Source organism: Candidatus Saganbacteria bacterium, assembly GCA_026387835.1.
Classification (GTDB): domain Bacteria; phylum Margulisbacteria; class WOR-1; order JAKLHX01; family JAKLHX01; genus JAPLKZ01.
In genome coordinates this window covers 73905-124982 of record JAPLKZ010000004.1, presented here as the reverse complement: position 1 = coordinate 124982, position 51078 = coordinate 73905, and the positions used below count along the sequence as shown (strand labels likewise).

The window sequence follows — 51078 nt, the reverse complement described above, 5'->3', positions numbered from 1 at the left end:
GTGCAAGAGGGCTGGAGTAACTTTTATCGTGAACGATTATATCGATGTCTGCCTTGCTATAGACGCGGATGGTGTTCATCTGGGGCAGGATGATGTTCCCGTGCCGGTCGCGAGAAAGCTGCTTGGAAGCGGAAAGATCATAGGCCTGTCAAGTCACAGTTTTGACCAGGCAATAACAGGCGCAAAAAGCGGCGCGGATTACATCAGCCTGGGTCCGGTCTTTTCAACGCCTTCAAAACCGGATACAAAACCTTTAGGTATAGAAGTATTGAAGAAAGTTCTAAAGTCGGTCAAAGTCCCTGTGGTTGCCATCGGCGGTATAAATGAGGATAATATTAAAGTTGTAATCGCCGCGGGAGCAAAGCGTGTCGCAGTGATACGCGCGGCAGTAGCTGCAAAAGACCCGGCTTCCGCTGTTAAGAGGATGCGCAGGATATTTAAATGAAAAACAATCTGGTAATAGCCGGAAGAGAATTCCGCTCCAGGCTGATGCTGGGCACGGGCAAATACAAGACTTTCGAGATTATGAAAGAAGCTCTTGACGCGTCGGGCTGCGAGATCGTCACCGTCGCTGTCAGAAGGGTCAGCCTGGAAAATACAGGCGAGAAGACCCTGCTGGATCACATCGACCGAAAAAAATATTTTATCCTGCCGAATACCGCGGGCTGTTACAGCGTTGATGAAGCTGTAAGGATAGCGCGGCTGGCAAAAGCAGCAGGGCTGACGAACTGGGTGAAACTCGAAGTCATCGCCGACCAAAAATATCTTGTACCTGACCCGGTCGCAACCATCGAAGCGGCAAAGATACTTATCGAAGAAGGTTTTGTCGTTCTTCCTTATACCACCGATGATTTTACCGTCGCAAAAAAACTCCAGGAGATCGGCTGCGCGACCGTAATGCCGGGAGGCTCATTTATCGGCTCGGGCCAGGGAGTCCCAAACTTCGACAAAATTAAAGTCCTCAGGCAGTTCATTACGGTGCCTGTAGTCGTTGACAGCGGGATCGGCTGCGCGTCCGACGCGGCTCTCGCGATGGAGACCGGCGCCGATGCGTGCCTGATCAATACCGCTGTCGCGGAAGCGCAATATCCTGCTTTGATGGCCGAAGCGGTGAGGTTCGGGGTCGAAGCCGGAAGGAAAAGTTTCCTTTCCGGAAGGATGCCGAAAAAGCCGTTCGCGAGCGCGAGTTCTCCTACACAGGGTATTTCAAAATAATTGCTTTAGCTTTAAAAAGCGGTTAAAAGATGCAGCTTTCGTTTATCAGTTTTATCAGTTGTTTTCTTTTGCTCTTTGAAATGGTCGTCTTGCCGCTGATAGTCTGGGCGAATAATTCGTTCTCGATGCCGTATTTCACGTAAGCCTCGACCGGCACTATCTGAACCGCTTTGTTACTCCGCCAGTCTGATTCGTAGTCCTCTTTGTAGAACTTAAGCCATTGATTATGCTCCAGGTCATTTTTCGATGTTTTGACACCTTTCAGCATGCCCCTGATCTTTCTTATGGTGCCTTTGGGTGTCTTGAACTTTCCCGAGATCATTGAGATATAGATATGATGGCCGAGCTCGTGGGCCGCTGTTTCTATCACATCTTCCACGGGGAATTTATACTTTCCGTCCTTTGCTTTTCCCCCGGTGCTCACATGGATACTTTTATTTTTCATGTCATAGTAACCGATAGAAGACCACAGCTTGTTCGGGTTCGCCGTTATGAAGAATTTATTCTGTATCACGTACTTCGCGTTCTCGACTATCCTTTTATCTATCCCGGTGAGCAGAAGGACCATCTGGAGGACGTCCTCGTTAAGCAGGTCCTGCTGGTCTATAAGATGCTTTATATCCTGCTTTATCGTCTTCTTGTCAAAATCAAGGTGGCCTCTCTGGGTCTTTATCAGATGTTCAAGGTCAAGAAGGCGCCACTTGCCGCCCATCACCCAGCGGTAGACCTCGGAGGCGACGAGAAGCCTTTCGGTCTGTGCCAGGGTGCCGTCTTTTTCGACTATTTCATCGACGGCAAACGGAGAGTACAATTGCCTGGTAAAAGGGTTCATCTCAAGAGAGGCGTTTATCTCTTCGAGTATCCATTTTAAATAATCAATTGTCGTGTTTTTCATATGATCTCTCCAGGCCTATAAGCCTATATGTAAATATATATCGGGATAACACGAGAAATACTTGCAAACCGTAAATAAGGCATAAATAAGTAAAGAAATAGATAATAAAGATAGTATGCAGGGGTAAACAGTAAACTGACAACTAAAAGGAGAATAGCAATGAAATTTCATCAAGATTCTGACGAAAGTTAATTAGGACTACAATTATGATAAACAGGATCATTCGCGGATACAAACCGGTAATAATTACCACACCTTCCGATTTTACCTGCAAGCCCGAGGCTGCAAGGACAATTGAAAGAGCGGTATCCAGGGAATTCGGACTGCATATACCTGTCAATCAAGTGGTCGAAGAGTTTGAGGCAAGAGTAAAAGGCGCGAAGATAATACAGATCGCGCAAACGGTCGACAGGCGTATATACAGGGACGGAATAACACTGGACGGAAATACTTTTTATATTGAAAACGGAAGAATAGCATTAGCTTTTATGGAGCAGATATTCAGCCGGAAAGAGGCATGGGGAAAAGCAAAAAAAGTTCTAATGCAGGACCTGATCTCATTAGGCTACAGGATCGGGTTGCTTGCGCCGGATCCCAAGATCTATGAATATTTCGGTTCGAATGTGATAAATGAGGCAAAAGATATCGGGATCCGCGAACAAGATATCGTTCATATAAGCGATCAACGCAAGCCCATGCTGAAAATAAAGTTCCTGCGCGATAATTTTGTGCAAATAGCAGATACTTTATACGTGACGCCCAAATTCCGGCGGAACGATCTAAGCGGTCTATTGAATTGGGCAAAAGGCTTGAAAATTCAGCCGGCAGAACTGGGGCATCAAGGCGTAACGACAATAGGGGACAAGTTCGCGTTTATCTGCGAACCCTGGATGCCTCCTGAAGAAAAAAATGCGCCGGTCTCAAGAAGTGTAATAGGTCAATATGTCCGGTCAATAAGCAGCAAGCTAAGCGCTTTAGGGATAAAACCGTTCGTAGTCCCGTCAGGGTTCATGGACGCTTTTCCGCCGGAAATACTGGACAAGATCGGAACGAAAAGAAGGTTTTTAATACCGAGCGATCATTCGGATTTCAATATTCTATATTTACCTGTTGAAAATGCCGTTTTTTTCATGGAACCGTATTATGAAGCGAACAAAAGATTTCTCGATCAAATAGTAAAGCAGATAAACCCCAGCAAATTTGGTCTCTTGCCTGATGAAGACAGCCTTCCGGCAAACTCTCTTCCTCTTCCAGGAGGAGGAGTTTATGTGGATTCCGCCGCTAAAAGGACTATCGAGGTGCTCCGTAATGCGGGGATCAGGGTCGAAGTCAGTTCAATACCTTTCGGGATGTTCGGCCTGGGCATACACGGCGGTATACATTGTAGTACTAACGAGATCTGGCTGCCGCCGCAGTAACTATATCCCCTCCGCCACCATGTCGCCTACCTGTGTAGTGGAATATCCCATCTTTCCTGCTGACATGCTCTTCATTTTCTTGCAGGCTGCCATTATCGATTTCTCGACAGCAGCAGCGGCTTTTTCCTCGCCAATGTTCTCAAGAAGCATCTGAAGAGCGCCGATCGCGGCAAGTGGATTGATGACATTTTGTCCCGTGTATTTCGGTGCAGAGCCGCCGATGGGTTCGAACATCGAAACGCCTTCCGGGTTGATGTTGCCGCCCGCGGCTATCCCCATCCCGCCCTGGATCATGGCGCCGAGATCAGTGATTATATCACCAAAAAGATTGTCCGTAACGATAACATCAAACCATTCCGGGTTTTTTACAAACCACATGCAGGTCGCATCCACGTGGGCATAATCCGGTTTGATATCAGGATATTCTTTTGCAACTTCATAAAAGGCCCTTTCCCAAAGGTCAAAAGCATAGGTCAGGACGTTGGTCTTGCCGACAAGCGTCAATTGTTTCTTTTTGTTCCTTTTGCGCGTGAGTTCAAAAGCGTATCTGATGCATCTTTCCACGCCTTTTCTTGTATTGATTGAATCCTGGATCGCGACTTCATCCTTGGTGCCTTTTTTTAGTGTTCCTCCTGTGCCGACGTAAAGCCCTTCCGTATTCTCTCTTACAACGACAAAATCTATATGTTCGGGACCTTTATCCTTTAAAGGGGTCCAGACGTTCTCGTATAATTTCACGGGCCTTAAATTTATATACTGGTCAAGTGCGAATCTGACCTTTAAAAGAATGCCTTTTTCCAGTATTCCGGGCGCTACTTTGGGATGGCCGATAGCCCCCAAATAGATGGCGTCGAATTTCCTGAGTCCTTCGATCTCTTCATCCGTTATGATGATGCCGGTCTTCAGGTATCTTTCCCCGTCATACGGAAGCAGCTTTGTATTAACTTCCAGACTGAATTTCTTTTCGACAGCTTTCAGCACTTTCAGGCCTTCGGCTACGACCTCCGGGCCTGTGCCGTCACCGCCGATCACCCCGATATTATAATTTTTCTTTGACATGACTAATGAGCCCTCCTTTATCGATTATATTCTTCATGAACGGCGAAAAAGGCCCGGCTTTAAATGTCTTTCCGCTGTCCAAGTCCTTTATCTGTCCTTTTTCAACGTCAACTTCGAGCGTGTCGCCTTCTTTTATCTCATCTGCCTGTTTTAGCTCTATTATCGGAAGCCCGATGTTTATCGCGTTCCTGAAAAATATCCTCGCGAAAGATCCCGCTATAACTGCGGAGACTCCGGCGGCTTTTATGGCGACGGGAGCGTGCTCGCGGGAAGACCCGCAGCCGAAATTCTCGCCCGCGACGATAAAATCGCCTTTTTTGACCTTTTTAGAGAACCCGGGGTCAGCGTCTTCCATGCAATGCCTGGCAAGCTCCGCCGGGTCATGCGTGTTCAGATACCGCGCGGGTATTATCAGATCGGTATCGACATTATTCTTGAATTTCCAAGCTTTGCCTTGCATTATAGATCCTCGGGACTCGCGATATATCCGGCCACGGCAGATGCGGCTGCGATTGCCGCGTTCGAAAGATAGACTTCGCTTTTGGGATGCCCCATGCGTCCGACAAAATTCCGGTTAGTGGTCGCAAGAGCCCTCTCTCCTTCGGCAAGTATCCCCATATGGCCGCCCAAACACGGTCCGCAGGTAGGGGTTGAGACCGCCGCTTCGGCTTTAAGGAAAATATCAAACAGGCCGTTCTTCATTGCCTGTTCATAGATCTTCTGGGTCGCGGGGATGATGATCAGCCTTATGTCTTTATGCCTCTTTCTGCCTTTCAATATCTTTGCCGCGATCTCGAGGTCTTCATATCTTCCGTTCGTGCAGGAGCCTATCACTACCTGGTCAAGTTTTACTTTACCGGCCTTGCTGATAGGTTTCGTGTTGGAGGGCAGATGAGGGAACGCCACCTGCGGTTCGATATCGCCGGCATCATATTCTATGACACTGCAGTACTCCGCGTCCTCATCACTCTGATAATAGACCGGTGTTTGTCTGGGATCGAGACGCCGCGACCCTATGTACTGTCTGGTTATCTTGTCGGGGGCGATGATGCCGTTCTTTCCGCCTGCCTCGATAGCCATGTTGCACATGGCAAGGCGGCTGTCCATCGTCAGTTTTGAGACAGCGGGTCCGGTGAACTCCATTGCTTTGTACCGCGCGCCGTCGACGCCGATATCACCGATGGTATAGAGTATCAGGTCTTTTCCGCCGACCCATTTGTTGAGCTTCCCTTTAAAAACGAATTTTATCGTTTCCGGAACTTTGAGCCAGACTTTTCCTGTCGCCATTGCAGCTGCCATGTCGGTCGAGCCCACGCCGGTTGAAAAAGCTCCGAGAGCGCCGTAAGTGCAGGTGTGAGAATCAGCGCCGATCACCAGCTGGCCGCTGTAGACGATCCCCTGTTCGGGAAGCAGGGCGTGTTCGACCCCCATGCATCCTATCTCGAAGAAATGTTTTATTTTATACTTTTTAGCGAATTCCCTCATCATCTTGACCTGCTGGGCGGATTTTATGTCCTTGTTTGGGGTGAAATGGTCGGGCACCAGGACGATCTTATCCCTGTCGAAAACCTTTTTTATCTCGAATTTTTCAAACTCGGTTATCGCTGGCGGCGCGGTTATATCATTCCCGAGCACTATGTCCGCATCGGCCTCGATGAACTCGCCGGGACGGACTTCCTTTTTTCCGCAATGAGCGGCAAGGATCTTTTCTGTTATAGTTTGTGCCATGTTGATATTATTATATCAAAAATGTGCGGTCTTTACTTTGTCTTAAATGATCTTGATCTTGCAGGTTCGGATCGCGGCAGGAGGGACATTCTTTTCCCAGGACCGTGCGTATATCATTTTGATAAAGGCGTTCCCTTTTTTGACGGCTTTGAAGGTCCATGTTTCTTTTCCCGGAGCACCCGTCAAGGTCGTGTCCGGCCTGTGGAACACTGAACCCATGAGCCTTAAATAATTCCTGTCCAAAGGAGGCGCGACCTGCCAGCTGAAGCCGGTGGTCGGGTTGGAATCAAGCGTGAATGTGAAGGTCTCGCCGGCCTTCACGTTTATCTCTTCGGTTATTTGATGAACACCGGCAAGGCCCGGGGAAGTTAAAATGCAGGCCATGGTGATGAGAAAGACAGAGTATATTGTTATTACGAATTTATTCATTATTTTACTCGACACAATATTATATCATCAATTCCAGGCGTCCTTGTTTTAATATACAAAAAGCAATATAATTATTTGGAGGTGAAATAATAATGCAGCAACAGGAGATCAAAATAACTTTAGACGAAAAGACCGCGGGGGGGGCTTATTCCAATGTCGCTCTGATATCGCATAACGAGAACGAGTTCATAGCCGATTTTATTTTCGCGCAGCCGCCGGTAGGGCGGGTCAACGCGAGGGTGATAATGTCGCCTTCCCACGCAAAAAGACTTCTCAAGGCACTGTCGCAGAACATCGAGATGTTCGAAAAAAAGTTCGGCGCGATAAAGGAAGAACAGGACGCTCCGGACATGAGGATCAACCTGAGCGCGAATTAATTACATGCAAAAAAAAGACTCAGCCAGCGAAAGCGCGAAATACCTGGCCGAAGAGACCACGATGGAACAGCTGTGGGGCAGGGAGATGTTCACATGGAAGGTCAGGTGGGTCATATTGTTCTGGCTCTTTGTCTGGCTGTTCCTGCCTCACAAGTCGGAGATCCCCCTCCCGACTGCCGCTGTCTTCTTCGCGTTGACGGCCGTCTACAACCTCTGTATCTCGGTCGCCGTGACCCTGAGGTATAAGCCGGTGCTCAGCGCCGTCTCTTTCGCGGTCGATTCTTTGGCCGTTACGGCAGCGGTCTACCTCACGGGCGGGATAAATTCAGAGCTCTGGCCGCTTTATTTCATACTGATAATCCACTCGTCGATGATAATAAATTTCAAGAGCGAAATTGTCCTGATGGCCTTCATAGTGTTGCTGTATTTTGCGGCGGCTGTCCAGGATGCCGCGGCTAATAATTTTATCTTTATATTCCTCAACAGGGCGTTTTTGATGTCGGTCTCGATATTTGCCGCCAGTTTCATCGCGGACACGGAAAGGCGCCTCAGGAAACGGGCAGAGAACGTGGCTTTTGAAAATTCCAGCCTGTATGAGAGGGTCAACAGGTTCAACGAAGAACTTGAGCGGAAAATAGACCACGAGACGGGTGACCTGAAAAAACGCTACCAGCAGCTGGAGATACTGTACAAGATAAGCAACGCGGTGACGCAGGACATGGACCTCGAGAACATACTTTCTTCGGTCATAAAAGGCGTGCAGGAAGGGCTTGGTTTTGACAGGGTCGGGATATTCGAGGTTGACGAGGAAACCAAGATGATAAAGGGCAGGATCGGAGTGGACAGATGGGGAAAACCCGAAAATATCGACAGCCAGATATTCGGTTTCGATGAAGAGGACAATAATTTCGCGAAGATATATCACGGAAAGATAGGATTTTTTTTCACGGAAGACGCCGACTCGACCCTTCCGGAAAGTCAGAAAAAATATATGGTCCCGGGTGTCGGGCAGAACGCGGTAGTGCCGCTTAAGGTCCAGGGAAGAATAATCGGCATGATAGCGGTCGACAATCTGATCTCGAAAAAAAAGATAACAGAAGAGGACCTGCACCTTCTGATAACCTTTGCGGAGCAGGCCGCTGTAGCCATAAACAACGCCAGGATGTTCGGCAAAGAAAGGGAAACATCGGTAAAGCTGAAAAAACTGGAAGAGACCAAGTCCGCGTTCCTGTCCAAGATGTCTCACGAGATAAGGACCCCGCTGGCAAACATCAAGGAATCGCTGACGCTGATAATGAAAAACATCACCGGAGAAACCACTCCACAGCAGCAGAAATTCCTCGGCATAGCAAGTTCGAACACGGAAAAGCTGATGGTCCTGATAGACGAGCTTTTAGACAGCGCCAAGATGGAAGCGAGACAGTTGAAGCTTGAGATAAGCCCTTTCGATATAAAAGAGGTCGTGGATAACGTGCTGTTCGAGTCCAAATCTTTTTCAAGCGCAAAAGAGATCACCGTAAGCACGGATATACCGCCGGATATTCCCGCGTTCCACGCGGACAAGAACAGGATCGCGAGAGTGCTGACAAATCTTATGAACAACGCGTTGAAATACACGGATAAAGGCGGGCACGTGACGGTCTCCGTCAGGGACGGTGAAAAAGACGTCATCGTCAGCGTGGCGGACAACGGCATCGGTTTGAGGCAGGAACAGCTGGGAAAGATCTTTGCCAAGTTCTACCAGGTCGAGGATGATACCATTAAGTTCAGGACAGGGGTCGGGCTGGGGCTCTCTATATGCCGGGAGACGGTCGAAGCTCACGGAGGCCGTATCTGGGCTGAAAGCGACGGGCCCGGCACCGGTTCAAAGTTCATATTTTCTCTGCCGAAAGGATGATGATGGAACCGTTCAGACCTACCTGCGCGGAAATAGACCTGAAAAAACTTCATCGCAACATCGATGAGATGCGCGGTATTTTATCGCCTTCGACAAAGTTCATGGCGATCGTAAAAGCCAACGCTTACGGCCACGGCGCGGTGGAAGTGTCAAAAGCGGCGGAAAAAGCCCGCGTTGATTACCTCGGCGTGGCTACACTGGGAGAGGCTCTTGAACTGAGGTCGGCTTATATTAAAACGCCGATATTGATCCTGAGCGAGACGCCCGCCGCGTATCTTGAAAGGCTGCTGGACGCGGGCCTCACGCAGACCGTCTACACTTTTCACCAGGCCCAGGCGCTGTCGGATATCGCCGGGCAGAAGAAGAAAACGGCAAAGATACATATCAAATTGGATACGGGGATGGGAAGGGTAGGGATGCTCCTGAATGACGCGGTCGCGACAGCGGTGAGGATATCAAGCCTCCCTAACATCTTCATCGAAGGAATATTCACTCATTTTTCAAAAGCGGACGACCCGGGCAGCCCGTTCACGGCCAAACAGTTCGGATCTTTCATGAAGACCGTCGGGCTTCTCAAAAAAGAAGGGATCGATCCTCCGATCAAGCACGCGGCGAACAGCGCGGCCGCATTATTCTTTCCCGAGACCCATCTGGACATGGTCAGGATCGGGATATGCATGTACGGATTGTTTCCTTCGTCAAAACGACTCAAACGGCCCTGGCTTCAACCGGTGCTTTCGTTCAAAACAAAAGTGTTATATTTAAAAGAGGTCGAAAAAGGGACGCCCTTGAGCTACGGCGCAGCTTACAGGACCACAAAAAGGACTAAGATAGCGACTCTTCCGGTCGGATACGCGGACGGGCTTTCAAGGGGGCTGTCGGGCAAGGGATCGGTAATAATCAGGGGGAAAAAGCGGCCTATTGTCGGCAATGTTACGATGGACATGACGCTGATCGACGCGGATAATGATAAGATCGAAATGGGCGACGATGCGGTGATCATCGGAAGCCAGGGTAAACAAACCATCACGGCTGATGAGATAGCGCGTCTTGACGGTACAATAAACTACGAAGTGATCTGCGGGATAGGAAAAAGGGTCCCGAGAGTCTATATTAGGTGAGAACATGAACCATATCTCGTTGTACAGAAAATACCGGTCGCAGACATTTGAAGAGATAATCGGCCAGGAGCCGATAATTACAACGCTGAAGAACGCGATAAGCGGCAAAAGGATAGGCCACGCGTATCTTTTTACAGGACCGCGCGGCACCGGTAAGACATCGACCGCGAGGATATTTGCCAAGGCTCTCAATTGCGGGGACGCGGCAACTGTAAAACCGTGCGGGAAATGCGACCAGTGCAGGAAGATCACCTCCGGCTACGCCCTTAACGTGATCGAGATAGATGCGGCATCCAACCGCGGGATAGACGAGATAAGAGACCTCAGAGAAAAGATCAGGTTCAAACCCGTGGAAGGCAGATACAAGATCTATATAATCGATGAGGTGCATATGCTCACGCCGGAGGCGTTCAACGCGCTGTTAAAGACCCTGGAAGAGCCGCCGCCGGACACGGTATTCATCCTGGCGACGACCGAGCCGCAGAGAGTGCCGGTGACGATCTCTTCTCGCTGCCAGAGGTTTGATTTCGGCAGGATATCCCTTGATGAGATAATTAAGCATCTGAAAAAGATCGCGAAAGATGAGGGGCAAAAGATCAGCGATGATGCGGTGCGTCTTATCGCGAGGTCCTCGGAAGGCGCGATGAGGGATGCCATATCGCTGATAGACCAGCTCTCTTCGTTCTGCGAGGGCGAGATCAAAGTCGAAGATGTCGTCGAAGTCCTCGGGACGGCCGAACCCGAGTTCCTTTTCGGAATGGGGGAAGCTGTCCTGAACGGGAACGAGAAGGACATCCTGATTTCCGTGCAGAAAGCCGTCGATCAGGGAGTGAGCGTGGAGCAGCTCGCGAAAGACCTCGTGTACCATTTCAGGAACCTGCTTATGGTAAAGGTGGGGAGCGAAAGTGTCCTTGAACTGTCGGAGGAACAGATAAACCGGCTGAAGAAAAGCTGCGAAAACCATCCTCTTTCAAAAATAAAAATGATAATAAAAGCCATCTCCGGCGCGGAGACGGACATGAAATGGCACAGGAATTCAAGGCTTGTACTTGAAATAGCCTTGCTTGAGGCGATGGAAGGAGCGGGCCGGGATCAGATAAAGGAAGCTGTCAAAATAGCGCCGGAAAAAAATGTTCCGGAAGGCGAAGCGGCGGTAATGTCAAAGGACGAAGCCTTATCAAGCATCAGGGGGAAATGGAAGGAGATCCTGGAAAAAGTAAAGGCCAGGAACGTTTTCGGATACGTCTCGCTGTGCGAGGCGGAAGTCTCGTCGCTTGACGGAAAAGGAAGGGTGGTCCTGAAGTTCAAAAAAGGGTATTCCTTCCACAAGGCGAGGATCGAGGAGCAAGCCAATAAAACAAATGTCGAGGAGGCAATAGGAGAAATAACGGGAAAAAAGATCTCCGTGATATGCGTGATGGGAGAAGAGGATAAAAAAACTTCGGAAAGACCTGTTGCGCCGGTCTCCGCAGATGATATTATAGAGATGTTCGACGGAAAAACAGTTTAGAGCAAGGAGCAGGCGGATGTTCGATATAAACGAAATGATGAAACAGGCAAAACAGATGCAGGACGGCATGAAAAAAGCTTCGGAGGAACTGTCGGCGGAGACGGTGACCGCAGGCTCAGGCAGGGGCGCGGTGATCGTAACGATGAACGGCAATATGGAAATAAAAGAGATCAAGATCGACCCCGCGCTGGCTCCGACAGGTGACGCGCAGAGATTGTCCGAGATGATAAAAACAGCGGTCAACGAAGCGCTCGAGAAGGCAAAAAAATTATCGTCATCAAAAATGAGCTCGATGACCGGGGGCATGAATATCCCCGGGCTTTCAAGTATGCTGGGCATATAACATGCCTTCTCACTACCCGGAACCCGTCAACGATCTCATAGAGGAATTTAAGAAGCTGCCCGGCATCGGGCCCAAGTCGGCTCAAAGGCTGGTATTCCATATCCTCGGTATAACAGACGCGGAAGTCGGAAAACTCGCGAAAGCCCTGACCGAGGTCAAGAAAAATATTCGCTACTGTTCAGTCTGCTTCAATCTCACGGTAAAAGATCCCTGTGACATATGCAGGGATAACAGCAGGGACAAGTCCCTTCTGTGCGTGGTCGCGGAACCCAAAGACCTGATAGCCATAGAAAGGACAAGGGAATTCAAAGGAAGTTTCCACGTGCTCGGAGGCTTGATCTCGCCGCTTGACGGCGTCGGCCCCGACAATCTGAGGATAAAAGAGCTGCTTGGCAGGCTTAAGAACGGGGTGAAAGAAGTCCTAGTCGCGCTTAACCCGACAACGGAGAGCGAGACCACGATATTTTATCTTACAAAGATCATCAAGCCGCTGGGTATCAGGCTGACAAGGATCGCATCCGGGCTGCCTATAGGTTCCGACATGGACTTCGCGGACGAAGCGACGCTGCTCAAAGCTATAGAAGGAAGGAGAGAACTTTCATGAAAAAAATGATCGGATGGTACTTCAGGGACTGGTGGAAGATCGTCGCAAGGCCCATATATTTTTATACGTTCATGGAAAAGGGGGAACTGAACGACAAGCCGTTCTCTTTCCTTTTGATCACCGCGTGGCTGCTTTCGTTGTTCATAACTGTAGCGGTCTATATCACCTCCATTTCCCAGATGATGATAGCCCTTATACAGGGTATCTATGGCATAAAACTTTTAATTGTGGCCCCGGTTTTCTTACTTCTTGTCCTGATCTTCTTTATAATGGTGTTTTTGATAGTCCTGTCGGTTGTGGTCATATCGATGATGGCATCATTCTATCTGGCTGCTTGCGCAATACATTATATAGCAGTGAAGGCCGGCGGAAAAGGCGAGCTCAAGGAGATGGTGAGGTCGGCGTATTATTCGTCAGCCCCAGCGCTTTTGCTGATATTGCTGCCGGTCCTGGCGTGCGCGACAAAATTCAAGGCATTATCTTTTGCGAATTTTACGGCCGGGACGAAAATAATCCTGTTCGTGATCATCTTTTACCTGTGGGGACTGTGGAGTACCGCTGTAAAGAAAGTATACAAAGTCACGCGCACGAAAGCCTTGTCGGCCACTTTAATCGTGGTCGCAATAATGATATTATTACAAATGTTTGGACTTCATAAAGTATTATCGCAACTGGAAAGGTGGATATCATAAAATGAAAAACATGACCGAGATACGCTGGCACGGAAGGGGAGGCCAGGGAGCTAAGACGGCGGCTCTTCTTCTGGGAGACGCTGCCATGAGCCTTGGAAAGCACATCCAGGCATTTCCCGAATACGGCCCGGAAAGGATGGGAGCCCCGGTCGCTTCTTTCAACAGGATAAGCGGGGACCCGATCACCGTGCATTACGGGATAACCGAGCCAGGCATCGTGCTTGTCCTTGACCCTACCCTTATGGGAAAGGTCGATGTGACAAAAGGGTTGAAAGATGACGGCATACTTATAGTGAACACAGGCGATACGGCCGTATCTGTCCGCTCCAAGATAAATCTTAAAGGAAGAAAGATATTTACGGTGGATGCTTCAAAGATCTCGAAGGAAACAATCGGCAGAGATATACCCAACACGCCGATGCTGGGGGCATTGATCAAGGCTTCAAATATCCTTGACATAGATCTTCTGATCGAAGACCTTAAGAAAAAACTGGCGAAGAAATTCGCCTCAAAACCCGAAGTGATCGAAGGCAACCTGAACGCCGTGAAACGGGCTTTTGAAGAAGCGAAGGGAGAATAAGATGGCGAAAGAACTGGGATGGAAGGAACTCCCGCTGGGCGACGAGTTAAAGGCGGGGACCGCGGCGGAATTTGAGACCGGAGACTGGAGGACGTCCAGGCCGGTAAAAGACGACAAGCTCTGCATCAACTGCCTGTTCTGTTATATTTATTGCCCGGACAGCGCGGTAAAAGTGAAAGACGGCAAATTTGACGGGATAGATTACCGTTACTGCAAAGGCTGCGGGATCTGCGTTGACGTCTGCCCCGTGAAGCCGGTAAAAGCCGTCCAACTGGTCAAGGAGGAAAAGTAAAATGGTTCAAATCGCGGCAAAGACAGGCAACGAGGCGATGGCGGAGGCCATGCGCCAGATAAATCCCGATGTGGTCGCGGCTTATCCGATAACACCGGCGACAGAGATCGTCATGATCTTTTCCCAGTTCGTGGCTGACGGGCTCGTGAACACGGAGTATGTCGCGGTGGAGAGCGAGCATTCCGCGATGAGCGCGACTATAGCGGCATCCGCGGCCGGCGCGAGGGCCATGACGGGGACATCATCCCAGGGACTCGCCCTTATGTACGAGATGCTGCCGATCGCTTCCGCGCTCAGGCTCCCGATAGTGATGCCCGAGGTGAACAGGGCTTTGAGCGGCCCGATCAACATCCACAACGACCACAGCGACACGATGGCGGCAAGGGATTTCGGATGGATACAGATATTCTCCGAGAACAGCCAGGAAGCGTATGACAATCTGCTCCAGGCCGTCAAGATAGCGGAACACACTGATGTGAGACTTCCCGTGATGGTGACGACGGACGGGTTCATAATCAGCCATTGCCTGGAGAAGATCGAGATGCTTGATGATAATGTTGTAAAAGACTATGTCGGGAAATTCCCCGCTTACACAAACCTTCTGGATCTAAAGAACCCCGTCACCATAGGTGCTTTGGACCTTCAGAATTATTATTTTGAGCACAAGATGCAGGCAGCCGAAGCTATGAGGAATGCAGGCAAGATCATCCTTGAGGTCGGGAAAGATTTCGGAAAAAAATTCGGCAGAGAGTACGGATATTATGAAAAATATATGCTCGATGACGCTGATATCGCTGTAGTATGCATGGGGTCCGTAGCAGGCTCGATGAAAGAAGTCGTAAATGAATACAGGGCAAAAGGGGTCAAGATCGGCCTGTTAAAACTGAGAGTATTCAGGCCGTTCCCGGAAAAAGAGATAGCGGACGCTCTTGAAAACATCAAAGCTATAGCAGTGATAGACAGGTGTGACGGCTACGCGGCAAAAGGCGGGCCTCTTTTTGAGGAGATAAAATGCGCGCTTTATGAAAGGTCAAAAAGGCCTCTTGTAGCCGATTATATATGCGGTCTCGGCGGGAGAGAAGTAACACAGTCCCATCTGAATGAGATCGTCGAAGACCTGAAGGCGATCTCATCCGTCGGCAAGATCAAGATAATCGAGGAAACCAACAAAGCCGCGCAGGGCGAGCCGGTCAAACAAGTCGTAAGTTACAAAGGAGTAAGATAAATGGCAACATTAAAGGAGCTTGCATCAAGAGAAGACCGCCTTACCGGAGGACACAGGATGTGTCCCGGCTGCGGGGCCCCGATAATAGTGCGGCAGGTCCTTATGGCGGTAAAAGAGCCGGTAGTGGTAACGTGCGCGACGGGATGTCTTGAGGTCTCGACCACAATATTTCCATATTCAGCCTGGAAGACCCCGTTCTTACACAGCGCGTTTGAGAATGCCGGAGCATCAATATCGGGTATCGAGGCGGCATACAAGTCATTGAAAAGACAGGGCAAACTCAGTGATGAGATAAGGTTTATAGCTTTCGGAGGCGACGGAGGCACGTACGATATAGGTTTTCAAGCGCTTTCAGGGGCTATGGAAAGAGGCCATGATATCCTTTACGTGTGTTATGACAATCAGGCATACATGAACACCTCGATCCAGCGCTCCGGCGCGACCCCGATAGGTGCGAACACGACGACAGAACCTGCCGGGAAGGTACAGCAGGGAAAAAGGATGTGGCGCAAAGACCTGACCGAAATAATGGTCGCACACAATATCCCGTATGCCGCCCAAAGCGTTTGTGGTAACTGGATGGACCTTACGAAAAAGGTGGAAAAAGCGATGTCCATCAGGGGGCCGAAGTTCCTGAACGTACTTCAGCCCTGCCAGCTGGGCTGGGGATATCCGATGGACAAGACCGTCGAGATGGGAAAACTGGCCGTTGACACCTGCTTCTGGCCGTTATATGAGGTGGAGAACGGCAAATATAAACTGAATTACACGCCTAAAGAAAAGAAGCAGCTCGTAGATTTTATGAAACCCCAGTCAAGGTTCAGGCACCTGTTCAAGCCGGGGAACAAGGAACTGCTTGACCGGATACAAAAAGAGCTTGACGAGAAGTGGGAGCTTCTGAATAAAAAATGCCGGTGTTTTGCTGTATAATAAAAGAGGTGGTAAAACATGAACCAAAAACAGTTGGCCGATAAGCTCGCAAAAAAGTTTGACGGTAAAAGATCAAAGATGGAAGAGATGCTTGAATCGGCGGTCGCGTTCATGACAGAGGCCCTTGTGAAAGGCGAAAAAGTCCGGCTTGTCGGGTTCGGCAACTTCACGGTAAAGAACCGCAAAGGAAGGGTCGGCAGGAACCCCCGCACAGGCGAAAAGATCGAGATCCCGATGACCAAGTGCCCTACTTTTGTGGCAGGGTTCAACCTTAAAAAGGCCGTCAGAGGAAAATAAGTGGCCGAGATCAAGATCTCAGATGCTATTAAGACGCTCCTGGAAGTGCTTCCCTCCCGCATAAAAGACAAGATATATTCATCCGTTGATTTTTCCGACATGATAGAAGTCATCCTCGACCTAGGAAAGATGCCGGAGGTCCGTTTTGAAAAAAAAGTATTTTACCTGGAGGATGAATTCGTAAAACAGGAGGACATCGACCATATTTCTTCAAAAGTGGGCATGTTCACGTCGGACAACAGGGCAGGGATAGAAAGGACTCTCCACAGGATATCCGCCATAAGGAACAGGACAGGAAAGATAATCGGCCTGACATGCAGGGTGGGCAGGGCGGCCTACGGTACGATCGACATCATAAAGGACATTATCAAATCCAATAAAAGCATCTTGTTCATGGGGCCTCCTGGTATAGGGAAGACGACAAAACTGCGCGAAGCCGCGCGCGTCCTCAGCGGAGAGCTGGGCAAGCGCGTCATAGTGGTGGACACCAGCAACGAGATCGCCGGCGACGGCGATATCCCCCACGAAGGAATCGGCAAAGCCCGGAGGATGCAGGTGCCTTCACCGGAAAAACAGCATGCTGTCATGATTGAAGCCGTGGAGAACCACATGCCGGAAGTGATAATCATCGACGAAATAGGGACCGAGGCGGAGGCGGAAGCGGCAAGGACGATCGCGGAAAGAGGTGTCGTCCTTATCGGGACCGCTCACGGCCAGACGCTTGAGAACCTTATCTCAAATCCCACTCTCAGCGATCTTGCCGGAGGCATACAGACAGTGATCCTCGGCGATGAAGAAGCAAAGAGAAGAAGGACGCAAAAAGCGGTACTTGAAAGAAAAGCCCCTCCCACCTTTGACACTGTGGTCGAGATCAGGGAGCGCGATGTGATGGCGATCTATAAAGACACTGCCTCAGCCGTTGACCAGTTCCTCCGGGGAAGGATCCCGACGCCGGAGGTCAGGGTCAGGAAAGCCGACGGGAAGATCGAGATAAAACAGAAAGCGATCGAGCCGATGCCGGAGATCAGCGACGAGGAGATAGAAAAAACGATTGAAGAAAAACAGGACAACGAGACAAAGATCTACGCTTACGGCATGAACAACAGCAGGGTGAACAGGGTGATAAACGCGGTAAACGTGCCTGCTTCCGTGGTCGACAATCTCGATGATGCCGATATCATCATAACCACAAGGGCCAAAGCTTCGGCGGACCCGAAGATAGTGAAGCTTGCCGGCAGTCATAAAATTCCGCTTCATGTCCTGAAAGGCGGCACGGCGAACCAGGTGACAAGGTTCCTGAAGAATTTTTTCAAGATATCTCCGGACCAGGATGAGATAGAAAAGACAGCCGTGTCCGAGGTGGAAGAAGCTGTCGAGGAGGTCAAGAATACGCGCAAAACCATCGACCTGTCCCCCCAGAACTCCTATATCAGGCGTCTTCAGCATCAGCTGATAGAGCGTCATAATATGAAGGCGCAGTCGGTTGGCGAGGAACCTAACAGGAAGGTAAGGATCTATCCGAAGTGATAAAAGGATCATTATCCTCTTTAATAAACCTTACGGTGTCTTGTGCCAGTTCACCGACAAACAGGGCCGTCCGACTTTAAAAAACTATCTGGACATCCCGGATATCTATCCCGCAGGCAGGCTCGACCTTGACAGCGAAGGGCTTGTCGTTCTTTCAAATAACGGAGATCTTCTCCATAACCTGACCGACCCGCTCTGCAAAAAACTCAAGACCTATATAGCGCAGGTCGAAGGCATCCCGGAAAAAGTGCAGATCGATAAAATTGCAAGAGGGATCATCATTGAAGGAAAAAAAACTCTTCCTGCCAGGGTCAGGATGATCGGCGAACCGGTATTATGGGAAAGATCAAAACCGGTAAGGTACCGGAAAACAATCCCCGCTTCCTGGCTTGAAATATCGGTCACTGAAGGGCGTAATAGGCAGGTAAGAAAGATGACGGCTGCAGTAGGCCTGCCATGCCTCCGGCTGGTCAGGATAGCAGTCGGACCCTATAAGCTCGACGATCTAAAGCCGGGCGAGTTCAAACGCGAGACCGGTAAATGAGGTGTTTCTTCCAGTTCTTATCATCTCTTTCAGAATGATCCGTCCTGAAATGCGCTCCCCTTGATTCTTTCCTGTCCAGGGCCGCCTGGCTGATCAGTCTTCCCACAAGGGCCATATTCTTCAATTCTCTTTCCTGAACGGTCATCGGATCATGATCAAGAGCTTTTTCAAGCAGAGTCAATTCTTTTACGGCTTTTTCAAGTCCCATGCCGGTCCTGATTATCCCTACGTTGTCCCACATCAGCTTTTTAATGAAATGGCGATGTTTGGAAAGATCATTTAATAAACCTCTTTTAATATTACCCGACTCTAAACGAGTCGGCTCCGGTTTATCAGAGCCGAACCGTTCAGGTTCGGGTAGAGCATTTAGATACTCTTTTGCCGACAACGCCGCTCTATGACCGAAAACGACTCCTTCCAATAGCGAATTACTTGCTAAACGGTTCGCGCCATGTACTCCCGATGACATCACTTCTCCCGCAGCCCACAAGCCTTTTATATTTGTCCTTGCTTCAAGATCTGTCCTTATCCCGCCCATGAAATAATGCGCCGCGGGAGCCACAGGGATATCATCGGCTGTGAGGTCCATGCCTGCTTCTTTACAGGTCCTGTAAATGGTCGGGAAACGTTTTTTTACTTTTTCAGGGTCTATCCCGGAAAGATTGAGATGCACGTGGTCCGAATCGGTCTTTTTCATCTCGTCGTATATGGCCCTTGAGACGATATCTCTCGGAGCAAGCTCGGCCTGTATATGATATTTATCCATGAAGCGTTCTCCGTGCTTGTTCAGAAGCAGAGCGCCTTCGCCGCGGACAGCTTCAGATATCAAGAATTGAGGGAAAGCGACCTCTTCGCCGAGGCCTTTGAACTGGACAAGAGCGGTAGGGTGGAACTGGACGAATTCCATATCGCTAAGTTCTGCTCCCGCTCTATAGGCCATTGCAATGCCGTCACCCGTGGCAAATTCGGGATTGGTGGTGTAAAGATAGATCTGGCAGACACCGCCGGTCGAAAGGATGGTCGCCGGAGCAAGAAATCTCATAAGTTCATCGGTCTTCGCGTCAAAAGCATCTATCCCGCAGCATTTTCCGTCCTTTACGAGAAGATCTTTTCCGAATACAAAGTTCATCACCCTGATATTCTTTTCTTTGATGGCCTTTGCCGCAAGGGTCTTGGCGATCTCGCTTCCGGTGTAGTCGCCGGCATGCAGTATCCTTCGCCTTCTGTGGGCGCCTTCGATATTGAGCTCGAAACCCGAAGGCGTGCGGTCAAAATCAGCGCCCATTTCGATGAGCTCTTTCACCCTTTCAACTCCGTCGTTGACAAGGACTTTTACGGCATCGCTGTCACAGAGGCCCGCTCCGGCTGAAAGGGTGTCTTCAAGGTGGAAGGTGGTGGAATCTTTTTCTTTGTCGATAGCCGCCGCGATGCCTCCCTGCGCTTTTTCCGTCGCGGTCTCTTCGGTCTTCCCCTTGGTAAGCAGTATGACCTGTCCGAATTTAGATGCCGTGAGCGCCGCTCTCAGGCCTGAAATGCCTCCGCCGACAACAAGAAAATCACAATTGAAAACTTTCATTATTAGATGTATTATATCATTATAAGAACATGTTAAAATTCATCGATTTTGAGACCGGCTCTAAAATAATAAGGTATATAAGCGAAAGTCCGGTATTTAAAGGTTCCGCTTTGATAATACTTTCGCTTATAGCATTCATTGCCACAGCTGTCATGGTAAAGAACGGCAGGAAACGCGACATTAATTTTTGGGTTTTTGCAGCAGCTGCGGCTATTATATTGTTATACGGAGCATATATTCTGATCGCACAGCCGCAATGGTGGAAACCGCCGGTGTAGAATGACTAATTTCTAATGACTAATAACTAATTAAGGAAAATCATTGTAAAATGGAAATACAGGATAGGACGTTGCGGTTTGCGGTACAAATAGTTAAGTTTATAAAACGTATTTCAAAGAACCCCTCAATAAACATTATCAATGATCAGCTTTTAAGGAGCGCCGCATCTATCGGAGCGAATATGACTGAAGCCGATTCAGCCTGTTCAAAGAAAGATTTTATCAATAAAGTCTTTATAGCAAAAAAGGAGGCTCAGGAAACCGAATATTGGCTTAAAATAATGAAAGAAGCCGAATTAATTAACAATGCTGATAACAAAAAAGAACTTGAAAACATTACAAGTGAATGCCGCGAGATTATATTGATACTTGCCGCGATTATACGTAAGTCGAAATCCTGATATAATATTCTTGTTCAATAAAATGACTAATTACTAATGACTAATGTCTAATTAATGAAAATATTATTATTAAATAATTACTCCTTCATTAGTCATTAAGCATTAGTCATTAGTAATTCTCTTTGCGGGATCGTCTAATGGTAGGACGCCAGTCTCTGAAGCTGGCTGTCTAGGTTCGAATCCTAGTCCCGCAGCCACTATAAACATTCGAACAAATATCCTTGGTATTTTACGCTATTTTTACGGGTTGAGATTGCCTTTTTACTCCAATTTGACTTGACACGATGATAGGATTTATCCATGATAAGTATTATTGCAGGGATAGTAGTAATAGTCTTCATATTCGGTGCCGTTTATCTGATCGGAATGTCGATCGTTTATACAATATTGTTGATGACAGGACGATTTAAATAAGGCCTGTTAACCTGTTATAATCAACCAAAAGGAATATAATATGGGTTTTATTTTGTCAGGTCTGATAGCGCTCGTTATGCTGGGCTATCTCGTATACGCGATGATGAACCCGGAGAAATTCTAAGGGATATTCATGAAAAGCATTGATTATTTTCAGGTGATTGTTTATTGTGCCGCACTCATATTGCTTACCCCGGTCCTGGGCCTTTTTATGGCAAAGGTCTTTCAGGGGAAAAAGACTTTCATGCACGTTTTGCTCGGCTGGCTTGAAAAACTTATATATAAAGTATGCGGGATTGACGAAGAAGAGGAGATGGACTGGAAAGATTATACAAAAGCACTTCTATGGTTCAACTTTATAGGGTTTTTGTTCGTTTTTGTCCTTCAACTGACGCAGCGCTATCTTCCTCTGAACCCCCAAAATCTGGCAAACGTAAGCTGGGACAGCGCGTTTAACACGGCCGCGAGCTTTATGACGAACACGAACTGGCAGGGTTACGCCGGCGAGTCGACGATGAGCTATCTTACACAAATGCTGGGTCTTGCTGTACAGAATTTCTTAAGTGCGGCAACTGGGTTTGCAGTATTCCTGGCGCTCACTCGGGGAATAATCTCAAAAACAGCGAAGTCGCTGGGGAATTTCTGGGTAGACATTGTCCGAACTCTTATATATGTATTATTGCCTTTATCAGTGATCCTTGCGGTCCTGCTCGCGGGTCAGGGCGTAATACAGAACTTTTCTCCATATAAGACGGCCGTTACTGTGCAGGGATCTTCGCAGACGCTGCCGATGGGCCCGGCCGCCTCGCAGATCGCGATAAAACAGCTGGGTACGAACGGCGGAGGTTTCTTTAACGCGAACAGCGCTCATCCTTATGAAAACCCGACGCCATTATCTAATTTCCTTGAGATGCTTGCTCTTCTGATGCTGCCGGCAGCTCTGGTATATACATATGGAGTGATGATCGGTAACAAAAAACACGGATGGCTTTTATTCTATGTAATGTTCGCTGTTTTTGCCATTTCTCTCGGGGTAGCTTTGTTTTCCGAATTTTCATATTCGAATACTGCTGTCACGACGATACACGAAGGACAGGAGATGAGGCTGGGAATAACAAACAGCGTGATCTGGGCAACTGCCACTACCTCAGTCTCCAACGGATCGGTAAATGCTATGCATTCGTCTCTGACGCCCATTACCGGAGGAATCGCCCTGTTCAATCTGATGCTTGGCGAGATAATATTCGGAGGCGTTGGGTCAGGTATGTACGGAATGCTCCACATGGTCCTGCTCACGGTGTTCCTTGCAGGGCTGATGGTGGGGCGTACACCGGAATATCTCGGCAAAAAGATCGAGCGCAAAGAAGTGCAGATGGTCATACTTTCGATACTTCTTCCGTCTGCCGCGATACTCCTTGGAACGGCAGCAGCGTGTGTTCTGCCGGCTGGCCTTTCAAGTCTGCTCAGTAAAGGTCCTCATGGTTTCAGTGAGATGCTTTATGCTTTTTCCTCGGCATCCCAGAACAATGGCAGCGCTTTTGCGGGTCTCAATGCGAATACGGTCTTTTATAACGTTCTTCTTGGTATAGCTATGATCATAGGAAGGTTCGGGGTGATAATCCCCGCGATGGTGATAGCCGGCAGCCTCGCGGTAAAAAAAATAACGCCTGTCTCAAGCGGCACTTTTACTACGGATAATTTTCTGTTCGCGGCTCTTCTTGTGGGAGTTATAATAATAGTCGGGGTCTTGACATTTTTCCCCGCACTTTCTCTCGGACCCATCATCGAGCATTTATTGATGCTTAAAGGAAGGGCGTTCTAAACATCATGACAAAAAAGACTGATGGAGATCAAAATAAGATCTTTTTTGAGGCGGTAAGAGACTCTTTTCTTAAACTTAATCCGAAAGAAGAAATGCGCAATCCCGTGATGTTTCTCACGATGGTAGCGTCCGCACTTACATCGGCATATTTCTTCAAGCATCTTTTTGTGAACGGAGTTTTCTCCTCCTTCGAACTTATGATAAGCATCTGGCTCTGGTTCACTGTGCTTTTTGCAAACTTTGCCGAAGCTATGGCTGAGGGACGGGGAAAAGCCCAGGCGGAAAGCCTGCGGCGATCGAGAAAAGAAGTCTGCGCGAGACTTCTGACGAACGGCAAAGAAACATCGGTTCTTGCGAGCCAGCTTAAAAAAGGCGACGTGGTCGTTTGTGAAGCGGACGGTACTATCCCCTCCGATGGTGAAGTGATCGAGGGGATAGCAAGCGTCGATGAATCAGCGATAACCGGTGAATCAGCTCCCGTGATCAGGGAAAGCGGAGGGGACCGCAGCGCAGTAACCGGCGGTACAAAAGTGATAAGCGATAAGATAATTATCAGAATAACATCCGATCCTGGCGGGAATTTCATAGACAGGATGATCGCCCTGATAGAGGGAGCAAAACGGCAGAGGACCCCTAATGAGATCGCTTTAAGTATCGTACTGGCAGGACTTACAATAATTTTTCTCCTTGCCGTCGTCACGCTGAAGTTTTTTGCGGATTATAGCGGCAATGCTGCGGGACAGGACCTTTCTTTGCTGGTGACAGTACCGATCCTTGTATCGCTTCTTGTTTGTCTTATCCCCACGACGATAGGAGGACTTTTGAGCGCGATCGGGATAGCGGGAATGGACAGGTTGATCAGGCGCCACGTGATAGCAAAGAGCGGGCGCGCGGTGGAAGCAGCGGGTGATATAGATGTTCTTCTTCTTGATAAAACGGGCACCATAACTATGGGAAACAGGATGGCATCAGAGTTCATCCCCGCGTCCGGGACAGAGGAAAAGGCTTTGGCCGAAGTATCGCAGCTTTCTTCTCTGGCAGATGAAACTCCGGAAGGAAGATCGATCGTTGTACTCGCAAAAGACAAGTTCGGTCTCCGGGCACAGAGCTTTCATTCCAGCGAAGCTACATTTATTCCGTTCTCCGCTTCAACTCAGATGAGCGGCATCGACTTCCACGATAGGGATAAAAATGTCTACCGGTCGATCAAAAAAGGGTCGGTCGACGCAATAAAAAGATATGTCGAGTCGATAAACGGGAAGTTCCCGCCCGGACTTGAGGCAGAAGTGAGCAGGATAGGGAGCAGCGGAGGGACCCCGCTGGCAGTATCTGACGGGAACAAAGTCCTCGGGATAATTCATTTAAAAGATGTGGTCAAGGGCGGGATAAAAGAGCGCTTCAAAGAACTGAGAAAAATGGGGATACGGACAGTGATGATAACAGGCGATAACGAATTAACAGCTGCGGCCATTGCCGCAGAAGCGGGAGTCGATGATTTTATCGCGCAGGCAACCCCTGAATCAAAGATGAACAGGATACGTCAGGAGCAGGCAAGCGGCCGTCTTGTCGCTATGACCGGTGACGGAACGAACGATGCCCCGGCGCTCGCGCAGGCTGATGTAGGGGTCACTATGAACACAGGGACACAGGCAGCGAGAGAAGCGGGCAACATGGTGGACCTCGAAAGTAATCCGACAAAGCTTATCGAGATCGTTGAGATAGGCAAGCAGCTTTTAATGACAAGGGGGGCTCTGACCACTTTCAGCATCGCCAATGATGTTGCGAAATATTTCGCCATAATCCCCGCTATTTTCGGGATGCTGTATGCCGAAACAGGCGCGACGCAAGGGCCGCTCTCTGTGCTTAATATCATGCGGCTTCATTCTCCTTACAGCGCGATACTCAGCGCGGTTATATTCAATGCGATAATAATAGTCATTTTGATACCGCTTGCTCTGCGCGGGGTATCATATCACAGCGAGGACGCGCGCTCGCTTTTGCGGCGCAATATACAGATATACGGCCTCGGAGGCCTGATCGCGCCGTTCATCGGGATAAAATTGATAGATATGTTGATGGTATTTTTCAGGATAATATCTTGAAAGGCATAAGATGAAACAATTCATTGCGGCTTTAAAATTATTTTTGATCACAGCGGTGATAACGGGAATAATATATCCTTTGATCATCACTGCCGCGGCGCAGATATTCTTTAAAGATAAAGCCAACGGAAGCCTTGTTTTATTGAAAGGAAAGACGGTCGGCTCGGATCTGATAGCACAAAAATTTGATAATGACAGATATTTCTGGCCGAGGCCGTCGGCAGTAGATTATAATACGCTCTCATCCGGCGGAAGCAATCTTTCTGCGACCAGCAAACAATTAAAAGATCAGATAACCGAAAGAGAGAAAATGATCTTAAAGGCAGACCCTGCAAAACCGGCAAATGAGATCCCTTCAGATATGTTATATGCTTCCGGATCAGGCCTCGACCCGCATATAAGCGTGTCTGCGGCGGTATTCCAGACAGACAGGATATTAAAGGCAAGAAAGCTTGATCTTTCAAGAAAAGCCGACCTGATAGTGCTGATCAACAAAATGACGGAGAAACGGGACCTTGATCTGTTCGGTGAAGAAAGGATCAATGTCCTGAAGCTCAATTTAACGTTGGACAATGAGTTTGAGAAATAATATGGAAGACTTTTCAAAAAGACTGACACCGGAAGAAGCTTTAAAGATCGCGACCCCTCCGGAGGAGCAGAGAGGAAAGTTAAAGATATTCATCGGATACGCTCCGGGGGTCGGCAAGACCTATTCAATGCTCAATGAAGGCAACAGGCGACTGGTTCGCGGAGAAGATATAGTTATCGGCTATTTTGAACCCCATGACAGGCCGGACACGAAAAATCAGATCGGTAAACTTCAAATAATCCCTAAAAAAAAGATTGAATATTCGGGAAAAATCCTGGAGGAAATGGATACAGATGCCATCATCAAACGGCATCCCCGGAGTGTTCTTGTGGATGAACTTGCCCATACAAATGTTCCCGGTTCAAAAAATAAAAAACGCTATGAGGATGTCGCGGAAATACTTGATGCGGGGATAAACGTAATAACCACTCTTAATGTGCAGCATATGGAAAGCCTTGTGGATACGATCAAGCAGATAACGGGGGTCACCGTCCGGGAAACTATTCCTGACAAGATCGTCGAAAAAGCAGATGAAATAGTCGCGGTCGACATCACGATAGAAGCTCTCATCAACAGGTTGAAACGGGGAGATGTTTACAAGCTCGATAAGATAGACGAAGCTTTGTCGAACTTCTTCAGAAAAGGTAATCTGAATGCGCTGCGGGAGATCTCTCTCCGGCAGACAGCACAGGAAGTGGATGAAGAACTTGAACAGTACATGCAGGCGCACAATATCAACGAGAACTGGCAGACCACCGAAAGGATAATGGTCTGCATAGGTCCGGGGACCAATTCGAACAAGCTTATCAGGCGCGGTGCCGCAATGGCAAAAAGATACAAATGCGACTGGTTCGTCGTGGCGGTAGAACTTGAGAACGTATTTTACGGGAAGTGGAGCCAGAGCGAAAAAGAACAGACCGAGAACCACTTTGCGCTGGCGGAGCAGTTTGGGGCGAAAACGGTTACGTTGATGGGAAGGAGCATATTCGGCGAGATATTGAAGTTCGCTAAGCAGAAACATATAACGCAAATAGTCCTGGGCCATTCGGATAAAAACTATTTTGAATCTTTTATCAGAGGTTCTTTGATAAACAGACTGCTGCGAGAGACGAAGAACATAGCCGTGCACGTAATACCTTTAAAGACCGAATCAGGAGAGACGCCGCAGCCAAGTTACAGCTCTATAAAATTCAAGGTTGATTTCCGGTCGTCATTCATGGAATATTTCATGATCTTATGGGTAGTCGCTTTTGTGACCGGAGTATCATTGCTCTTAGCCCCCTATACCGGATACAGGGCGATAGGGTTCATATATCTTCTTGCAGTATTATTTATCAGCCTGTTCGTTTCATTTATTCCGATAGTGATCGCGTCCCTTATCTGTGCCCTGACATGGAACTTCTTTTTTATACCGCCGTTCGGGACACTTTCGATATCAAGACCGGAAGACCTCCTGATGCACCTGACATTTTTCTTCACTGCGATAGTTGCGGGATTTCTGACATACAGGGTAAGGACTAACGAAAAGATGCTTCTTGTCCGGTCTTCGTGGAATGACGCGATCTATAAGATCGTTTACACGATTGCGGGAGCTGCTGACAAAAGATCCTGCATAGAAGAGATACAAAAACAGATGAACACAATGCTTCCGGGAGATTTTTATATTATTGCTAAGGATGCCATGCAAGAATTTGACAAAACTATAGAAGGAAGAGCTGACGTATTCGCAGATAAAAAGGAGCTCTCCGTGGCTAAATGGTCTTTTGATAAAGGGACTCCGGCAGGATGGTCCACTGAAACTTTGATGTCCGCAAAAGCCATCTATATTCCCTTGAAAGGCCCTTCAGAGACGGTCGGTATTCTGGCATACAGGCCATATAAAGAAGAAAAACTCAATCAGGAGCAGGCCAACTTAATAGCGGCAATATCAAAACAGATCGCTGTATATCTTGAAAAAGAGCTTTTCAGGGAAAGGTCAAAACAAGTCCAGGAGCTTGAAAAGTCGGAGAAGATGCTGCAGACGATACTCGAGAGCATCTCGCACGAAATGAGGACCCCTCTAACTTCAATAGGCGGGATAGCATCCGCTTTAAACGAGGAAAAGATCAATCAGGATAAAACCGTGAGGGAAGACCTGATAAAAGAGCTTCTTGAATCTGTTGACAGATTGAATAATGTAGTCGGGAACATCCTTGATATGTCCAGGATCAACTCCGGCTCATTTACCCTTAAAAGAGAATGGAACGACATAGGAGAGATCATTGATGTGTCGGTGAAGCAGTTGAGAGAAAAACTAAAAGGTCATAAACTATCAATAGAAATAAAAGAAGGACTTCCGCTTGTAATGCTTGACTTTAACCTGTTCGAACAGGCCGTGAGCAATATATTGATAAACGCGATCAACTATACGCCTGAAGGATCCGAGATAAAAATAAGATCATTTCTTAAAGATGATGATCTCATTCTTGAAATATCCGATAATGGTCCGGGTATCAGTGAAGACCAGCTTGTGCATATTTTTGAAAAGTTCTACCGGGTGAAAGGTTCTCCCGCGGGAGGTGTAGGTTTGGGGCTTACACTAACAAAAAGTATTATAGAAGCTCACGGCGGTTTTATATTTTCAGCTAACAAAAAGGGCGGGGGCCTTGAATTTAAAATATCTCTGCCTGTGGAAAAGCAGCCGGATATGATGGCAGGTCAATATGAATAGCGGAGCTAAGATACTTGTAATCGATGATGAGAAATCGATCCGCAGGCTTCTGGATGTTAGCCTTTCAACCGACGGGTACTCTATCTATCTTGCAAAGACAGGGAAAGACGGTCTTTTACAGTTCGATTCCGTCAGACCGGATATCGTTATTTTAGACCTGGGCCTTCCGGATATGGACGGGATCGATGTTCTTGGCAAAATAAGGGAAAGATCGAAAACGCCTGTGATAATACTTACCGTCAAAGGTTCCGATTCCGATAAAGTGCAGCTTCTTGACGCCGGAGCAGATGACTATCTGACAAAGCCCTTTAGCGCTAAGGAACTTTCCGTCAGGGTGAGGGTCGCGCTCCGGCACAGCCTTAACCTTAAAAAAGAGCCGGTATTTGAAAGCGGCCCCTTAAAGATCGATCTCGGCACACGCAGTGTTTGGATAAACGGAGAACTGCTTAAGCTTACCGCAACAGAATATGACCTTTTAAAAATACTTGCGCATAATGAAGGGCGTATCGTCACTCAAAAACATCTCCTTAAAGAGGTATGGGGGAATAATGCTGTTAACCAGTCTCATTATTTAAGGATCTATTTTGGGCAGCTCAGAAAGAAGCTGGATAAATATTCTTTATCAAATATTATCATTACCGAACCAGGGGTCGGATATAGATTAAGTATTGAATAATACAGAAGGAATGCCATACTTCCTCTACATCATCGAATGCAAAAATAAAGCTCTTTATACCGGCATCACGACCGATGTCAAAAGGCGGTTTAACGAGCACAAGACGGGAAAAGGCGGACATTACACTTCGTATAACCCGGCTTTAAAGATCCGTTATCATGAAGCTTGCAAAAACCGCAGTAAAGCCTTAAAAAGAGAGGCGCAGATAAAAAGGTGGTCGAGAACGAAAAAATTAGCTTTGATAAAAAAGGATAAAAAAATCCCGAAAGCCTCTTCAAAACGGAAGTAAGCTTGGTTTTTCAATCAGCGCTTGACAACCACTACAACTAGATGTAGTATATGTAGTATGACGACTAATAAAAAACAACGGCTAACCCTTTTTATTAACCCTTCCATTGCTAAGCACGCTAGAGCTCAGGCTGTTGTTGAGGATTTAACTTTGACTAATCTTGTGGAAAAGGCATTGATCGGCTATCTTCCCAACGAAACAGTAATTAAGAAAGTTAAGACCGGAATCTAAAAGAATAATAAGAAATGAAAAAATATCCGACGGTAAAGAAAGGAAAAGAAAAAGGAAAATGAAAAAAAGCCTAGTTTTTGCAGCCGTTTTGTTTGTTCTTTTGTTTGGATCGCAGTGTCTGGCATTCAGGCCCGCAGTGATAGGCGGGATAAGGGACGGCGCGGCGCTGGGGATAATGCTCGAAAGCGGCCCCGCAAATAACGCAACGTTAAGATTAGGGGCTGAAATCAGCACGTCAAATAACCCGGGGATCATCTTTATCGGAGGGAAATTTTTCCTTAGCAATATAAACAACAGATATCCGATGTTCTTGAGCGGCGGGCTGGTGGGATATCTGGGCAATAATTCAGATGCCGGCCCTTATATTTCCCTTATTTTTGAACGGTTTCTCGATGTGACACCCTTGTTCCTTGAAGTCGGCGTAGACGCAGTCAGGTCCGGAAGACTGCAGTTGCAGGCGGGTTATTATTTCTAATATGAATATAGTATAATGAAAGGAAAATAAACATGAAAAAAAGTCTTTGCGGTTTATTTGGATTTGTTTTAGTATTCGCGTTCATGGTCATTGGGTCAATGGGAACGGTTCAAGCGGAAGTCAATGTCAACATAAATATAGGTCCGCCGCCGATAGTAGTGTCAGAACCTCCGCAAGTGGTCATGATGCCGCAGTATGGGATCTACTTTGTGCCGGGCATCAGTTATGACGTCTTCTTCTATAACGGCTACTGGTGGTCTCCGAGAGGCAATAGCTGGTACAGGGCAAGGCAGTATAATGGTCCGTGGGGCGTTGTGCAACGCAACTATGTGCCCGGGTATTTGTTCAAAGTTCCTAAGAATTACCGCGAAGTCTATAAGAAAGAACGTCCCATTAATTACGGTCAGTGGAAAAAGCAGTCCCAGAATAATGGAGATCGTAATGATCAAGGCCGTAGTAATGAAGGCCGCGGACACAAGCATTAAACATGTCTAAATCTAATGTAAAAGGAGGTGAGAAAGAATGAAGAATTTTGTTATTTATTTCGTTGCTTTAGTTTTTGTGGCAGCCGTTGCCAGCGTGACTTTAGGCAGTACTGCCATGGAAGATGAAGCGCAAGCGGTCAGGAATTACCTGAATGTAATTGACGCGAAGCTTGCCAAGGCCAAGAAAACCACAGACGCGGCAAAAGTTAATCAGTTACATGCCGAAAAAGCTGCAACTCTCGCTCGCTGGAACAAATTAAAAGCGTCGAAGGTGGTTGCGCCGACACCGGCTACCATAATAGTCAATCCCACCCCGGTTGTAATAGTAACTCCTCCTGCAAAAGCAGGCAGAGGTCTCGGTCTTTATATCAACGGCGGGCTTGATGCAGGTCTGATCGGCTTTGCAGGCAATCTTGATTACGATCTGTCAGGTTCAGTTGTTCAGGGCTTAAGCGTAAGGATAGGAGCCAATTATCTTTCAGGCACGAATCCTAACGGGAATGACAGCTTTAAAGTTGTTTCCGCGAAGCTCGGCGCCGTTTATTATATCACTCCGTTCATGCCGGCTTTGGGCGTTCCGCTCACATGGTATGTAGGAGGTGCCGGTCTCTATCCTGTGAAAGTCAGTGGTGGCAGTACAGGCAGCTGGGGTGTGGAAGCATACCTTGGTGCAAACTATAACGTCCCGGAAATGGGAATAGTCAATTTCGAGCTCGGTTACAGCGGACTTAAATACGCTGCTGACCAGCCGGCATTGAAAGGTCTCGATCTTAAGATCGGATACGGGATCAAATTCTAGTATCTGAATTTTCAGGAATAACAATGGGGCTCTCTGATGAGAGCCTCATTTATTTTAAAATCCCCTCAATTAAACGCTTTTTGTCTCGACGGTCCTTACATTATATATAATCGCCCTGCGTGTACAGCCTCATCGGCCACAGGCACCAGAAGATTGAGGAGCCGGGCTGAACAAAATATTGGCAGGGAAACAGCCCAAAAACACGCAAGTATGTCTCTTAAGGATGCGATAGATAGTCAGGAATATAAGAGGACCTGTCCCATGGTAAAAACAGAAAGTGTTGGTCCAAAGACGGTTGCGGCATATTATTCATCCGCAGTGAACAAAGTAAAAAATATGGCGGATAGTATAGTCAATTTAGTGAAGAGCAAACCGGATATCCCAAACGAAAAGAGCGGCGAAGAATCTTTCAACGTGCTGCTTGCTAAAATGAACTCAGTCCCCGGTTCGTTCTTAGTCCAGGAAATCCACAGGAATAAAAATAAGTTTCCGGTTTAATGTTGGCCGCCGGGCCATGACTTTTACTCTGCTTCAGAAGTTTCAGGAGGACCATTTAAATCAAAATTGATGCCCGTGGCGTCGGCGCTTGCGACCGTGACAGTCCTGCTATAAGGAGTAAAGGAATATCCCGTCTTTGAAGGCCTCACGATATAATAACCGTCATCAAGCCCCGTAAAACTGTAATAACCCGATGAAGATGTTGTAGTGGCGCCCGATGAAGTGCCGGACAAATTTACGGTCACCGGACTTACTCCGCTGACTGTCCCGGATAAGGAATGGGGACCTGCGGGAACGGGCGTTGCGCTGCACCCGTACAGGAATATTCCCAAAATAGCGATGAGAGCAGAATAACAAACAAGCCTGTTATTTATCTTATTTTTCTGCATCAGCATAATTATACACCCTCGCTCCTTTCAAAGAAATACGAGGCAAGGCTTACCATGAAAAAAGCCGCCAGGGTGCTGATGAACAGGTCGTAGAAGATGTGGAAATGCGACGAGCCGAGCAAAGCCCACCTGATGCCGTCGACGCCGTACGTCAGGGGATTAAGATACGAAAATACCCTTATCCAGACGGGAAGGTTGCTGATAGGCGATACGGCGCCCGATAAAAAGAAAAGAGGGAACATGACGAAGTTGATTATCAGTTCAAACCCCTGTGCGTCCTTCATATTGGAAGCAAAAGACAGCCCGAGGGAAAGAAAAACAAGGGCCATAAGGACCATGAAGACAATCATGAGGAAGAACCCCGGGACGATCCTGTACAGCGGGAGATAACTGATATTGAACCCGAGGGAGAAAGAGACGAAAAAGAGCAGAATACCCTGGATCATCCCCGTAGTAGCGCCTCCGGCTATGCGGCCGAGGGCTATCGAGATCCTGCTCACGGGAGCGACCATTATCTCCTTGAGGAAGCCGAATTCCCTGTCCCAGAGGACCGATATCCCGGCGAACATCGAACTGAAAAGCATGTTCATGCCGATAGTTCCGGGCACGAGGTAATTCATATAGCTGATGTTCTTGTCGAGTCCGGGAATGGACATCTTGCCAAACCCGAACCCGAGAAAAGCCAGGAACATGAACGGCATCGCGATTGAACCGATTATGCGTTCCTTCGCGCGGGTGAATTTTTTCATTTCCCTAAGCCAGAGTATATAGATGGCGCGCAGTTCTATCATTACCAGTATCTCTCCCTTTCTTCGATATTTCTAATCTTATTTCCCGTAAAATGAATGAACACGTCCTCCAGATCTTCTTTTCCAGTAAGCTTTTTGAGTTCGTCGGGTGTGTCGATCGCGACGATCTTGCCGTGATCGATTATCGCGATCCTGTCGCATAAATAATCGGCTTCCTCCATATAATGTGTGGTCAGTATTATCGTCACGCCTTTTTCCTTGTTGAGCTTTTTTATATATTCCCATATAAGCCTTCTGGTCTGCGAATCAAGACCGAGCGTCGGTTCGTCAAGGAAAAGGACTTTGGGCTTCTGGATAAGGCCTCTTGCTATCTCAAGCCGCCTTTTCATGCCGCCCGAATAATTGCTTACCAGAACGTCTTGTTTTTCGGTAAGCTCGACAAGGTCCAGGAGGTCTTTTATCTTGGCGTTCCTTTCTTTCGGTCCGATGCCGTACATCATTGCGTGGAATTCGAGATTTTCCTTGCCGGTGAGCTTTGAATCTAGCGCCGGTTCCTGAAAAACGATGCCGATGCTCTTTCTCACGTCGTTCTTATTCTTTATGACGTCGAATCCGGCTACTGATGCACTGCCAGAAGTAGGCTTCAATAGTGTCACAAGCATGTTTATTGTCGTGGTCTTTCCGGCACCGTTGGGCCCGAGAAGCCCGAAACACTGGCCGCAGGAGACATCGAAACTGATATGGTCAACGGCAATGGTCTTGCCGAAGGCTTTAAAAAGGTCCCTGGCAGTTATCGAATAACAATTTTTATCTTCCACAACTCAATTATAACCTATCTTTCCGCCGGGTTATCCGATCTTTTTAAAGATGCTATAATTCCCTCATGCAGGTTGTCCAGCTTATCAAAGAAGATGGCATAGAATACATAAAATCACAGTGCGATGACCCGCAGGCAGTGTTGCTCCTGGTCCACGGCCTCGGCGCTCACACGGGCAGGTGGCAATTCCTCTCCGAGTATTTTAAACAAAACAATGTCTCATCTTATGCTGTCGAACTCAAAGGTTTCGGCAGGACAAAAGGATTAAAAGGCCATATCGATTCGCTGCGGACCTATTATAAAGACATACTTTTGCTTTATAAGATGATAAAGAAGGATCATCCCGGAAAAAAGATATTCATCCTCGGCGAAAGCATGGGAGCGCTGATATCTTTCATGATAGCGATATCATATGGCGACCTGTTCGACGGCCTGATCTGCATCTCTCCGGCGTTCGCAAGCAGGATAAAATTCCCTCCTGGCCAGATGATATCGATATTGCTTTCAGTGATATTTGCCCCGAGAAAGCAGTTCATAGTGCCTTTTAATTCAAAGATGTGCACGCGGGACACGCAGTATCAAAATGTCATGGACCAGAATCCTGACGAGCACAGGTTCGCAACCCCAAGACTTCTTCTTGAAATAATATTTGCTCAGATATTGTCGGCGATGAATGCGAAAAAAATAAAGATACCCGTATTGTTCCTTTTGGCAGGTGACGATAAAGATACTCTGGTGGACCCCCCGGCCGCGAAAAAGATATTCAAAAAACTGAAGGTCGACGATAAAAAACTTATACAATATCCCGAGATGCTGCACGCGCTTTCGATAGAAAAGGGAAGAGAAAAAGTATTTGACGATATTATGCAATGGCTGAAAAAAGAGGACTGATTTGAAAAGATGCATTCTTTCCATAGACCAGGGGACGACAGGCAGCCGCGCGGTCATCTATGACAAGAACGGGACGATCGTTGCGAGCGCATACGAGGAATTTCCCCAATATTTTCCAAAACCAGGATGGGTAGAACACAAGCCGGAAGAGATCTGGAAGAGCGTGAATAATTCCATCCAAAAAGTGCTTTCAAAGATCGATCCTTCATCGATAGCAGCGATAGGTATAACCAACCAGAGAGAGACGACGATCGTATGGGATAAAAAAACAGGGAAACCGGTCTATAACGCGATAGTGTGGCAGTGTCGGAGGACGGCAAAAAGATGTGAAAAGTTGAAGGCTGAAGGTTTAAGCAGAAAGATAAAACAAAAGACGGGTCTGCCGATAGACGCATATTTTTCTGCGACGAAGGCGGAGTGGATACTTAAAAGAGATAAAAAGTTTAAATCTAAACAATTAAAGTTCGGGACTACTGATTCATGGGTCTTGTGGAAATTGACAGGCGGCAAGGTCCATGCAACGGATTATACGAATGCGTCGAGGACGATGCTGTTAAATATAAAAAAAAAAAAATGGGACAAAGATCTATTAAAGATATTCAACATTCCGGAAAGCATCCTTCCCGAAGTTAAAAATTCATCAGGAAAGTTCGGGGAGACCGTGAAGACCGGAAAACTGCCTGCCGGCATACCAATCTGCGGAATAGCCGGCGACCAGCAGGCGGCATTGTTCGGCCAAGCGTGTTTTTACCCTGGCACGGTCAAGAACACTTACGGAACGGGCGCTTTCCTGCTTCTTAACACCGGCAGGGAGAAAATAGATTCAAAACACGGTCTTATCACCACTCTAGGCTGCGGCCCGAAAGGCGAACCTGTCTATGTTCTTGAAGGTTCTGTCTTCATAGCGGGTGCAGCGATACAATGGCTCAGGGACGGCCTTAAATTGATAACAAAAGCATCTGAATCGGAAAAACTGGCGCTTTCAATAAAAGATAATGAAGGCGTTTACTTTGTCCCTGCGCTGGCAGGGCTCGGCGCTCCGTACTGGGACCCGGCAGCCAGAGGATTAATCTGCGGCCTGACCAGGGGGACAAAAAGAGCCCATCTTGTCCGCGCGGCAATTGAAGCGATGTGCTATCAGACAAAGGATGTCATCGAAGCCATGAAAAAGGATTCGGGCTTAACGATCAATGGATTGAAGGTTGACGGGGGAGCTGTGGTCAATAATTTGCTATGCCAGTTCCAGGCGGATATCCTCGGGACAGCTGTGATAAGACCGAGAATCATAGAGACCACTTCTCTTGGTGCGGCCTACCTTGCGGGACTGGCTGTCGGTTTCTGGAAAAGCACGAAAGAAATTGAAAGATACGGGAGAGCTGATAAAGTATTTAAACCTCAAAATACTGCAAAGTCAAAAGAACTTTATGAGGGGTGGAAGAAAGCGGTTGAGAGAACGCTGGAGAAATAAAACAATCTATTCTATTTAGCGCTCTTGTTGAGCTGATCAAGCCTTTGCTGCGCAAGTCTGGTGAGATGAAAGATCAGCCCCGGCATATCTTCCCTGATGTCATCGAATTCTTTCCTGGGAAGCTGAAGCAACTCCGCCCCTTCGGAAACAATCTCTACTGTCGCGGTGCATTTCATGTTTTTTACAAGAGATATTTCGCCGAATACCTCATTTTCACCGAGAGTAGCTTTCAGTACAACCCGTCCTTTTTCATTTTTGTGTACGATCTTTACCTGTCCTTTTTTGATCACGTAAAGGGCATCTCCCTGTTGTCCCTGCCTGATGATCTTCTGTCCTTTTCTGGCGCGTTTCACTTCAAACCTTGACGAAAGGTCGGCCAGGGCATCGGCTTTCAGGTTTTTTAAGAACACGATCTGGGAAAGTGTAGGCCTTGTTTCAAGAACGTTTTTGAGCCTGCTGCGCAGTTCGGGGACCTTTTTTATCATAAGCTCAAAATCATGTCTCGTGATCTCTATCAAAGACCCCGAAGAGAGACCTTTGATGGTAGCGTTCTTGGGAAGTCCGGTCAAAAGGCTTGCTTCCCCGAAATAGTCCCCGGCTTTAAGCACTGCCTGGATGCCTTTGGCCTCGACACTGGCATGGCCGTTTATAATAAAATAAAAATTATCGCCGGGATCACCCTCGCGGGCGATATTTTCCCCGTCTATAAAAAGCCGCATCCTTGAATTCCGGGCGACCTGCGAGATGAGGCGTGCGGGAAGGCTGCCGAATATCCTATTGCCCGACATAGCCTGGAATATTTCCGCGGTCTCGTCCCTTGAAGATATAAGCGGAATAGTCTCTCTTTCCCTTGCGATAGGGATGTTCACGCCGTCCGGAACTTTGCCCGTATGCACCAGGACCATCTTTCGTTTTATCTCGTCCGTAAGCCCCGCGAAATTCAAAGGGTCCGTATGGGGAACATTGCCTGCTTCATGAACAAGTCTGTCCGCCGGACATTTTTCTACAAAATCCGTGAGGTCTCTGTGTCTTTCAGTATTTATCACGCCGATCTCCTTGCATTTGGCAAGGATTTCCCGACCATAAAGGGTATCTGCGCTGTATGCGATCGATCTCTCGCGATTGGGCAGGCCGGGGATATTATCGGTGAATCTCGCAATGAACCTTGTGGTCGGTACAAAATGGAAGGCCCTTGATATATCGAGTTCAAGCGCCGGCATTCCGGGGATCTTCAGCGTCTCCCCAAAACGAGCTTCTATCCAGCTTATTAGATGAGAGATGTCGATCCCGCTGTATGCTTGTCCTTTCCTTAAAAAGCTTGCATACGTCAAGGCAGATGCTATGAGATTGACCCTGTTACCGTTCAGTACGCTTGCGAGCACGCCCGCATCATGATCGGCATGCGTGTGCGACAGGAACACGTGAGGGATGCTGGTCACCTCTATCCCGAGTTTAGCAAGCGCGGCTTGCGGGTCTGAAAGAGGATCTATAAAGATGCCTTTCCTGCCTGTTCCGGCCCACAGGATCATGCTTGTAGTCCTTCCGGAGGCATCAAATCCGCTTGTCGTGCCCACGAATGTCATCCCGAACACAGGCGGTATGAACGGCTGATTGGCAAATTCGATCTTGCCGTTACCGTTGTTCTCAAAGACCGAAGTATCGACAGTGGCGATCTCTCTCCCGTGCTCGGATACCCTGAAAACGCCCTCTCCGATGTTCCTGATCGTCACTCCGTTCAGTTTGAACTCCGATCTTTCATCCAGTTCCCTAAAATCCACCATGTCGTTTATGGTCTTCATCGTACTGTCGGGCTTCTTCGGCGCGAAATATTCTATCTCCCTTCTTATATCTGCAGGCATGATATCCAAAGGTCCGAAATTTGCCTCTCCGAGTATGGTCTTTATCCTTGATGTCTGTTCACCGGTCGCGAGTATCCTGAGATTGCGGTTCGCAAAATACGTATTAGCGTACTGAGGGAACTCCGGTTCAAGGAGAATATGCCCGTTTGAAAAAAGATTCCTCGGAGCGACTAGAGTAGTAGGTATTTTGGAAGGGTCTTTTGAAATAAAAAAGTCAGGCATGAAATGCTTTATGACTTCGGGAGGCGCACCGAATAAAATACGTCCCATCCCCTGGGTCTGTATGCATGCGAATCTTGGGCCGGATTTGCTCACGTAAAGCGGATTTGCCCTTACTCCGTTGATCATCGAGACAGCCATTTATATCCCTCTACTATATCTATCGTTAAAAATTATCTGGAATTTCACGCGATTTAGATCTCAACCGGTTGATAAATACCGCCATCATCATTAAAATGACATCTATGAATGGTATATACGATGTCCTGATAATCGGCGGGGGAGTAACAGGTACTGCGATTGCCAGAGAATTATCCCGCTATAGACTTTCAACAGCCCTCCTTGAAAAAGAAGAAGAGCTTGCTTTCGGAGTATCAAAATCGAACAGCGGGATAATCCATCCGGGAACGCAGAACCCTGCAGGCTCATTAAAAGGCAGGCTTTGCGTGCAGGGAAACAGACTTGTCAGGCAGTGGGCGAAAGAGCTGGGTGTCGATTTCAGGGAAGTCGGCGAGCTCATTCTTGCATCCTCACAGGAAGATATATTACGTCTTAATGAGATCAAGGCCGAAGCGGAAAAGCTTGGTGTCCCGTCACTTCGGATAGTTGACCGCGCGTGGTTAAAAGCAAATGAACCAAATCTTACTGGAGATGTCGTGGCGGCGCTTTTCGCTCCTACGGCAGGCATAATAAGCCCGTACAGGTTTGTTTATGATATAGCGGAGAACGCTGCTGCCAACGGGGTGACGATTTTGACCGGAGAAAAAGTCGTTTCCATAAAGAGATCCCCGTATTATGTCGGCAGCAATGACCCCAGATTTGAGATCGTCACCTCAAACGGAACCTTCCGGTCGCGGTTTGTGATCAATTGTGCGGGTCTTTACGCTGATGATGTTTCAAGACTTGTCGATATTGATACTTTTACGATCAAACCCAGGAAAGGCGAGGAGTTCATTCTCGATAAGAAAAAAGAGCATATAACCAGACACTTGCTCTTTCCTCTTCCGCAAAAGAACTCAAAAGGCATCCTTGTCATAAAGACTGCAGATGGAAATCCGATGGTAGGTCCCACCGCCGAAGAGGTAGATTCAAAAGAAGATCTTTCAACAACGGATGAAGGAATGAAAAAGGTGATAGAAAGCGTCCGGAAGATGATCCCGACCATCAGCGAAAATGACATAATCGCGTATTTTGCGGGACTCAGGCCTGTAGCCGGCGAAGATTTTATAATCCGCCATGAGGATAAAGTCCCGGGTTTCGTGAATGTCGCCGGCATACAGTCACCCGGGCTGACTTCAGCTCCTGCGATAGCGCTGATGGTCAAAGACATATTAAAAAAGAACGGACTGTCTATGAGAAGAAAACTTTTCTTTAAGAAACACAGAAAAAGGACCGTCCATATTTTTGAGATGCCTTTTAAAAAGATAAGAGATTTTATCTCTAAGGATCCTTCGTACGGCGATATAATCTGCAGATGCGAGATGGTGTCGGCAAAAGAAATAAGGGAAGCCGTGAAACGCGGGGCGCGGACGATGGACGGGATAAAGTTCCGCACGAGATGCCAGTCGGGCAGATGTCACGGAAGCTTCTGCACGACAAGGGCGATGAAGATTTTGGCCGAGGAAATGTTTATCCCGATAACCAAAATAACAAAGAGAGGAAAAGGATCGGAGATGATAAAAGGGGGCAGGAGAATTACTAATGACTAATTCTTAATGACTAATGAAGGAGTAATTATTTAATAATAATATTTTCATTAATTAGACATTAGTCATTAGTAATTAGTCATTTAAAGATAATATGGAACAACGAGAGTTAATAATCGTCGGTGGAGGCCCAGCTGGTATGGCGGCTGCCATTTCTGCGTATGAATGCGGTATTAAGGACATCCTTTTGCTTGAAAGAGACCAGTATCTTGGCGGGATACTGAACCAGTGCATACATACAGGTTTCGGACTCGAATATTTTAAGGATATTTTAACTGGCCCGGAATACGCGGACAGGTTCATAAAAAAAGTCAGGGATATTAAAGGGATCGAGATAAGCTTAAAGTCGTTCGTGGTGAAGTTGGAAATCAATTCTATGGATAACCACCCTCTCCCTCTGGGAGAGGGGAAGGGTGAGGGCGAAAAGGTGATCACTTACATAAAGCCGGGAAGGTTAGAGCAAGTGAAAGCAAAAGCGGTGATCATGGCGACCGGATGCAGGGAGAAGACAAGGGAGATGACGCATATTCCCGGCACGAGACCGTCAGGTGTTTTCTCGGCAGGACTTGCCCAAAAGCTTATTAATATTGAAGGGCTTTTGCCTGGGAGGGAAGTTGTAATCATCGGTTCCGGGGATATCGGTCTCATAATGGCGAGGAGGTTCACGCTTGAAGGAGCAAAAGTAAAAGCTGTCATCGAAATACTTAAAGAGAGCAGGGGGCTTAAAAGGAACATTTCCCAATGTATAGAAGATTTTGATATCCCGATCTATTACAGGCACAGGGTTTCGAGGATCTATGGAAAAGACAGAGTAGAAGGTGTTGATGTGGTTAATGTCGATGAAAGCCTCAAAGATATTCCGGATTCGATATTCCATATCGGATGCGACACAGTCCTGATGTCGGTAGGCCTAATACCGGAGAACGAACTTCTGGAAATGGCCGGTGCACAGATAGATAAAAACACGAATTCCCCAGTTTCCGGACAGATAAATCAAACATCTATCCCGGGAATATTTTGCTGCGGGAATTCGTATAAAGTCTATGATATAGCGGATTCTGTGACGAAAGACAGTATTTTAGCCGGGAGGACGGCGGCAGAATATATTGGAGCATCAGGGAAATTACTAATGACTAATTAAGGAATAATTATTAGATCATAATATTTTACATTAATTAGACATTAGTCATTAGTAATTAGTCATTAATTGAATTGAGGATAATATGGTAGAGAACAAGCGGATAACATGCATCGAATGTCCCAAAAGTTGCAGGCTCGAGATAGAGGCCGAGTCGGGAAAGTTCATGTTCATAAAAGGCAATGAATGCAAAAAAGGCGAGACATACGCGAAGAATGAAATAGAATGTCCGGCGAGGATACTGACATCGACGATACTGGCGGAAGGCCTTGAACTTAGGATGGTGCCGGTAAGGACAAACAAGCCGATACCAAAAGAGAAGATGTTCGATGCGATGGAAAGGATAAAACATATCAGGATAAAAACACAGGGGAAAACGGGTGATGTTATTGAAAAAAACTTTATTGGGACCGGATTTGATCTCATCCTCACAAGGGATATTGAATGAAAGAAAATATACGCATCCAGAAATATCTTTCCCAGTGCGGGGTTGCTTCGCGCAGGGCGTCCGAAAAGATGATCGAAGACGGGCTGGTGTGCGCGAACAAACGTCTTGCCATGATCGGGCAGAGCATCGATCCTGATAAAGACGAGATCACCGTAAAAGGCCGTCTTATAAAACCTGGCCAGAAAAATATATATATTGCACTTAACAAACCCCAGGGTTATATATCTTCATGTTCCAGGTCCCAGGGCGCGGCACTTGTTGACCTTGTCAAGATAAATGAGAAAGTATTTCCCGTGGGCCGTTTGGATAAAGATTCCGAGGGCCTGATACTCCTGACGAACGACGGAGAGCTCGCGAACCGCCTTACGCATCCTAGATACGAATGCGAGAAGGAATACGAAGTTAAAGTAAACGCTGAAGAGATAAAGGCTGAAGAGCTGAAGTCGCTCGAAAGGGGCGTGGTCATTGAAGAGGGGAGGACAAAACCCTGTAAACTCAAACAGACCGGCAAAAATTCTTTCAGGATAATAATCAAAGAAGGCAAAAAAAGGCAGATAAGAAGGATGTGCCAGGCGATAGGAAAGAAAGTGGTAAGACTTAAAAGAATAAGGATAAAAGAGCTGGAACTGGGGGACCTCATGACCGGCAAATGGAGACATTTGACCGAAGAGGAAATAAAAAGGCTAAGGGCCTGAATGCTATAATAATTTTATTGTATGGCGCTATCGTCTAGTGGCCTAGGACACGGCCCTCTCAAGGCCGCGACACGGGTTCGACTCCCGTTAGCGCTAATATTTTCACGTGTTTGTCCCGAACGAAATGATAAAGGAGAAAGAAAAATGATCGGAAAAGCGGTCCTGCTTTGCGTTCTGATAATTTCTTTTATATTCACGTGGAGCTCGGTATCTTATGTGATATCTAAAAAAATGGCGATCAGCCAGTCTTTGATTCCTGTCGGATTTACACTTTCACTTGCAGTTGGATTGCTTTTAGTATTTTTAGGTATATAGAAAAACAAGCCCCGGGAAACCGGGGCTCTTTTTAATACAAATGAAACTGTCAGCTTAACGCGCGATCTCCGCGGCTGCGCCGGACCTTCCGGCCTTTGCCTTGGCAAGCACTTTTTCAGGGCCGACTTTTAAAGTGTCACCGACAGTGGCCGTTTTAAGCGCGCCGGCTGCCCATGCTATGTCGATCGCTTCCTGTTCGGTCTTGCCGTTAAGCATCGACCACAAAAAGTATGCCGTGGTGGCGTCACCGCCGCCGACGCGGTCCAGTACGAATATCTCTTTTTTGGGGGCGTGGTAGAATTTGCCGTTGACCCATGCTAGAGCGCTCCATAGCTGGTGGTTGGTGTCGATCTCATGGCGAAGGTTCGTCAGCACGACCTTAAGGTTCGGAAATTGTTTCACGGTCTCCGTGATCATGACCATGTGCGGGGTCGGATCAAGAGGATCTGTTTTTTTTGCCATCCCGGATTGAAATCCTTCGATGCCAAGCGCGTCGGCCAGATCGCTTTTATTGCCTTCAAGGATCTCCACTCTTTGGACGATATCCCTGTAGATCTTTTGCGCATTAGCTTGGTTGGGATTATCGGCCCAGAGTTTTTTACGCCAGTTCAGGTCGAACGACCTGATGACATCATTTTTTCCGGCAGACTCAAGAAAATTGATTATCAATTCCGGTGTATTAACACCGACGGTCAGAAAGATACCGCCGGTATGAGCGAATGCAGCACCGGGGAAAAATACCTGATCAAAGTCAAAATCAGCAGGTCCAAGCTGTGCGGCTGCTTCGCCTGCTACATGGTAAGTGACCTCAGGGCTTTCTTCTCCGTACCCGAGAGGGCTGAAGACAGTGCCATGTACCGGACCTCTCGGCTTATAATCAAATATTTTTGCATAGTCCGTATTAACCCCCATGGCTCCGTATCCTCTTTTGATCATTCCGTACCAGGGATCACCCTTGACCAGCGCGGTCAGCATGGTAGTATTGAGCCCCGCGCTGTCAGCAAGGTTTATTGCAACGTTCGCTTCGCCGCCTGTCGGGCCTATGCACTGCAGCCTTGCTCCGGGATCCAAGTGGCTGTAAGCCTGTGTTCCGGGATTCAATCTTACACGGGTATGACCGAGTCCGACGCAGCCCCATCTGAAATTTTCCGGAAAATTCAGGCCGTATCTCGAAACAGTCGCGGTGTTCATATTCTTCTCCTCCTGCTAATATTGTGCGCATTTAATATTTGCACGACAATATATCGGAAGTATTTTTTGGAAATTTCACTCAAAATCATTGCCAAATATTTAGAATCTCATGTTCAAAGTATTAATAATGAAGTTACGCGGCATATAAGCTTTATATACATGCTTATAATCAGAAAACTCGGGGCAAGCACTCTTGCCGCAGGTTGGTTGTTCATGACAGAAATATATTCTATATCGTCATGCTCAGGAACCCGCCGTCAACGCGAATGTCGGAACCGGTCGTAAAACTGCTGAAATCACTCGCAAGAAATATTGCCGCGGTCATCAGCTCCTCAGGTTTGCCAAAACGTCCCATCGGTGTATGGCTCCAGATCGCTTTAGCCCGGGGTTTTGGTGAGCCATCATCTTCAAACAATAATTTGCGGTTCTGTTCCGCCGGGAAGAACCCCGGGGTTATCGTGTTGACTCTGACCCCTTTGGTGGCCCAGACCGTCGAAAGGAACTGCGAGAGGTTCAAAACAGCCGCTTTAGAGGAAGAGTACGCGATTACGTTTGTCAACGGAAGATGAGCTGCTACACTTGCGATGTTGATGATACTGCCCCGCCCTTGATTTGCCATCGCGGTGCCGAATACCTGGCACGGGTAAAATACCCCACCCACGAGGTTCAGATTGAATACTTCAGCCCAATCATGTAATGCAAGATTCCCAAATGGAAGATCTGCTTTTAAAACAGCCCCGGGTTTATTGCCTCCGGCCGCATTAACAAGGATATCCGGTTGGCCGAACCTTTTAACAATCATCCCTTGAGCATCCACCAAACTAAGCCTGTCTAACGCGTCCGCCTTAAAAAAAGCAGCTGCTCCTCCTTGTTCCTGTATCGATCTGACTCTTAGATCTCCGCGAGTATTGTCCCTTCCAAGTACGGCTATCCTGGCTCCCGCTTCGCCCAATCCTTGTGCTATAGCTCCTCCGAGCGCGCCTGTGCCGCCGATGACTACAGCGGTTTTTCCACTCAGATTGAATCTTGCGAGACCTTTCGGCAACATAACACTTAATGATCCCATATTCCTTTTCTCCTTTTATTTTCAGTCAAGTCTATATCGACACGATATTTTGGAAATTTCACTCATTTTTGCTATAATCAAAGAAATCGACGAATAAACTTTCAAAGGGAGAAAAACATGGAAGAAAGACTTTTTATAACAGTGATAGGCGAGAGCGTTGCTTCAAAAGAGAATTATAAGATAGCGGAAAGAGTGGGTGAACTTCTCGCAAAACACAAAGCTGTGATATTCTGCGGGGGAAGGATAGGGGTCATGGAGGCGATCTGCAAAGGAGCAAAGAAACATCCGGGCGCGACAACGGTCGGAATACTCCCCAGTGGAAAAAGATACGAGGCGAACAAATATATTGATATCCCCGTCGTTACCGGGATAGGTTACGGCCGGAACAAGCTTGTCGTAAAAAGCGGACAGGCGGTGATCGCGATCGGAGGAAGCTACGGCACACTTTGCGAGATGGCTTACGCGCTTAGCTACAAGATACCGACGTTCGGGATAAACACCTGGCATTTTATGCGGAAAGGGCACAAAAGGATACCGATAAAATACGTCAAGACCCCAGAGCAGGCCGTCGAACTCGCGGTAAAAGCGGCGAAAAAAGTCCGGGAGAAGGAAAAAATATTAGGAAAGAAATTCTGGAAAAAGCTTCTTAAAAAAGAACACATCACATATTAGTGAATAAATCCTACATTAAAAAGATCTCTCAAGACGAGAACTTGCCCGTAAAACAGATCGAGCAGGGATTGAAGAACGGGACGATCGTCATATTGAAAAGCCCGCTCCACAAAAACTGCAAACCGGCCGGTGTGGGAAAAGGTCTTCTTACAAAAGTTAACGCGAACATCGGCACTTCACAGGATTACCCTTCTCTCGCCAGCGAACTAAAGAAGCTCGAAGTCTGCATAAAATACAAAGCGGACGCGGTGATGGACCTGAGCACAGGAGGAAATATCGACAGGATCAGGAAGAAAATACTTGAAAATTGTCCGGTCCCTCTGGGAACGGTCCCCGTATATCAAGCTGTAATAGAAGCCGGCGGGATCGAAAAACTCACTGCGGAGACAATGCTAGACGTCATCGAAAGACAAGCGGCTGACGGGGTCGACTTTATGACTATCCACAGCGGGGTCACAAAAAGGTCCGTTGCGGAGATAAAAAAGAAAAAAAGACTGATGGGGATAGTGAGCAGGGGAGGCGCGCTCCTTTACGCGTGGATGGAAAAGCACAAAAAAGAAAATCCTCTCTTTGAACAGTATGACAGGGTCCTTGATATCTGCAGGAGATACGGTGTCGTGATAAGCCTCGGCGACGGGCTCAGGCCGGGTTCGATCTTTGATGCGGGCGACGCCGGGCAGATAGAGGAGCTGAAAATATTAGGGAAACTGGCGGAAAGAGCAAGAAAGGCGGGAGTCCAAGTTATTATCGAAGGTCCGGGTCATGTCCCTATAAACCAAATCATCGACCAGATGAAGCTGGAAAAAAAGATCTGCGCCGGCGCTCCTTTCTATGTCCTTGGTCCGCTTCCGACAGATATCGCGGCTGGGTATGACCACGTGGCGTGCGCTATAGGAGGCGCTCTTGCTGCTTCGGCCGGGGCCGATTTTCTTTGCTATGTCACTCCTGCAGAACATCTGGGGCTCCCGACTGCGGACGATGTGAGAGAAGGGATAATAGTCTCAAGGATCGCCGCCCATATCGGCGACATATCCAAAGGCATAAAAAGCGCGTTAAAAAGGGACTACGAGATGTCAAAGGCAAGAAAAGCCCTTGACTGGCAGAAACAGCTTTCACTCGCGCTTGACAGCGAAAAAGCGCGTTCCTACCACAAAAGGCTTTCCTCAAAAAGAAAAGACGTGTGCACGATGTGCGGCGACTACTGCGCTATGAAGGTCAGCCGATAATTACCGGTGCCGCTTCTATAGTGCTATAATTTCCTATAATGATCAAAGAAAAACGGCTTATAAATACTTTCCTTAAACTTGTAAAAATAGAAAGCCCTTCCAAAAGAGAAAAAAATGCGGGGCTGTTCATTAAAAAATATCTGGCGAAGCTGGGGATCAAGAGCTGGTTCGACGATGCGGGCGATGTTTTCGGAGGGAACTGTGGTAATCTGTATGCCGCTGTAAAAGGGACGGTAAAAGAAGCGCCCGGTATACTGCTGAACGCGCACATCGATACGGTCGTCCACGACGGCAGGATACATCCCGTCATCAGAAAAGGTGTGATATCCAGCGACGGCACCACTATACTCGGGGCAGACTGCAAAGCCGGAGTGGCCGCCATACTTGAGGCTTTAAAGGTCTTAAAAGAAAAAAATATACTTCACGGGGATATAAAATTATGTTTTACAGTGGCGGAGGAGATCGGGATAACAGGAGCAAAGAACGCCGACTTCAGGCACCTGAGAGCCGACTTCGGATATGTCCTGGACGGCGGGGCCGTGGAAACTATCCTGTGCGCGGCTCCTTCACAGCTTAACTTTGAGGCGAATATCCATGGAAGGGCCGCTCATGCGGGTGTCCATCCGGAGCGCGGGATAAACGCCATAAAAGTGGCAAGCGAAGCGATATCAAAGATGAAAATAGGGCGTATCGACAGGATCACGACCGCAAATGTGGGGATCATCGAGGGCGGGACCGCGACCAATATAATCCCGGACAGGGTATTTATCAAAGGAGAAGTCAGGAGCCACAGCAAAAGAAAACTGAAACAACAGATAAACAATATGACCAAGATCCTCTCAAAGACCTGCAGGAAGCATAAGGCTTTTTTGAGGATGAAGGTCGAGCCCGTCTATAATTCTTTCAGCATAAAAGAATCGTCACCCGCCGTAAAATATTTCAGGGAGGCGGGGAGAAGGTCATCGATAAAAATAAAGACCGGAATGACAGGCGGCGGAAGTGATGCTAATATCTTCAACGAAATGGGGATCCCCTCGGTGATCATCGGGGTCGGAGCTCACAACCTGCACACCGCCAAAGAATGTATCGCCGTCGGAGACCTCGTTACGGGGACCGAGCTTTTAATAGGGGCGATCCAAGAAGCGGCAGATGGAAGACAATAAAAAGATCATCGACGAGTTTCTCCTATACATAAAAGTCGAAAAAGGCTATTCTCCGAATACGGTCTCGTCATACAGGAACGACCTGTCAAAAATTTTAAAGTATCCCCTGACGCAAAAAGGGATCAGCAGTTTTATCGGCGATCTGAGCAGGGAAGGCATGTCCCCTTCATCGATATCAAGGAACCTCGCGGCCATAAAATCACTGTGCAAATTCCTGATCGGCGAGGGCCGGATGCAGAGCGATCCGACGGAAGACATCTCTTTTCCCAAGCTCGGGCTTAAACTGCCGAGATCGCTTTCCATGGCCGAGGCGGAGGCGCTTGTCGAGTCGCCGGATAAAAAAGACAAGCTGAGCTCGCGCGACCGCGCCATACTCGAGACCCTTTACGGGTGCGGGCTGAGGATAAGCGAGCTGACGGGGCTGGACGTCAATAATGTGAATTTTGAATCCGGTTTTATTAACTGCATCGGCAAGGGCTCAAAAGAACGGATAGTGCCTGTCGGGGAAGAGGCAAAAAAAGCGTTGTCTTTTTATGTAAGGGTAATGCGCCTCAGGTTCCTGAAGAAAAAGACATCGAACGCCCTTTTCCTGGACAGGAGCGGAAAAAGGCTCACAAGACAGGGGGCCTGGCTCATCGTAAAAAAATACGTCAAAAAGTCCGGTGTCAAAAGCTCGGCATCCCCTCACACGCTGCGCCACAGCTTCGCGACGCATCTTCTCGAAAAAGGAGCGGACCTCCGCTCTGTCCAGGAGATGCTCGGTCATGCTAATATAAGTACGACGCAGATCTACACGAATGTGAGCAGGGAAAGACTGAGAAAAGTTTATAAAAGCGCGCATCCGAGGGCATAGATAATGATCGGTATAATATTTTTTGTTCTATCATTGGTCATCCTTTTGTACACGATAATCTTTCACGAGCTTGCTCACGGAGTTGCGGCGGGGTATTTCGGGGACAGTACGCCGAGAATGATGGGGCGGTTATCGCTGGATCCAAGGGTCCATATCGATCCTATGGGGACGGTAATTTTTCCTCTGCTCCTGATATTTTCAGGGTCCCCGGTCGTGTTCGGATGGGCAAAACCGGTGCCGATCAATCCTAATTACTTCAGGGACCCTGACAAGGACATGGCGATCGTCGGGCTCGCGGGACCTCTTGCCAATTTCACTCTGGCATTTATCATGGCGCTTTTTCTCAGGTTCGTTCCTTTTCCGGCCGGCGAATTAACGGGTATGCTGCAGGAACTGATCGTATTTGCAGTGAGGATAAACCTGCTTTTAGGCGTGTTCAACCTGATACCGATACCTCCTCTGGACGGGTCCCGTCTTTTAAGGGCGGTGCTTCCTTATGAGGGAGTAAGGATAATGGACGGTATGGAGCGGTACGGCTTCTTTATTCTCATCCTTCTTTTGATGTTCCCGGGGACGTCTATCTTCATCTCCGGCATAGTGAACATGATATTTAACTTTTTTGTCGGGATATGATCCCATGGATCATGACCGGTCCGTTTTATATCTTGAGTCGTTCTGGAAGTTCGGCATCAAACTCGGCCTTCACAGGATAGAAAAACTTCTCCGAGAGCTCGGCGATCCGCAAAAAAAGATCAAAACGGTCCATGTCGCAGGCACCAACGGCAAAGGTTCTGTCTGCGCGATGGTCTCATTGGTATTACGAGAAGCGGGATACAGGACAGGGCTTTTCACTTCCCCGCATCTGTTCACATACATGGAAAGGTTCAAGATAAACGGAAAAGATATTCCGGAAAATAAATTTAACGGATATGTCGGAAAAGTGCGGGCGGTAATAAATAAATATGAGAAAGGAGAGGAGCTTCCAACAGAGTTCGAAATACTTACAGCGATAGCTTTTCTCTATTTTGCTGATGAAAATGTGACTATCGCCGTGATCGAAACAGGCCTTGGAGGAAGGCTGGATTCCACGAATGTCATAACACCTCTGGTATCAGTTATCACTAATGTTGACCTGGACCACACGGAAGTATTGGGCAAAACGATCGAATTAATCGCGAAAGAAAAAGCCGGGATAATCAAGGATAATATTCCCGTAGTGACAGCCGCGCAAGGCAAAGCGCTGAGCGTCATCAAAAAAACAGCCGCTAAAAAAAAGGGCCGGCTGGTGATCGTAAGCGGTCCGGACCTGAACTTAAGCGCAAGTATCCCTTTATACGGGCAGCATCAAAAGATCAATGCGGCAACAGCTGTCGCGGCAGTCGCCGAACTGCGAAAGTCCGGTTATAAAATATCAGACAGTGATATAAGAATAGGGATCGCAAAGACAAAATGGCCGGCGAGGTTCCAGATATTAAGAAGGGATCCCGTCGTGATAGTCGACGGCGCGCATAATCCTGCCGGTATAAAAGCCCTTATTGATTCTGCCAGCGCTTTCAAAAATAGATCAGGCAGGGATATTTTTGTCGCCGGGATATTGAGACGCAAAGACCACAAGAAAATGTTATCAATGCTTTGCAGCGCAGCTGATACTCTGATACTGACAAGACCCATGGCGAAGGGCGCATGCACATTAGCAGAGATGGGGGCCGACGTGAAAGGCAAAGGCTGTGAAATATTAAAATTGTCAACGGTCGGCAGGGCGGTAACAGCCGCAATAAAAATAGCCGGAAAAGATGATACGGTGATAATTTGCGGCTCTCTTTTTACCGCGGCAGAGGCCCTGGCGCTATTTCCCCGTCATTTGACGCATTGTTCTTTGATGGTGTAAAATATATTGGTACTGAAATGCCAGATATCTATCAAAACAACGATCCGGAAAAGACCCGCGACAACGATGAGATAGGCGTTGCAAGGGGCATTAGGAAGAAAAAGAACAATCTTTCGATGAAGGGCGTAGGGATAGTGCTTCTGATAGTCTGTCTCGTGGTGGGAAGCTTCTGGGTCAGTTTTCTTATAGGAAAAAGGATCTTGTCGCCGATCAGGCAGCTCCCGAAAGAAGCGCCGAAGATCGAGACATACAAGATGGATAAGGACCTGCCNNNCGGAAAAAGAAGAACCGAAATCG

The 51078-nt window shown here is 47.7% G+C and carries 55 protein-coding genes and 2 tRNA genes; 45 read left to right on the top strand and 12 right to left on the bottom strand.

The window, feature by feature from the left end:
- Together thiE and NTZ10_00890 are read left to right on the top strand one after the other, a co-directional pair.
- A partial coding sequence (gene thiE, locus NTZ10_00895) for a thiamine phosphate synthase (GenBank protein ID MCX5748792.1) occupies positions 1 to 445 on the top strand: 445 nt, incomplete at its 5' end.
- Entirely contained in the window at positions 442 to 1215 is a 774-nt protein-coding gene (locus NTZ10_00890) for a thiazole synthase (GenBank protein MCX5748791.1), read from the top strand. The genes thiE and NTZ10_00890, both read left to right, overlap by 4 nt.
- Before the next feature lie 22 nt (positions 1216 to 1237).
- Here the strand turns inward: NTZ10_00890 and NTZ10_00885 are convergent, their stop codons facing one another.
- A complete protein-coding gene (locus NTZ10_00885; protein ID MCX5748790.1) occupies positions 1238 to 2110 on the bottom strand; it encodes a hypothetical protein in 873 nt (290 codons plus the stop codon).
- 206 nt (positions 2111 to 2316) lie between these two features.
- Here NTZ10_00885 and NTZ10_00880 point away from each other — a divergent pair, with 206 nt between their 5' ends.
- On the top strand, positions 2317 to 3528 hold the full coding sequence (locus NTZ10_00880; protein ID MCX5748789.1) for a hypothetical protein: 1212 nt from the start codon (positions 2317 to 2319) through the stop codon (positions 3526 to 3528).
- Here the strand turns inward: NTZ10_00880 and NTZ10_00875 are convergent, their stop codons facing one another.
- The 4 genes from NTZ10_00875 to NTZ10_00860 are packed head-to-tail and all read right to left on the bottom strand — an operon-like array spanning position 3529 to position 6744.
- The gene (locus NTZ10_00875) at positions 3529 to 4587 is read right to left on the bottom strand and encodes a 3-isopropylmalate dehydrogenase (protein ID MCX5748788.1); all 1059 of its coding nucleotides are present in this window, start codon (positions 4585 to 4587) and stop codon (positions 3529 to 3531) included.
- Complete coding sequence (locus NTZ10_00870) at positions 4568 to 5047, bottom strand: 3-isopropylmalate dehydratase small subunit (protein ID MCX5748787.1); 480 nt, start codon at positions 5045 to 5047, stop codon at positions 4568 to 4570. Before NTZ10_00870 ends, NTZ10_00875 begins: the two co-directional genes overlap by 20 nt.
- Positions 5047 to 6315, bottom strand: coding sequence for a 3-isopropylmalate dehydratase large subunit (gene leuC, locus NTZ10_00865; protein MCX5748786.1), 1269 nt, complete (start codon positions 6313 to 6315; stop codon positions 5047 to 5049). The genes NTZ10_00870 and leuC overlap by 1 nt, the downstream gene beginning before the upstream one ends.
- Positions 6316 to 6357: 42 nt before the next feature.
- The gene (locus NTZ10_00860; protein MCX5748785.1) at positions 6358 to 6744 is read right to left on the bottom strand and encodes a protease inhibitor I42 family protein; all 387 of its coding nucleotides are present in this window, start codon (positions 6742 to 6744) and stop codon (positions 6358 to 6360) included.
- A 92-nt stretch (positions 6745 to 6836) separates the two neighbouring features.
- Here NTZ10_00860 and NTZ10_00855 point away from each other — a divergent pair, with 92 nt between their 5' ends.
- Genes NTZ10_00855 through NTZ10_00790 form a run of 14 tightly spaced genes read left to right on the top strand, consistent with a single transcriptional unit; the run spans position 6837 to position 18683 of the window.
- Positions 6837 to 7121 carry a DUF3467 domain-containing protein gene (locus NTZ10_00855; GenBank protein ID MCX5748784.1) on the top strand — a complete coding sequence of 95 codons (285 nt, stop codon included), beginning with the start codon at positions 6837 to 6839 and terminating at the stop codon, positions 7119 to 7121.
- Positions 7122 to 7125: 4 nt separating this feature from the next.
- The gene (locus NTZ10_00850; protein MCX5748783.1) at positions 7126 to 9018 is read left to right on the top strand and encodes an ATP-binding protein; all 1893 of its coding nucleotides are present in this window, start codon (positions 7126 to 7128) and stop codon (positions 9016 to 9018) included.
- Positions 9018 to 10139: an alanine racemase gene (alr, locus tag NTZ10_00845; GenBank protein MCX5748782.1), complete on the top strand. Its 1122-nt coding sequence runs from the start codon at positions 9018 to 9020 to the stop codon at positions 10137 to 10139. The genes NTZ10_00850 and alr overlap by 1 nt, the downstream gene beginning before the upstream one ends.
- Positions 10140 to 10143: 4 nt before the next feature.
- A complete protein-coding gene (dnaX, locus tag NTZ10_00840) occupies positions 10144 to 11649 on the top strand; it encodes a DNA polymerase III subunit gamma/tau (protein ID MCX5748781.1) in 1506 nt (501 codons plus the stop codon).
- Positions 11650 to 11665: 16 nt separating this feature from the next.
- Positions 11666 to 11992 (top strand): YbaB/EbfC family nucleoid-associated protein, encoded by a 327-nt coding sequence (locus NTZ10_00835; protein ID MCX5748780.1) that lies wholly within the window; start codon positions 11666 to 11668, stop codon positions 11990 to 11992.
- A gap of 1 nt (position 11993) precedes the next feature.
- Entirely contained in the window at positions 11994 to 12596 is a 603-nt protein-coding gene (recR, locus tag NTZ10_00830; GenBank protein ID MCX5748779.1) for a recombination mediator RecR, read from the top strand.
- Positions 12593 to 13288 carry a hypothetical protein gene (locus tag NTZ10_00825; GenBank protein MCX5748778.1) on the top strand — a complete coding sequence of 232 codons (696 nt, stop codon included), beginning with the start codon at positions 12593 to 12595 and terminating at the stop codon, positions 13286 to 13288. Before recR ends, NTZ10_00825 begins: the two co-directional genes overlap by 4 nt.
- A gap of 1 nt (position 13289) precedes the next feature.
- Positions 13290 to 13868 carry a 2-oxoacid:acceptor oxidoreductase family protein gene (locus NTZ10_00820; GenBank protein ID MCX5748777.1) on the top strand — a complete coding sequence of 193 codons (579 nt, stop codon included), beginning with the start codon at positions 13290 to 13292 and terminating at the stop codon, positions 13866 to 13868.
- 1 nt (position 13869) lies between these two features.
- Positions 13870 to 14160 carry a 4Fe-4S binding protein gene (locus tag NTZ10_00815; protein MCX5748776.1) on the top strand — a complete coding sequence of 97 codons (291 nt, stop codon included), beginning with the start codon at positions 13870 to 13872 and terminating at the stop codon, positions 14158 to 14160.
- 1 nt (position 14161) lies between these two features.
- Positions 14162 to 15385: a pyruvate ferredoxin oxidoreductase gene (gene porA / locus NTZ10_00810; protein MCX5748775.1), complete on the top strand. Its 1224-nt coding sequence runs from the start codon at positions 14162 to 14164 to the stop codon at positions 15383 to 15385.
- Positions 15386 to 16315 carry a thiamine pyrophosphate-dependent enzyme gene (locus NTZ10_00805; protein ID MCX5748774.1) on the top strand — a complete coding sequence of 310 codons (930 nt, stop codon included), beginning with the start codon at positions 15386 to 15388 and terminating at the stop codon, positions 16313 to 16315.
- Between the two features lie 18 nt (positions 16316 to 16333).
- The gene (locus NTZ10_00800) at positions 16334 to 16612 is read left to right on the top strand and encodes an HU family DNA-binding protein (protein MCX5748773.1); all 279 of its coding nucleotides are present in this window, start codon (positions 16334 to 16336) and stop codon (positions 16610 to 16612) included.
- A complete protein-coding gene (locus NTZ10_00795; protein ID MCX5748772.1) occupies positions 16613 to 18139 on the top strand; it encodes an AAA family ATPase in 1527 nt (508 codons plus the stop codon). It begins immediately after the preceding gene.
- Between the two features lie 7 nt (positions 18140 to 18146).
- Positions 18147 to 18683 carry a pseudouridine synthase gene (locus NTZ10_00790; protein MCX5748771.1) on the top strand — a complete coding sequence of 179 codons (537 nt, stop codon included), beginning with the start codon at positions 18147 to 18149 and terminating at the stop codon, positions 18681 to 18683.
- Here NTZ10_00790 and nadB read toward each other — a convergent pair.
- Positions 18661 to 20259, bottom strand: a complete 1599-nt coding sequence (nadB, locus tag NTZ10_00785) for an L-aspartate oxidase (GenBank protein MCX5748770.1) — start codon at positions 20257 to 20259, stop codon at positions 18661 to 18663. The two genes, NTZ10_00790 and nadB, sit on opposite strands and share 23 nt — an antisense overlap.
- 29 nt (positions 20260 to 20288) lie before the next feature.
- On the opposite strand from nadB, the gene NTZ10_00780 reads away from it, so the two are divergent.
- From NTZ10_00780 to NTZ10_00715, 14 genes are all read left to right on the top strand, one after another.
- The gene (locus NTZ10_00780) at positions 20289 to 20537 is read left to right on the top strand and encodes a hypothetical protein (GenBank protein ID MCX5748769.1); all 249 of its coding nucleotides are present in this window, start codon (positions 20289 to 20291) and stop codon (positions 20535 to 20537) included.
- A gap of 50 nt (positions 20538 to 20587) precedes the next feature.
- The gene (locus NTZ10_00775; protein ID MCX5748768.1) at positions 20588 to 20938 is read left to right on the top strand and encodes a four helix bundle protein; all 351 of its coding nucleotides are present in this window, start codon (positions 20588 to 20590) and stop codon (positions 20936 to 20938) included.
- A 123-nt stretch (positions 20939 to 21061) separates the two neighbouring features.
- Positions 21062 to 21135, top strand: a tRNA-Gln gene (locus NTZ10_00770).
- Positions 21136 to 21392: 257 nt separating this feature from the next.
- Positions 21393 to 21476, top strand: coding sequence for a K(+)-transporting ATPase subunit F (gene kdpF / locus NTZ10_00765; GenBank protein ID MCX5748767.1), 84 nt, complete (start codon positions 21393 to 21395; stop codon positions 21474 to 21476).
- 9 nt (positions 21477 to 21485) lie between these two features.
- Complete coding sequence (gene kdpA / locus NTZ10_00760; protein MCX5748766.1) at positions 21486 to 23174, top strand: potassium-transporting ATPase subunit KdpA; 1689 nt, start codon at positions 21486 to 21488, stop codon at positions 23172 to 23174.
- 5 nt (positions 23175 to 23179) lie between these two features.
- Positions 23180 to 25276: a potassium-transporting ATPase subunit KdpB gene (gene kdpB / locus NTZ10_00755; protein MCX5748765.1), complete on the top strand. Its 2097-nt coding sequence runs from the start codon at positions 23180 to 23182 to the stop codon at positions 25274 to 25276.
- A gap of 10 nt (positions 25277 to 25286) precedes the next feature.
- Complete coding sequence (gene kdpC, locus NTZ10_00750; GenBank protein MCX5748764.1) at positions 25287 to 25865, top strand: potassium-transporting ATPase subunit KdpC; 579 nt, start codon at positions 25287 to 25289, stop codon at positions 25863 to 25865.
- A gap of 1 nt (position 25866) precedes the next feature.
- Positions 25867 to 28575, top strand: a complete 2709-nt coding sequence (locus NTZ10_00745) for a sensor histidine kinase KdpD (GenBank protein MCX5748763.1) — start codon at positions 25867 to 25869, stop codon at positions 28573 to 28575.
- Positions 28568 to 29251 (top strand): response regulator transcription factor, encoded by a 684-nt coding sequence (locus NTZ10_00740; GenBank protein ID MCX5748762.1) that lies wholly within the window; start codon positions 28568 to 28570, stop codon positions 29249 to 29251. Before NTZ10_00745 ends, NTZ10_00740 begins: the two co-directional genes overlap by 8 nt.
- Before the next feature lie 10 nt (positions 29252 to 29261).
- On the top strand, positions 29262 to 29540 hold the full coding sequence (locus tag NTZ10_00735; protein ID MCX5748761.1) for a GIY-YIG nuclease family protein: 279 nt from the start codon (positions 29262 to 29264) through the stop codon (positions 29538 to 29540).
- A gap of 289 nt (positions 29541 to 29829) precedes the next feature.
- Positions 29830 to 30246, top strand: coding sequence for a hypothetical protein (locus tag NTZ10_00730; protein MCX5748760.1), 417 nt, complete (start codon positions 29830 to 29832; stop codon positions 30244 to 30246).
- 32 nt (positions 30247 to 30278) lie between these two features.
- Complete coding sequence (locus tag NTZ10_00725) at positions 30279 to 30731, top strand: hypothetical protein (GenBank protein MCX5748759.1); 453 nt, start codon at positions 30279 to 30281, stop codon at positions 30729 to 30731.
- 37 nt (positions 30732 to 30768) lie between these two features.
- Positions 30769 to 31530 carry a hypothetical protein gene (locus NTZ10_00720; GenBank protein ID MCX5748758.1) on the top strand — a complete coding sequence of 254 codons (762 nt, stop codon included), beginning with the start codon at positions 30769 to 30771 and terminating at the stop codon, positions 31528 to 31530.
- A gap of 261 nt (positions 31531 to 31791) precedes the next feature.
- Positions 31792 to 32028: a hypothetical protein gene (locus NTZ10_00715; GenBank protein ID MCX5748757.1), complete on the top strand. Its 237-nt coding sequence runs from the start codon at positions 31792 to 31794 to the stop codon at positions 32026 to 32028.
- A 23-nt stretch (positions 32029 to 32051) separates the two neighbouring features.
- On the opposite strand, the gene NTZ10_00710 is transcribed toward NTZ10_00715, so the two are convergent.
- The 3 genes from NTZ10_00710 to NTZ10_00700 are packed head-to-tail and all read right to left on the bottom strand — an operon-like array spanning position 32052 to position 33960.
- Entirely contained in the window at positions 32052 to 32417 is a 366-nt protein-coding gene (locus NTZ10_00710; GenBank protein ID MCX5748756.1) for a carboxypeptidase regulatory-like domain-containing protein, read from the bottom strand.
- 8 nt (positions 32418 to 32425) lie between these two features.
- Positions 32426 to 33214, bottom strand: a complete 789-nt coding sequence (locus NTZ10_00705; GenBank protein ID MCX5748755.1) for an ABC transporter permease — start codon at positions 33212 to 33214, stop codon at positions 32426 to 32428.
- Positions 33208 to 33960, bottom strand: coding sequence for an ATP-binding cassette domain-containing protein (locus tag NTZ10_00700; GenBank protein MCX5748754.1), 753 nt, complete (start codon positions 33958 to 33960; stop codon positions 33208 to 33210). The genes NTZ10_00705 and NTZ10_00700 overlap by 7 nt, the downstream gene beginning before the upstream one ends.
- Before the next feature lie 89 nt (positions 33961 to 34049).
- Between NTZ10_00700 and NTZ10_00695 the strand changes: the two genes are divergently transcribed.
- Together NTZ10_00695 and glpK are read left to right on the top strand one after the other, a co-directional pair.
- Positions 34050 to 34874, top strand: a complete 825-nt coding sequence (locus NTZ10_00695) for an alpha/beta fold hydrolase (protein ID MCX5748753.1) — start codon at positions 34050 to 34052, stop codon at positions 34872 to 34874.
- Between the two features lies 1 nt (position 34875).
- A complete protein-coding gene (gene glpK / locus NTZ10_00690) occupies positions 34876 to 36342 on the top strand; it encodes a glycerol kinase GlpK (GenBank protein MCX5748752.1) in 1467 nt (488 codons plus the stop codon).
- Positions 36343 to 36353: 11 nt separating this feature from the next.
- On the opposite strand, the gene NTZ10_00685 is transcribed toward glpK, so the two are convergent.
- Entirely contained in the window at positions 36354 to 38561 is a 2208-nt protein-coding gene (locus NTZ10_00685; protein MCX5748751.1) for a cyclic nucleotide-binding domain-containing protein, read from the bottom strand.
- A gap of 104 nt (positions 38562 to 38665) precedes the next feature.
- Here NTZ10_00685 and NTZ10_00680 point away from each other — a divergent pair, with 104 nt between their 5' ends.
- From NTZ10_00680 to NTZ10_00655, 6 genes are all read left to right on the top strand, one after another.
- On the top strand, positions 38666 to 40129 hold the full coding sequence (locus NTZ10_00680) for an NAD(P)/FAD-dependent oxidoreductase (protein MCX5748750.1): 1464 nt from the start codon (positions 38666 to 38668) through the stop codon (positions 40127 to 40129).
- Between the two features lie 91 nt (positions 40130 to 40220).
- Positions 40221 to 41267 carry an FAD-dependent oxidoreductase gene (locus NTZ10_00675; protein MCX5748749.1) on the top strand — a complete coding sequence of 349 codons (1047 nt, stop codon included), beginning with the start codon at positions 40221 to 40223 and terminating at the stop codon, positions 41265 to 41267.
- 82 nt (positions 41268 to 41349) lie between these two features.
- Positions 41350 to 41712 carry a DUF1667 domain-containing protein gene (locus tag NTZ10_00670; GenBank protein ID MCX5748748.1) on the top strand — a complete coding sequence of 121 codons (363 nt, stop codon included), beginning with the start codon at positions 41350 to 41352 and terminating at the stop codon, positions 41710 to 41712.
- Positions 41709 to 42407 carry a pseudouridine synthase gene (locus NTZ10_00665; GenBank protein ID MCX5748747.1) on the top strand — a complete coding sequence of 233 codons (699 nt, stop codon included), beginning with the start codon at positions 41709 to 41711 and terminating at the stop codon, positions 42405 to 42407. The genes NTZ10_00670 and NTZ10_00665 overlap by 4 nt, the downstream gene beginning before the upstream one ends.
- Before the next feature lie 23 nt (positions 42408 to 42430).
- Positions 42431 to 42503 (top strand) — tRNA-Glu (locus NTZ10_00660).
- Positions 42504 to 42551: 48 nt separating this feature from the next.
- The gene (locus NTZ10_00655) at positions 42552 to 42722 is read left to right on the top strand and encodes a hypothetical protein (GenBank protein MCX5748746.1); all 171 of its coding nucleotides are present in this window, start codon (positions 42552 to 42554) and stop codon (positions 42720 to 42722) included.
- A gap of 54 nt (positions 42723 to 42776) precedes the next feature.
- Here the strand turns inward: NTZ10_00655 and NTZ10_00650 are convergent, their stop codons facing one another.
- Both NTZ10_00650 and NTZ10_00645 read right to left on the bottom strand, forming a co-directional pair.
- Positions 42777 to 43913 (bottom strand): PfkB family carbohydrate kinase, encoded by a 1137-nt coding sequence (locus NTZ10_00650; GenBank protein MCX5748745.1) that lies wholly within the window; start codon positions 43911 to 43913, stop codon positions 42777 to 42779.
- 229 nt (positions 43914 to 44142) lie between these two features.
- Entirely contained in the window at positions 44143 to 44979 is an 837-nt protein-coding gene (locus NTZ10_00645) for an SDR family oxidoreductase (GenBank protein ID MCX5748744.1), read from the bottom strand.
- A gap of 117 nt (positions 44980 to 45096) precedes the next feature.
- Here NTZ10_00645 and NTZ10_00640 point away from each other — a divergent pair, with 117 nt between their 5' ends.
- The 6 genes from NTZ10_00640 to NTZ10_00615 are packed head-to-tail and all read left to right on the top strand — an operon-like array spanning position 45097 to position 50781.
- Positions 45097 to 45651: a TIGR00725 family protein gene (locus NTZ10_00640; GenBank protein ID MCX5748743.1), complete on the top strand. Its 555-nt coding sequence runs from the start codon at positions 45097 to 45099 to the stop codon at positions 45649 to 45651.
- Positions 45651 to 46877 carry a phosphomethylpyrimidine synthase ThiC gene (gene thiC, locus NTZ10_00635; GenBank protein MCX5748742.1) on the top strand — a complete coding sequence of 409 codons (1227 nt, stop codon included), beginning with the start codon at positions 45651 to 45653 and terminating at the stop codon, positions 46875 to 46877. Before NTZ10_00640 ends, thiC begins: the two co-directional genes overlap by 1 nt.
- Before the next feature lie 38 nt (positions 46878 to 46915).
- Positions 46916 to 48040: a M20/M25/M40 family metallo-hydrolase gene (locus NTZ10_00630; GenBank protein ID MCX5748741.1), complete on the top strand. Its 1125-nt coding sequence runs from the start codon at positions 46916 to 46918 to the stop codon at positions 48038 to 48040.
- Positions 48027 to 48893, top strand: a complete 867-nt coding sequence (xerD, locus tag NTZ10_00625; protein ID MCX5748740.1) for a site-specific tyrosine recombinase XerD — start codon at positions 48027 to 48029, stop codon at positions 48891 to 48893. Before NTZ10_00630 ends, xerD begins: the two co-directional genes overlap by 14 nt.
- Before the next feature lie 3 nt (positions 48894 to 48896).
- Positions 48897 to 49526 carry a site-2 protease family protein gene (locus NTZ10_00620; GenBank protein MCX5748739.1) on the top strand — a complete coding sequence of 210 codons (630 nt, stop codon included), beginning with the start codon at positions 48897 to 48899 and terminating at the stop codon, positions 49524 to 49526.
- A 4-nt stretch (positions 49527 to 49530) separates the two neighbouring features.
- On the top strand, positions 49531 to 50781 hold the full coding sequence (locus NTZ10_00615; GenBank protein ID MCX5748738.1) for a bifunctional folylpolyglutamate synthase/dihydrofolate synthase: 1251 nt from the start codon (positions 49531 to 49533) through the stop codon (positions 50779 to 50781).
- Positions 50782 to 51078 lie beyond the last annotated feature (297 nt).

Coding starts and splice junctions, on each gene's coding strand:
- NTZ10_00890 (MCX5748791.1), top strand. CDS start 442: ATGAAAAACAATCTGGTAATAGCCGGAAGAGAATTCCGCTCCAGGCTG.
- NTZ10_00885 (MCX5748790.1), bottom strand. CDS start 2,110: ATGAAAAACACGACAATTGATTATTTAAAATGGATACTCGAAGAGATA.
- NTZ10_00880 (MCX5748789.1), top strand. CDS start 2,317: ATGATAAACAGGATCATTCGCGGATACAAACCGGTAATAATTACCACA.
- NTZ10_00875 (MCX5748788.1), bottom strand. CDS start 4,587: ATGTCAAAGAAAAATTATAATATCGGGGTGATCGGCGGTGACGGCACA.
- NTZ10_00870 (MCX5748787.1), bottom strand. CDS start 5,047: ATGCAAGGCAAAGCTTGGAAATTCAAGAATAATGTCGATACCGATCTG.
- leuC (MCX5748786.1), bottom strand. CDS start 6,315: ATGGCACAAACTATAACAGAAAAGATCCTTGCCGCTCATTGCGGAAAA.
- NTZ10_00860 (MCX5748785.1), bottom strand. CDS start 6,744: ATGAATAAATTCGTAATAACAATATACTCTGTCTTTCTCATCACCATG.
- NTZ10_00855 (MCX5748784.1), top strand. CDS start 6,837: ATGCAGCAACAGGAGATCAAAATAACTTTAGACGAAAAGACCGCGGGG.
- NTZ10_00850 (MCX5748783.1), top strand. CDS start 7,126: ATGCAAAAAAAAGACTCAGCCAGCGAAAGCGCGAAATACCTGGCCGAA.
- alr (MCX5748782.1), top strand. CDS start 9,018: ATGATGGAACCGTTCAGACCTACCTGCGCGGAAATAGACCTGAAAAAA.
- dnaX (MCX5748781.1), top strand. CDS start 10,144: ATGAACCATATCTCGTTGTACAGAAAATACCGGTCGCAGACATTTGAA.
- NTZ10_00835 (MCX5748780.1), top strand. CDS start 11,666: ATGTTCGATATAAACGAAATGATGAAACAGGCAAAACAGATGCAGGAC.
- recR (MCX5748779.1), top strand. CDS start 11,994: ATGCCTTCTCACTACCCGGAACCCGTCAACGATCTCATAGAGGAATTT.
- NTZ10_00825 (MCX5748778.1), top strand. CDS start 12,593: ATGAAAAAAATGATCGGATGGTACTTCAGGGACTGGTGGAAGATCGTC.
- NTZ10_00820 (MCX5748777.1), top strand. CDS start 13,290: ATGAAAAACATGACCGAGATACGCTGGCACGGAAGGGGAGGCCAGGGA.
- NTZ10_00815 (MCX5748776.1), top strand. CDS start 13,870: ATGGCGAAAGAACTGGGATGGAAGGAACTCCCGCTGGGCGACGAGTTA.
- porA (MCX5748775.1), top strand. CDS start 14,162: ATGGTTCAAATCGCGGCAAAGACAGGCAACGAGGCGATGGCGGAGGCC.
- NTZ10_00805 (MCX5748774.1), top strand. CDS start 15,386: ATGGCAACATTAAAGGAGCTTGCATCAAGAGAAGACCGCCTTACCGGA.
- NTZ10_00800 (MCX5748773.1), top strand. CDS start 16,334: ATGAACCAAAAACAGTTGGCCGATAAGCTCGCAAAAAAGTTTGACGGT.
- nadB (MCX5748770.1), bottom strand. CDS start 20,259: ATGAAAGTTTTCAATTGTGATTTTCTTGTTGTCGGCGGAGGCATTTCA.
- NTZ10_00780 (MCX5748769.1), top strand. CDS start 20,289: ATGTTAAAATTCATCGATTTTGAGACCGGCTCTAAAATAATAAGGTAT.
- NTZ10_00775 (MCX5748768.1), top strand. CDS start 20,588: ATGGAAATACAGGATAGGACGTTGCGGTTTGCGGTACAAATAGTTAAG.
- kdpF (MCX5748767.1), top strand. CDS start 21,393: ATGGGTTTTATTTTGTCAGGTCTGATAGCGCTCGTTATGCTGGGCTAT.
- kdpA (MCX5748766.1), top strand. CDS start 21,486: ATGAAAAGCATTGATTATTTTCAGGTGATTGTTTATTGTGCCGCACTC.
- kdpB (MCX5748765.1), top strand. CDS start 23,180: ATGACAAAAAAGACTGATGGAGATCAAAATAAGATCTTTTTTGAGGCG.
- kdpC (MCX5748764.1), top strand. CDS start 25,287: ATGAAACAATTCATTGCGGCTTTAAAATTATTTTTGATCACAGCGGTG.
- NTZ10_00745 (MCX5748763.1), top strand. CDS start 25,867: ATGGAAGACTTTTCAAAAAGACTGACACCGGAAGAAGCTTTAAAGATC.
- NTZ10_00740 (MCX5748762.1), top strand. CDS start 28,568: ATGAATAGCGGAGCTAAGATACTTGTAATCGATGATGAGAAATCGATC.
- NTZ10_00735 (MCX5748761.1), top strand. CDS start 29,262: ATGCCATACTTCCTCTACATCATCGAATGCAAAAATAAAGCTCTTTAT.
- NTZ10_00730 (MCX5748760.1), top strand. CDS start 29,830: ATGAAAAAAAGCCTAGTTTTTGCAGCCGTTTTGTTTGTTCTTTTGTTT.
- NTZ10_00725 (MCX5748759.1), top strand. CDS start 30,279: ATGAAAAAAAGTCTTTGCGGTTTATTTGGATTTGTTTTAGTATTCGCG.
- NTZ10_00720 (MCX5748758.1), top strand. CDS start 30,769: ATGAAGAATTTTGTTATTTATTTCGTTGCTTTAGTTTTTGTGGCAGCC.
- NTZ10_00715 (MCX5748757.1), top strand. CDS start 31,792: ATGGTAAAAACAGAAAGTGTTGGTCCAAAGACGGTTGCGGCATATTAT.
- NTZ10_00710 (MCX5748756.1), bottom strand. CDS start 32,417: ATGCAGAAAAATAAGATAAATAACAGGCTTGTTTGTTATTCTGCTCTC.
- NTZ10_00695 (MCX5748753.1), top strand. CDS start 34,050: ATGCAGGTTGTCCAGCTTATCAAAGAAGATGGCATAGAATACATAAAA.
- NTZ10_00685 (MCX5748751.1), bottom strand. CDS start 38,561: ATGGCTGTCTCGATGATCAACGGAGTAAGGGCAAATCCGCTTTACGTG.
- NTZ10_00680 (MCX5748750.1), top strand. CDS start 38,666: ATGAATGGTATATACGATGTCCTGATAATCGGCGGGGGAGTAACAGGT.
- NTZ10_00675 (MCX5748749.1), top strand. CDS start 40,221: ATGGAACAACGAGAGTTAATAATCGTCGGTGGAGGCCCAGCTGGTATG.
- NTZ10_00670 (MCX5748748.1), top strand. CDS start 41,350: ATGGTAGAGAACAAGCGGATAACATGCATCGAATGTCCCAAAAGTTGC.
- NTZ10_00665 (MCX5748747.1), top strand. CDS start 41,709: ATGAAAGAAAATATACGCATCCAGAAATATCTTTCCCAGTGCGGGGTT.
- NTZ10_00655 (MCX5748746.1), top strand. CDS start 42,552: ATGATCGGAAAAGCGGTCCTGCTTTGCGTTCTGATAATTTCTTTTATA.
- NTZ10_00650 (MCX5748745.1), bottom strand. CDS start 43,913: ATGAACACCGCGACTGTTTCGAGATACGGCCTGAATTTTCCGGAAAAT.
- NTZ10_00645 (MCX5748744.1), bottom strand. CDS start 44,979: ATGGGATCATTAAGTGTTATGTTGCCGAAAGGTCTCGCAAGATTCAAT.
- NTZ10_00640 (MCX5748743.1), top strand. CDS start 45,097: ATGGAAGAAAGACTTTTTATAACAGTGATAGGCGAGAGCGTTGCTTCA.
- NTZ10_00630 (MCX5748741.1), top strand. CDS start 46,916: ATGATCAAAGAAAAACGGCTTATAAATACTTTCCTTAAACTTGTAAAA.
- xerD (MCX5748740.1), top strand. CDS start 48,027: ATGGAAGACAATAAAAAGATCATCGACGAGTTTCTCCTATACATAAAA.
- NTZ10_00620 (MCX5748739.1), top strand. CDS start 48,897: ATGATCGGTATAATATTTTTTGTTCTATCATTGGTCATCCTTTTGTAC.
- NTZ10_00615 (MCX5748738.1), top strand. CDS start 49,531: ATGGATCATGACCGGTCCGTTTTATATCTTGAGTCGTTCTGGAAGTTC.